The following is a 55924-nucleotide window of genomic DNA, read 5'->3' on the forward strand; positions in this document are numbered from 1 at the left end:
CAGGGCATCGAGCGCCGCGATGATGAAGAAGCCCAGCATGGCGAACAGGGCGGGCGTGCTGCCCAGATGGCCCAGCCCGATGAAGGTCGCAGGATTGGCGACGATGATCCCGGAATTCTTCAGCGCGATGAAGGCGAGGAAGAGGCCGATGCCCGCCGCAATGGAACTGCGCAGCGATTTGGGAATGCCGGCGACAAGCCAGCTGCGCACGCCCGTAACGGTGAGCAGGATGAAAATACATCCGGAAATGAAAACGGCACCCAGCGCCTGCTGCCAGGTGAAGCCCATCGCCGCCACGACCGTGAAGGCGAAGAAGGCATTGAGGCCCATGCCCGGCGCCATGCCGATGGGCCAGTTGGCGACAAGCGCCATGACCAGCGAACCGACCGCCGCGGCGATGCAGGTTGCGACAAAGATGGCATTGCGGTCCATCCCCGTGGACGACAAAATCTCCGGGTTGACGAAGATGATGTACGACATCGTCAGGAATGTCGTCAGTCCCGCGAGCATTTCGATGCGCGCGGATGTGTTGTGTTCTCGTAGCTTGAAAAGCTTTTCGAGCATGATTCCTCCCCCTGGCTCTCGCCGAGTCTCCGGTTGCTGCGTGACCCCCAGGATTGGCGAGTCGCATGGCTGCCTGTTTTGAGTTTTCGAACGTCTTCAATCAAGAGAAAACTGACGCATGCTCCTCCACGGCCAGCCTCTCCTCAGTGCTTCCACTGCGGGCTGATAGTGCGTCTTCCGGCGCGGCGATGCTAGGCCATGATTTCCGCAGACATGAGCGAAACAGCTTCAATATTTTATTGATGCCAGCTCAGTTTCGGATGGGAAAAGAGGCAGATAGCGGCGGCGGCTATCCCTCTCATTCATAGAAACATTTGCCGCATCCCGCAAGCGTCCTGCGTTGACTTAACTCAACCACAGACTGGACAGTGGCATTGCATGCAACTTTTCGCCGAAGGGCGTGATCCGGTCATGATCGTGCAGCACGATGCCATGAACGAAGCGGTCGCCGGCCGCCTCCTGCAGCTGGCGCAGCCCGCGCAGATCCTGCTGGCGCACGGTGGCCGCCGCCTTGACCTCAATGCCGATGACCCGCCCGCGCCTGTCTTCGATGACCAGATCAACCTCATCCTGATCCTTGGTGCGGTAATGCGAAAAGGTCAGGCGGCGCTCGGACCAGGCCGCCAGCTTGAAGATTTCCGACACGACAAAGCTTTCAAGAACCGGGCCGAACCGGGAACGGTCGCTGAGCACGTCGTCGGCATCGGTGTCGCGCAGGGCTCCGAGCAGGCCCGTATCGAGAAAATGCAGCTTGGGTGTCTTGATCAGCCGGGTCAGCCGGTTGGTGGACCAGGGCGGCACGGTGCGCACCAGGAACAGACGCTCGAGAATGGCGACGTATTTCTGCGCCGTCACGCTGGAAAGGCCGAGCGCCGCGCCGAAACTGGAATGGTTGGTCAGTTGGCCCGCATGTTCGGCCAGCACATCGAGGAGCCGCGGCAGGCGGTCGAGTTGGTCGATATTGGCGATGTCCCGCACGTCCCGGTCAAGAATGAGCGAAACATAATCCTCCAGCCAGGCCTTGCGGCGCGCCGGCTGCGACCGGCGCACCACTTCCGGATAGCCGCCGCGCAGCACGATATCGCTCAAAGCTTTGCCGGTGACGGGTTCGGACGTCAGCCGCAGGTCATCCCCGGCAAACAGGCGGTCGAGAAAGTCACCCGGCGTTCCCGCCAGCTCGCATTGGGCAAACGGCAGCAGCGGAATGACCGCCATGCGTCCCGCGAGGGAGTCGGCGATGGCCGGAACCGTGGCAAGATTGGCCGATCCCGTCAGCAGGAAGCGCCCCGGCTCCTGATCCGTGTCGACGCTCTCCTTGATCGCCAGCATCAGTTCCGGCGCGCGTTGCACCTCGTCGATCACGGCCCGTTTCAGCCCGCGAATGAAGCCGACCGGATCGGCGCGGGCCGCCTGCAGGGTCGCGGCGTCGTCCAGGGTCAGATAGGGCCTGTCAGCCCGGGCGAACTGGCGGGCGAGCGTCGTCTTGCCCGCCTGGCGCGGACCGGCGATCAGCACCACCCGCGTGTCCGACAGGGCGGTTTCAACGTGCGGCCCGACACGTCTTTCGATCAGGCCATGCTTTTCAGGCAGGGAATCACTCATGCGTCCATTCCTAAATCATTTACCGTCTGATTTAAAGCGAATAGACGTCTATTTTAAAATTACGTGCGCGAAGCAATACAGGCGAACGCCCGGCGCTTCAGCGCGGAACAGGCCGCGCCTGCCGCCTTCGCATCACGGAAACCGCCAAACCGCACGCGAAAGAGCTTGGCTGCGGGTTCAATATAGCCCTTGGCTTCTGGCAAAATGGACCGGACCAGTCTATCCGCCTTGCCAAGCAGGCGTTTGGCATCGGCGCGCGTGTCCACGGCACCGATCTGGATATTCCATTCCCCGCTTGTCTGCAAAGGCTGCAGCCCGCCATCGCCCTGCTCGATATCAGATTCATCGATCAGCCCGGCAATACTGGGTTTGCGTTGCGGTTCGGCTCTGGCGACAAGATTGCTGCCGCGCCTGGCGCCATCGCTTGCCAGGGGCATATATTGCGTCAGCAGCTGTGCCATGCGGTCATCGCGCGCGCGTCCGGTTTTGCCGCCGAGGACAACGCCGACAATATGCCTGTTGTTGTCGGAGAACGAAGAGACTAGATTGAAACCGGCCGCATCGGTATAGCCGGTCTTGATGCCATCGACCCCGGCATAGCGGTACATCAGGTTGTTGTGGCCGTTGATCTGCCTGCCGCGGAACACGAAAGAGCGCTGGGAGAAGAGAGGGTATTCCCGCGGAAAATCCCGCATGACGGCCACGCCGAGCGTTGCCATGTCCCGCGCCGTCGTCACCTGCCCCTTCTCCGTCAGGCCGGAGGCATTGCGGAAGACGGTGTTCCTGAGACCAAGCTGGCGCGCGCGCTGCGTCATCTGCCGGGCAAAAGCCGCTTCCGAACCGGCGAGATGCTCGCCCATGGCCGAGGCCGCATCATTGGCGGAGAGGATGATCATGGCGTTGACGGCTTCACGCACGCTGAGCGTATCGCCGCCGCGCATCCACAGCTTCGCCGGAATCTTGCGGGCGGCATTGGCCGACATGACGATCCGGTCATCCCATTTGAGCTTGCCCTTCCGGATCGCCTCGAAGGTCAGATAAAGCGTCATCATCTTGGCCAGAGAGGCCGGTCCGTGCGGGGCATAGCCGTTGCCCTCGCCCAGGACCTTGCCGGTCGGCACGTCAAGCACCAGCCAGGGCTGGTCCGCCGCCTGCGCAACGCCCGCCAGACCGGTGGCAAGCGCACAGGCCAGCGCAAGCGTTCTGGCGTGGCACAACAGGCTTTGACGAGCGAAACCGAGCAGCATTCCGGCATCTCCATGCGAAAGGGGGCGAAGGGCATAATTCAGCGGACAGGGCGCCGGTTGAGACTACCGAGGCTGAGGTTGATAAGGTGTAAACAATCATGGTGAACGGCGCGATCTTCACCGCTGATTGAGCAGAAATTGCGGCAGGCCATTCCGCCCCGTCCACGGCGCACGGGGCACCGAGGTTCATCGAATTGTCATTGGCCTGAAACGCAGCTGTCACAGACCAAGCCTATGAAGACCCCGCGCCGGGGCCGGCCGGAATCGGCTTGCCTGCGGCACGCCATGCGCCCCTCATTGTTCGATTTTGAAGAGAGATATCCTGTGCGGATCATCCAGATTACCGACACTCACCTCAGCCCTTCCAAGGTCCATTTCAACGCCAATTGGTCACCCCTGGCCCAATGGGTCGCGGAGCAGAAACCGGATCTGGTGGTGCATACGGGCGATCTGTCCATCGACGGCGCGGATATCGAGGATGACCTGGCCTTCTGCGCCGGATTGCTGAACGCGCTCCCCGTCAAGGTCCTCAGCCTGCCCGGCAACCACGACATCGGCCACATGCCCGGCAGCCCGCAGCCGGTCAACGCCACGCGCATCGACCGCTGGCGCGAAATGATCGGACCGGACCGCTGGATTCACGACATGGACGGCTGGCGCCTGGTCGGCCTCAACAGCCTGATCCTCGGCAATGACAGCCTCGAAGAGGAACAACAGTTCGACTGGCTGGAGGACGCGCTCGCCGAGGCGCAGAACCGCCGCATCGCGCTCTTCGCCCATAAGCCCTTGTTTGTCGACGCCGCCGACGAGGGCGAAACCGGTTACTGGAGCGTTCGCCCCGCACCGCGCAAGCGGCTGCTCGACCTGATCGCGGAATATGATGTGGCCCTGCATGCCAGCGGGCACCTGCACCGCGCCTGGCAGGGCATGCACAATGACACCAGTCTCGTCTGGGCTCCGGCTTCGTCGTTCATCGTCGGGGACCTGGAGCGCGACATGCCCGGCCAGCGCATTCTCGGTGCGGCGGTCCATACGCTGACCGATACGGCAGAAACGGAAATCGTCGAGATCGGCAGCCTCTCCCGCTTCGTCCTCGACGATGTCATCGAGGAGGTCTATCCGCGTGCACGCATAGCGCAGGCACCGGAGACGGCCGCATGAGCGCGTTCGCCCTCAGGAATATCTCGAAATCCTACGGCACCAACAGCATCCTGAACGATGTCAGCATTGAAGCGGAAGACGGCGAGTTCATAGCCCTCGTCGGCCCATCGGGCTGCGGCAAGAGCACCTTGCTGCGCATCGCCGCCGGTCTTGACCACGGCGATGCCGGCAGCATCTGGATGGGCGGGCGCGAAATCACCGCGGAGCATCCGGCCGACCGCAATGTGGCGATGGTGTTCCAGTCCTATGCGCTCTATCCGCACCTGACCGCCGAACAGAACATTGCCGTGCCTCTGGCCATGCGCACGCTTTCCACCCTGCAGCGCATGCCCTTGCTCGGCCGCTTCGTCGCGGGCAGAAGCACCGCGCAGGCGGCAATCAAGCAGCAGGTTCTGGCCACGGCAACCAGCCTGAAGATCGACCATCTGCTTGACCGCAAGCCGGGACAGATGTCCGGCGGCCAGCGCCAGCGCGTGGCGCTCGCCCGCGCACTCGTGCGCCAGCCCGGCGTGTTCCTGATGGACGAGCCGCTTTCCAATCTCGACGCCAATCTGCGCGTGCATACCCGTGCGGAGATCGTTGACCTGCACCGGCGCACCGGCGTGCCGACCATCTACGTCACGCACGACCAGTCCGAAGCCCTCAGCATGGCCGACCGGGTTGCCGTCATGATGGGCGGCAAGGTGCTGCAGTTCGCCTCGCCCGCCGACATCTATGACGATCCGCGCCATGTCGAGGTGGCAAAGTTCGTCGGCAGCCCGCGCATCAACATCATCGACGCCGTCACCGCCGACAATGGCGCGGTGTTTTTCAGCGGCAAGGCCGTCGTTGACGGCGTCACCGGTCCGGCCGGCACCCCGGTCCAGCTCGGCATCCGGCCGGAGCGCATCAGGCTGAGACCGCAGGGCGCCAAGGGCATTGCCGCCATCGTCACCCGGCTGGAATTCCTCGGCTCGGAAGTGCTGGTGACAACACAGGCCGACGGCGCCGGGGACGGCATTGTCATCAAGGCCGCCCCGGCCGATGTCTCCCATCTGGGTGCGGGATCGCCCGTTGCGCTTCAGATCGATGCGGATGCCTGCCTCGTCTTCGGGCAGGACGGGCTGCGCGTGCCGCTGCGGGCAACGGCAAGGATTGCCGTCGATGCATGAGACCGCAATAGCGAACCTTCTTCCCGCGGATCGGACCACCGCCCGGCAGGCAGCCATCCGCGCCGCCAAACGCGAGGAGCGCGTGGCCTGGCAGCTGGCTGCACCGGCGATCCTGCTCATCATCGTCCTGATCCTGCTGCCGACGCTGGCCGTCTTCGTCTTCAGCCTGACCAATTACGAGCTCGGCTATGACGACTTCCAGTTCATCGGCCTCGACAATTATATCGAGCTCTTCGGCGACCGGACGTTCCTCATCTCGCTGAAGAACACCGCCGTCTACACCGCCATCGTCACACCCTTTTCCGTCTTCATCGGCCTTGGCGTAGCCCTGCTGATCGAGAGCGAGACGCGCGGGCGCGCCTTCTTCCGCACCGTGTACTTCCTGCCCGTCGCCTCGCTGCTGGTGGCCATGGCAACGGTGTTCCAGTACCTGCTGCACCCGACCATCGGCCCGGTCAACGCCATGCTGTCGATGCTGGGCATTGCCGGTCCCAACTGGCTGGGCAGCAGCAGCACCGTGCTGACCAGCCTGGCGATCATCGGCATCTGGCAGTCGGTCGGCTTCAACATGGTGCTGTTTCTCGCTGGCCTCACCGCCATCCCGCGCGAACTCTATGCCGCGGCGGAAGTGGACGGCGCCAAGGGCAGCTGGGAGCGCTTCCGCCTCGTCACCTGGCCGATGCTCGGACCGACGACCCTCTTCGTGACAACCATCAGCGTGATCAATGCGGTGAAGGTGTTCGAGACGGTCAAGACGCTGACCGAAGGCGGCCCGAACAAGGCTTCGGAAGTGCTTCTGTGGACCATCTATCAGGAAGGCTTCGTCTATCTGCGCGTCGGCTATGCCTCGGCCATGACCGTCATCTTCCTCGCCTTCCTCATCGTGCTGATGCTCGTCCAATACCGGGTTCTCGACAGACGGGTGCACTACACATGAGAAACACCGCCTTCTTCTCCATGCGCAACCTGCGTCTCGCCATGCTTTCGGCCGGAGCACTCGTTTTCCTTGCGCCCTATATCTGGATGATTTCCACCGCGGCGAAATCCCGCGAGGAAATCTTTTCCTCCTCGCTCACCCTTTTGCCGCAGCACTGGGCGCTGTGGGAAAACCTTGCCAAGGCGCTGACGCGGGTGCCGATGGGCCAGCTCCTGTGGAACGGGCTTGTCGTCTGCGGCCTGATCTTCTTCTTCCAGGTGGTCATCGCCATTCCCTGCGCCTATGCCATGGCCAAGCTGAAATTCCGCGCCGCCCGCACGATGATGACGCTTGTCATGCTCGGGCTGCTCATCCCCATCCATGCCACCGCCCTGCCCATCTATGTCGCCCTGAACAAGGCCGGCATGCTCAACAGCTATTTTGCCCTGTCCGCGCCGTTTTTCATCTCGGTCTTCGGCATCTTCCTGTTCCTGCAGTTCTTCCGCGCCATGCCGGACGATCTGATTGCGGCCGCCCGGCTCGATGGCATGTCGGAGCTTGCCATTGTCAACCGGGTGATCGTTCCCAATGCCTGGCCTGCGGTCACCGCCTTCGCCATCTTCTCGGTGGTCGCGCACTGGAACGACCTGTTCTGGCCGCTCATCGTCATCACCGGCAGCGAACGGGCGACACCGCCGTTGGGCCTCCTGTTCTTCCGCGCCGCTGAAGCCGGCGACGATTACGGCGCGCTGATGGCCGCAACCCTCATCATCACCCTGCCGCTCGTTGCAGCCTTCCTGCTGGCGCAGCGGCGTTTCATCGAAGGCATCACCCTCACCGGCCTCAAAGGCTGACCGTTCCCAAGACCAGGAGATAACCATGAGCTTCTTCCGAAAGACGATTGCGGCAGCCGCGATCGCCACCGCGTTCAGCGTTCCCGCTTTGGCGGAAACCACCCTCAACGTGCATTATCCGATGCCCGGTTTCTTCAAGGACGTGATGGATGTCATCTCCAAGAAGTTCATGGAAGAAAACCCCGATATCAAGATCAGCTTCGTCAGCCCCTCGGCCACCTATGAGGAAGGCATCCAGACGATCCTGCGGCAGGCGGGTACCGCCGAAATGCCCGATATCACCTTCATCGGCCTCAACCGCCTGCGCATGATTGCCGAGCGCGGCGTCAATGTCGACATGAAGCCGCTGATCGCCAAGGAGCCCGACATGGCGGCCCAGGGCTTCAGCGACAACATCCTTCGCCTCGCTCAGGTCGGCGAGCAGCAGGTTGGCCTTGCCTTCGCCACCTCCAACCCGATCATGTACTACAATGCCGACCTGATCCGGCAGGCGGGCGGCAATCCCGACCAGCCGCCAAAGACCTGGGACGAGGTCATCACCCTCGGTGCCAAGGTCAAGGCGCTCGGCAACGGCAATGAAGGCATCGACTTCCGCTGGCAGGGCGACGACTGGATGTTCTCGGCCCTGCTGTTCGGCGCGGGCGGCACCATGCTTTCCCCGGATGAAAAGAAAGTCGCCTTCAACGGCCCGGAAGGCATCGCTGCCTTCAATCTCGTCAGCCGCCTCGTCAAGGAGGGCGGCATGCCTGTCCTGACCAAGCAGGCGGGCGAACAGGCCTTCGTTGCCGGCAAGGTTGGTCTTTCCTTCCAGACGACCGGCGCGCTGCGCAACACGATCAAGAATGTCGGCACGAAATTCGACCTGCGCACCGGACCGCTGCCGCTGCTCAATCCGGAAAAGGGTCATCTGCCGACGGGCGGCAACGCCGTCGTCATCCTGACCAAGGACGCCGCCAAGCAGCAGGCCGCATGGAAATTCGCCAAGTTCGCCGCCGGTCCCTACGGCGCTTCGGTCGTGGTTCCCGGCACCGGCTATGTGCCGAACAATGAACTTGCGGCCAAGTCGCCGGAGTATCTTGCGGATTTCTACAAGCAGAACCCGCTGTTCCAGGCCGGGCTCAACCAGATGAACCGCATGATCCCCTGGTACGCCTTCCCCGGCACGAATGGTGTCAAGGTGACCCAGACCATCGTCGACAACCTGTCGCGTGTCGTCGAACAGTCGGCCACACCGCAGGAAGCCTTGAACAACGCCGCCGACGAGGTCCAGAAGCTTCTGCCACGCCGCTGAGGCTGACGCGATCAAGGACAGGCGCCCCGCCAAACCCGCCGGGGCGCCCGTCCGCATCTGTCATATTTGACACCTTGGTATAACGGTTTTGCAATGGTTTGAGGCTATGACCATCAGGGACAACCACCGGCTTGAAATATGTATCCCGGATACGTACTCGCGCCGGATCATCAATCCTTGCTGGACCCATCATCGATGCCACCAACCGAATCCGGCCACAAGACGGAAAAGCGTATTGAGGAACGCAAGCGCACACGCCTGCGCTCAGGAAAGCTTGCAACGCTTGAAGGCCAGTTTCTGACCGAGTGCCACTTTCACAACATTGCCGGCGGCGGCGCCCGCATCCGCACCGTGGGGCCCTGCGCCATTCCCAACCGCTTCTGGCTGTTCGACGACCAGTATCGCGGGGCGCTGATGACCGAGATTGTCTGGCACCGGGATGGCGACTACGGCGTGCGCTTCATCGAGGATGCGCATGTGACGCCGCTGAGCGACGCGGTCCTCAGCGCCCTTGCCGGAAAATACTATTCTCTCTGAAATGGCCTATGGCGCCGCTGGCGCCTGCCGCGACAGGCCCTTGGTGTTCTGGTCGCGGATTTCCTTGGCGGTGATGTAGTTGAACTGCTCGACCAGGAGATCGCGCACCAGCGGTTCGGGGAATTTGGCGTTGACCCCGTCAATGACCGATTGCTTGACGCTGGCAAACTCAACCTTCTGCACGTCTTTCACATCGGAAAAGTGGCCGTAGAACTGGCGGAAGATCTCGTCATTGATGAATGGCGCAACCGGCACGGTGACCATTGCCTTGACGCGGCTGTCGAGCGTGTAGCCGAGCTGCACCACGATATAGCCCTCCACCGCCCCGTCCAGAATGATCGGGACGCTGAAACTATCGGTCTTGCCGAAATCGAGCACATCCTTGCTCTGCGAGGAAACGGCTGCGGTCGCCGAATTCTGCCACACGGCAAAATACAGCGATCCCAGCGCCACGCCGCAGATCCAGAGGCCGATCAGGACGATACGGATCATGCGCCCTGCCCGTTCCTCAACTGCTGGGCGGTATAGGTGCCGTCGGCTTCCTGCGTTTCCAGCGCATCGCGGATCAGGCCGGTCAGCTCGGTCACGGCCCGCAGATGCAGTTTGATGGCGTCACAATTGCGGTCCAGCTTCTGCTTCAAGGCATCCAGCACCGGCTGCAGCGATTTCAGCGCCGGTACCCCGGCGGTTTTCGCGGCCTTGTTCATCGCCTTGTTGAAATCCCGCAGGCCGCGGCTCTTGTGCGCGTTGATTTCGGCGAGATCGATGGTCTCCCCGTCGAGCAGCAGGTTGGTTTCGCGCTCGACGACCTCTTCAAGGCGCTTGATGGCGAAGAGGACAGGCTCAAGCGCCGGTTCGATCTCGGGTACAAGGGGAGCGTGTTCGATCACGGTGCCGTTCTCTTCATTATCGTTGATTATATCCATATTCATTTCCTCCAATCTTGCCGGCATCAGCCCCGTTTGATCGCGTCAAGAGGTTTCGTCGTCTTCAATTGCTTGTGAATGAGTTGCCGTTCGATCTGGTACAAAATGACATTCGGGTCCGGGCTCTGATCGCCCGGGATTGCAGGCGCGGCGCTCGCCGCCGCGGTCTTCGCCTTGTTGGCGCTTTGCTGTTCGAGCATCCGCGCCACGCCGATGCCGCCGGCATCGGCCATCTGCTTGGCCACAGCCTCTGCCATCATCGATTTCCAGTAATCACCGGCAATGCCCTTGCCGAACACGGCCTGGTTGTCACCGGTAAACATGGATTCGACAAAGGATTGCAGCATGAATGACTCGAATTTCTTGTAGGCGGGGTTCGGCGCGCCCGGCGCGCTGGTGCTCCCGATGGAAACCGTCGGTGTCCCGGCCTGCTGGATGGATGCAAATGTCTCGCGCGACAGCCGTGTCTGGGCTTCGACGCGCGCCGCGGCAAGGCTGCGCAGCTTCTCGACCGACGCCTGCAGGGTTGCCGGATCGGCCGCATTGGCAACATCCAGCACCAGATCGGAAGGTGGATTAATGGCCATCGGTCACTGTCCCATCGTGTTTCATGCTTCGTACCTTAGCGCGCCAAACTTACGGGAGGCTTGTGCCGCCAACGATTGTATGGATGACATATTCCTCGATTTCCTCGGCGGACGCGGCCCGTTCCATCTCCTGTTCCAGCTGGCGCAGGCGACCGCGCAGGATGTCGATGGTGCGCGATACCGCCAAAAGGTCGCGTTTTTCCCGCACCATCCGCTCGGACAGGCCTGCCTGCTTCGCCTTGTTGGTTTCCAGCCGCTTCATGATGAGATCGGCCGGGACGATCCCCGCGCCATTCTCGAAGCGGTCATTCTGCATCCTGAACAGCGCCGCATTCTCTTCCGTGATGGCACCGAACTGCGCATTCAGCCGCGACAGCTCCATCTCGTGCCGGGCCTTGGCCAGCACCTGCAGTTTGATCATTCCCCGCAGGGATTGGCGTGAACCGGGCTTGATGCTCATGTCAGAAGTTCCGCAGATAGGTGCCGGCCTCGCTGGTGAAGAAGCGCAGGAGATCCGGCATGCTGAAGTAGAGAAGCATCATGCCTCCGGCGAGAACGAAGGGCATGGAGATGAAGTAGACGGGAATGGTCGGCGTCAGCTTATTGATCAGCCCGACCGCAATATTCACCACGACGGCGAAGACAATGAAGGGCGCGGCGATGCGGATGGTGCTGAAGAAGGCCTTGGACAGCGTATCGGTGAGATTGACCATGGCGGTCGCCGGCTGGAAAACCCCATCCACCGGAATGGCCGAATAGGATGAAAGCAAAGCGCGCAGCACTTCCAGATGCAGGTCCATCACGAAGAACATCAGCAATGCCGACAAGGTGACGATGGTGGCGACGGCCGCCTGCGCTTCCTCCGATTCGATGCCCGCCCCCGGCGCGCCGGAATAGCCCGTCGCCATGGCGATGGTATTGGCCATGAACTGCAGGGCCCAGAAATACATGCGCGCCAGAATGCCGATCAGCGCGCCCACGATGGCTTCGATGACGATGATGCGCATCAGGACGAGCGGCGCGGCATTGGCCACCGGCGCCATCTGCTTGAACACCAGCGGCACCACCATGAGCGAACAGGCCAGGGCGAGGAAGAGCCGTATCTGCAGCGGAATGCGCGGGCTGGAAATGCCCGGCATCACCAGAAGGCACGAACCGACGCGGGCGAACACCAGAAAGGCGGCGATCACCATGTCGCTGAGCGCCAGGTTCTGCAGCATGGGTCAGGGCCTCACGAGATCGTGCCGAGCGAACGCACTTCGACGCCACGGGCAATCTCGACATGGGACAGCACGGACAGCGTGGCGAACAGCCGCTCGATGATCATGCGGATATAGGGCCGTGCCTCCGGCGAGGCGACGAGCACGAAGCGCTCGCCCGCGTCCAGATGCTTGCGGATCGCGGTGCTGGCCTCGGTGCCGAACTGCTCGAGCAGGCGCGGGTCGATGTCGAACTCGACGATTTCACCCTTGGCATCGCGCTTCAGGCTCTGGTGGAACACCATGTCCCAGCGGTTGCCGAGGCGCAGCACGCTGAGCACGCCATTGTCCGCCAGATCGCCGCAGATCTGCTGCGACATGCGCATGCGCACATGCTCGACGATCATTTCCGCACGGCGGATATGCGGCGCGACCTCCGCGATGGCTTCCAGGATCAGGTTGAGATTGCGGATCGACACCCGTTCCGACAGCAGCAGCTTGAGCACGGCCTGCAGGCCGGAATAGGACAGATGCACGGGGCAGATATCGTCGAGCAGCTTGCGGTATTCCGGGCCGAGCCGGTCGAGAAGGGCCCGCATGTCCTTGTAGGACAGCAGCTGCGCCAGGTTGTTGCGGACGATCTCGCTCAGGTGGGTCAGCAGCACCGAGAGATTGTCGACGGTCATGTAGTTGTCGCGCTTCAGGTCGGCGGCAAAGGTTTCCGGCACCGAATAGGCCTTCATGCCGAAGGCGGGCTCGCGCACCTCTTCACCCGGAATTTCCGGAATGGGCCGGTCGCCGGGGATCACCAGGATTTCACCGACCCGCAGCTCCTGCGAGACCACAACCGTGCCGTGGATCTTGATGCGATAGACCTTCGGCGGGATGAGGAAATCATCGGTCACCTTGATCTCGGGAACCACGAAACCGTATTCGGTGGCGAATTTCTTGCGCATCTTGTTGACACGGTGCGCCAGCTCCAGCTGCGAGGCCATCAGGCGGGTCGACAGCTGCTTGCCGAGGCACAGCTCGATCTGTGCGGTTTCCAGCGAGGCGCGGACCGAGTTGCGGTCCTCGTCCTCGGCCTCCTTCTTGCGGGCGTTCTGTTCAGCCACGGCTGCTGCCGCCACCCGGGCGATCTTGCGCGGAACGGCAATGCCGATGGCGACAAGACCAAGGGCGAGAATAAAGAACGGGAATGCTGGCAGTCCCGGCAGGACACCCAAAACGAACAGCAGGAGCGCAGCGACGAACAGGGCCTTGGGATAGGCGCCGAGCTGGCCGAAGACGGCCTTGTCGGTGGAGCCGCGCGTGCCGCCCTTGGACACGAGCAGGCCAGCCGCCAGCGAGACGATCAGCGCCGGAATCTGCGTGACCAGACCGTCGCCGACCGACAGTTTGGTGAAGACGTCGGCCGCCTGGCTGACTTCCATGCCATGGCGGGTGACGCCGATGATGATGCCGCCGAAAATATTCACGGCGGTGATGATGAGGCCGGCAATGGCGTCGCCGCGCACGAATTTCGACGCACCGTCCATCGAACCGAAGAACGCGCTCTCCTCTTCCAGCTCGCGGCGGCGGTGCTGCGCTTCCTTTTCGTCGATCAGGCCGGAGGAAAGATCCGCATCGATCGCCATCTGCTTGCCGGGAATGGCATCGAGCGTGAAGCGCGCGCCGACCTCCGCGATGCGCGTGGCACCCTTGGTGATGACGAGAAAATTGACGATGATCAGGATGGCAAAGACCACGAGACCGATGACGAAGTCGCCGCCCATGACGAACTGGGAGAAACCGTGGATCACCTGCCCCGCGGCGGCATAGCCTTCATCGCCATGGGTGAGGATGACGCGGGTTGTCGCGATGTTGAGCGACAGGCGCATCATGGTGGCAATCAGCAGCACCGTCGGAAATGCCGAGAAATCGAGCGGGCGCTGAATCCACAGGGACACCATGAGAATGAGAACCGAGAGCGCAATGGAAAAGGCAAGGCCGATATCGAGCACCATCGGCGAGACGGGCAGAAAGAGCACGGTCAGAATGATGACGATGCCAAGCGCCAAACCGACGTCGCTGCCGGTCAGATAGCCCTTGTCGCCCAGTTTCTTTACGGCAGCCTGTTGCACAGCATTCTCCTATGATCGCTGCAAGCATAGGGAGCGAAGCTTACGCGAAGCCAAAGCGGCCGCGCTGGCTGGTTGCCACGCCCGCTTCTGCGTCTGGCTGTTGAAAGAGGAGAATGACGGGCGGTCCTTGGAACGCGGGTCTTGGGTTATGCTGTATGCGATGCTTGCGATCCAAGGACCACCCGCTCCGGCGGTTTTGAGGTTTTACCCAATGGGCCAGCATTGAGCCAAACCTCCCCGGCCGCACAGGTTTTCTTCCCCGTGAGGCCGAAGCGCCGGTCCTTTCCCGACTTTCGAAAGTTTCCGGAAGCATTCCCGCCGGAAAGGACACGAGAAAGATAACTTGGGTTGGGAGAACGTGGATAAGTTGGCGTGGTTTTTATTTGGGTGGAAAAATTACAGTGCGCGGTTCGACAGGCTCAAAAGCCCTTTTCGATCCGCGAATAGGTGAGCAGGGTCAGCGTGTTGATCTGCGAGCCGACGAAGGGAGCCGTCAGCGCCAGCACGGCGAGAATGACGATGATCTTCGGAACGAAGGTCAGCGTGACTTCCTGGATTTGGGTCAGGGCCTGGAACAGGGCGATGATGACGCCTGCCAGCATGGCGGCGCCCACGGCCGGGCCAGCGGCGACAATCACCGTCCAGATCGCCTGGTTGACGATGTCGAGCGCATCGGCCTCATTCATAGTCGGCGGCGGGCGGTCAACTGATGACGATGCCGGCGGTGATCGGCAGTTCCGCCCCGCCCTTGAGCTTGGCGATCATGCCGTCGCTGTAAATCTTGACCGATTCCACCACGCCGGTGACCTTGCCGTCGGCGCTGGTGACGGTCCGGCCGATGATCCCGTCCGCCTGCGACAGCGAGGAACTGGCGAGAATCTGGTCGAGCTTCTTGTTCATCAGCGTCGCCTGCTCGACATTGGAGAACTGGGCGAGCTGCGCCACGTACTGGGTGCCGTCCATCGGCTGCGTCGGATCCTGGTTCTTCATCTGCGCCACGAGCAGCTTCAGGAAGGACTGGTAGTCGACGCTTGGTCCGCCGGTCTTGGACGTGTCCGGTGTATTGCCGGTTGATGATCCTACGGGAGGTGTGGTGGTCATGCGATTGCCTCCGGCCGGTTTGGCTGATCCGAATGGGTGGGATGGGTGGTTTCAAGCGTGCCGGAGAGGATTTGCGCCTCCAGCGGATAGAGCAGCCGTATGGCCTTGAGCGCCTCGAACACCCGGTCGTTGCAAACGATCTCGTCGATCAGCTTCAACTCCTTGAGCATCAGCGGATTCTCGAAGGTGGCCAAAAGGTTTGCCAGCATGCGCTTGAAGGTGATGTTGGCTTCGTTCCTGATCAGCGGATTGATCAGCATGATCTGTGCCGCATAATAGAGCTGGCGCAGCGGCGTCGTCGTCTCGTCCGCCTGCAGGACGTGGCTCTCGAGCAGGAACGTCACATCGTTGAGAAACTCAAGGGAAACCTTGCGGTCAGCGCACAGGATAGCGCCGTTGATGTAGACTTTCTCGCCGGCGCGCAGGGTGATTTTCATGGTGCTCAGATCCCGTCCCGGATGGTTCTGGTGATCTCGATGATGCCGTCATAATCGGTCGACCGGCCCTGGCGGATCTCTTCGAGCTCCTTGAGGATATAGATGCCGATCGAGATCAGCGATGCCCGCAACTGCGGCGGCAGGCCGTTTTCCGGGCTGCCGAGATCTTCGATCACGATCACCCACAGGCGCGAGGTGAAATGCACCGCTTCAATGCTCTTGAAGGAATGTCCGTCTTCGTCGCGCGCTTCCTCCAGCATCATGATCGACTGGTCGAACAGCGAGCGCTCGCGCTCCTTGGCGCTGGCTGCGCCGTCGTCCATGATGTCGTTGTATCGGGCCTGGTACATATGTCTTTCCGGTATCGGCACAAACGGGCACGGCCACCGCGCCCGCCATGGCTATTTCAGGTAATTGAGCAGGCTCAGGCTCTGCAGCTTGACAGTCAGGGCGTAGGAAGCCTGGATCTGGTTGGTCAATGCACTCACGCGGTTTGCCGCCTCATAGGGATCGACAGCCTCCAGATCGAGAACGGAGCTGTTGAGCACCTTGAGCTGCACGGTCAGGCGATCCGTCGCATCCTTGGTCCGCGCCTGGGCGTCGCCGAGGAAAGCCTGTGCGCTGGTCAGCGAGGTGACAGCCTGGGTTGTCGTGGAGATCGCCTTGTCCATGACCGCATCGAAAGCGCCCTGATTGAGGCCGATATTGCTCAGTTCGGCAACCATGGTGTAGCTCATGGCCATCTGCCGGAACCCGGCATTGTTGGCGCTGACCGAGGTCTCGGCCAGTTCCGTCGGCGCGATCCGGCTTTTGACCAGCGTGTCCGAGGCCGACGACCAGTTGCTCGACCAGGAACCCGCACTGAACTGGGCCGTCATCGTGGTGTCGAGGAAACTCTTCATCTGGTCGGCGGTGATGTTCTTCACCTGCGGATCCGTCATCGGGAAGCCGAACTGCGTCTGGAAGGCGGTCTGGATGGCTGCACGCGCCGGATTGCCGGCAGCGTAGTAATCATCCATCGGCTGCACGTCCGTATTCACGCCAGCAAACACGTACTCGCCATTGTAGTTGGTGTTGGCAAGGCCCGTCATGGTCTGCAAACCGCTTTTCGCCTTGTCCAGGGCGACCGAATGACCGTCGGACGAACCGCGCAGCGCGGTCACGGTGCCGAGAAAATCCGTCGCGCCCTTGACGAGATTGCCAAGCGCATTCTGCGATGTCGTCATGCGCTGGCCGATCAGATTGTTCGTTTCGGTCAGAACCGTCAGCCGGTCATATTCCTTGCGCAGGGAAATGGACTGGCCAGTCCGGCTGCCGAGCGCGAGGCCCGTGTCGGACACGAATCCGGTGGTCGACTCTTCCTTTGCCTTGATCAGGTCGGCCTGAGCCTTGGCCAGGATGTTCCGGGTCGAATTGGCCAGCATGTAAGATGAAATCGATTGGGTTTTCATCGTTATTTCACCGCGTTCATGAGTTCGTTCAACATGGCGTCCACGGCGGAGAGAATCCGGGCGGATGCCTGATAGGAATGTTCAAGCTGCAGCATGGATTGCATCTCGACATCGATGTTCACGCCAGATGCATTGGAAATTGCATCTTCGGCCCGCGATGCCAGCACGCCATTGTAGGTATTGGTCTCGGTGACGGATTTGCGTTTGGTTTCGAGCGAACTGATCGAGGCGGCGGAATAATCCACAAGGCTCTTCTGGCCGGTGATGCCGGCATTCGCATCATAGCTGCGCGGTGCATTGATGGCACCGATCAGCCCCTGCAGGCGGTTTGAAAAGCCGGCCGATCCAGAGGGGTTCTGCACATAATCCGGATTGGCCGGATTGGTGCCGCCATCACGCAGGAGCGTCGGGCTGCCGCCCTGCGACTGAATATAGGCCGAGGAAACCTTGATGGTGCCGGCGATACCGGGCGATATCGTTCCATCCGCAGGCATGGCCGGCGCACCGGAATAGGTGAAAAGCCCCGGCACATCCGGCAGGGTCGGCGGCGTCTTCTGGTCTTTTTCGGCAAACATGCCGACAAGGCTGCGCGCGATCTCGTCGAGCTGGTTCTGGTAGGCGGGCGCGGTCTGGTCGCGCAGCTGCAAGAGGCCGCTCAGCCGTCCCGTCCCGTAGGGCTGCTGGAATGTACCGTGCGACAGCGGCACGCCATCGACATAGACCTGGTTGCCGGTGGTTCCCGCAGCGAATGCGGCCGTGGGCGTAAAGCTGACCTTGCGCGGCGAGCCCTCGAACAGCGTGACACCGGACTCGGCGAAGATCACGACATCATTGTCGCCGCGCACCATCGTGGTGATGCCGATTTCACCGGAAATTTCCTTGAGCAGGCCATCGCGCTGGTCGAGGAAATCCGACACATCGGCGCCCGAACGGGTACCGTTGACGACGCGGTTGTTGATGGTTTCGAACTTGGCCAGCAGCGCGTTCAGATTGCTGACGGAATCCTTGATGTCATTGTCGGCATCCTGCCGCAGCTTCTGGACCTCGCTCGTTCCCTTGTTCAGGGCATTGGCCAGATTGACAGCCTTGGACACCGCCGCCTCGCCGACGGAATTATTGCCTGGCTGCGATGCATAAAGCTGCAGGGAATCGCGCAGATCACCCAGGAGCGCGCTCGGCGAGCCCGACGCATTGTTGGCGGAGTAGATACCGGAGAGCCTGTCGAGGCCGCTCTTCAGCGTCGAGGACGAACCGAACTGGCTGTTTGTCTCGATATATTTGGACAGGAGCGCATCATCGGCTGACCGGCTGACGGACAGATAGGTCGATCCGTTGGGCCCGCTGACGACTGAACCGATGCGGCGCGAGAAATTGGGATCGTTGGCACCGGCAAGATTGCGCGATACCAACGCTGTCTGTTTCGACGTCGTCGTCAGAGCACTCTGAGCGGTAAGGAGCGCCGAGCTTAATGACATGCCTTAGGTCCAATCAACATTTGGGATGCTACCTCTTCAGATTGACCAGCACGTCCATCAAATCCGCGCCGGTCTGGAAGACCTTGGAATTGGCCGTGTAGCTTCTCTGCGCCTCAATCATCTCAGTCAGTTCCTGCGCGATATCAGCGTTCGATTCTTCCAGCGCGCCGGATGTCAGCGTTCCGAAGCTGCCCTTGCCGGGCCGGCCGAACTGCACATCGCCGGATTCGGCGCTGGGCGAAAAGACGTTGCCGGAGAGGACAAGAAGTTTATCGGGGCTGGGAACTTCAGCCAGCGCAATCTGATAGATGGCGCGCTGCGCACCGTTCTTGTAGCGGGCGACAACCGTACCGTCGGCCGCGATGTCGACATTCTCGATCGGGCTCGGCGTGCTGCCGTCGATCTTTGCCTCGATCGGCGTGTAATCACCCGCCAGCTGCTTGGTGGCCGACATGTCGATCTGCAGCAGCTGACCGTTGGGAATCTGCACCGAAAGGGACTTGTCGGCCGACGTCATCTTGCCGGTGACGCCGTCGAAATTGTAGGTTTCGGTGGTCAGGGCCGGCTTTGAATAGGGGAAGCCGCCGCTGGCTGCCGCATCGGCCTTGTTGTAGACGGTGGCCTCCCACGTGGCGTTCTTGGTGATGGGATCCTCACCCGTCTTGGTGAAGTAGACATCGAGCACGACCAGATTGCCGAGATTGTCAAAGCTCTGCAGCGAGGTCTTGGCGGTGTATTTGGCCGTTCCGGCGGTGTTGGCCGCCGCATTGGACGGAAGGTCGGCGGCGGCAACAACCGCCGAACCCGCCGGCAGGTTGGCCGTGAAGGTGCCCTTGCGGCTCGGATCGGCGACAAGATCGTTCTGCTTGACGTTGATCTTCTCAAGCCCCTGATATCCATTGATGACCGAATTGGTCTGGCCGTTCACGATCGGGTTGCCCATGAGATAATAGCCGGCCGCATTGACCAGATTGCCCTGCGCATCGGGAACAAAGGAGCCGGCGCGGGTCAGATAGGGCGTTCCGGCGCTGTTGCTGACCACGAAGAAGCCGTTGCCCTTGAGGGCAAGGTCCGTTGACGACGTGGTGAAGCGCAGCGAGCCATCGTCGGAAATATGGTGACGCACAACCGTTTCGACGCCGCCGGAATTGTAGGCGCCGCCCGAGCTTGGCAGGACCAGCGAAGCAAACTGTGTGCTGGCGCGCTTGTAACCGGTGGTGCTGGAATTGGCGATGTTGTCGGACACGGTCGACAGGCGGTTGGCCTGGGCGTTCATGCCCGATACACCCGTCCGCATCATTCCATAGAGGCTCATTTCCGTCTCCTTGCGCGATGATTCCGTTGCGGATCGTAACCTGACGATGCTTGCGTGAACCTGACGCCTTGAATGTTTCGAGAACTTAGCAAACACCCCGCCGCCGGCGGAGCGGTACGCAGACTCAATCGAGATTGATGCAGTAACCGAGGAAACGCTTGGAATCGATCGGATCGTGGCCGAGCTGCTCGCGCAGTTTCTTGCGCAGCTTGCTGATATGGCTCTCGACCACGCTTTCCTCGACTTCGCTGTCGAAAATGCCGTAGATCGCGCTGAATATCTGCGCCTTGTTCAGGCGCCGTCCACGGTTGGCGATCAGATATTCCAGGATGCGGCGTTCACGCCGCGGCAGCGAGAACTCGACGCCGTTGACCTGCGGATCGCGCCCATCGGAAAAGACGCGGATGGGGCCGACCTGCGTGCCCGTATCGCCATTGCCGTAGCGCCGGCGGATCGCATTGATGCGGGCGAGAATTTCGCGCACATGCATCGGCTTGCGCACCACGTCGTCGACACCGGCCTGGAAGAGTTCAAGCGTGTGTTCAAGCGACTGCGTTTCGTTGACTGCAATGACCGGCGCCGAACAGCGCTCACGAATCTTGTGGGGAAACTGGCTGCGGTTCGCACATTCCCCTATCAGAAACGCCTCAACCGCCATAATGTCGCTCTGCTGGACGGTCGAAACCCAGTCACCGAAATCATCGGGAGCGAACCCTGTTGTTGTAATGCCCTCACGGGCGAACCACGCCGAATACCCACTCGTCACCAGACTTCGTTCGTCGACGACTACAATCACGACCCCACCTTCCGAATCAGTAAAAACCCCACACAACACACACCTAGCGGGGTCGATGACTCGCCGACAATCCCCAACTAATTGACCGCAATTAATTGGGAGTCTGAAATGGGGATCGTGGAGGGGAAACGGGAGGGAAAGGCGATGCGACTCGCATGGCTGAATGTCTACCGGTCACACCTTAACGAAAGATGACCGCGTCAACAAATTCACGTTTTATTACCGATCATTAACACCTTCACTTATCGCAGAACATTCGCGCCTTCTGCGTCCAGTTGCCGAAGCCCGATGCCACCATATTTTCCATGACCCGGCAAACATACTGCTTCTGGGCTGGATTGTTGTTGGGACCCGCGTGGTAGCGGGCCACGGCCATGGTCCAGTTGCCTTCACGTGCGCGCAGCTGTTTGAGAAAGCGCGCGGCGTAATCGACATTGGTTGCAGGATCCAGCATCGCCCCAACGGAGGGGAACGCGCTGGCATGAAAATAGTGATTGATCTGCATGCAGCCGAGATCGATCAGCTTGGCGCCCTGGCCATGCGCTTCGTTGAATTTCATCACGGCGGCTGCCGCGGACGGCATGAAAACCGCCTTGCCTTCGATGTTCATGGCATAGGGCTGCAACGAGTCTTTGCGCCCGGTTTCGGTCAGTCCCACCGCATAGAGAATGCCGATCGGTATATCGTATTTGCTCGACGCCCGGTGCATTTCTCGCTCGCAGAGATTGTCGGCGCGCGCGGCCTGCGCGGTCAGCAGGCCGCTACACGACCAGACCGCGAGACAGAGTGCGATCAGCCATGGATTTGGCAGTCTTGTCGTCGCTTTCATCGGGTCTGCTGTCTCCAAAATGCTGCTGGCCGGACGAGCGGTCGCCCTGTGTTCCCTGCGAACCGGCATCGGCCTGCCCCCGGCTTCCCGTCTGCTGGTCCTGTCCGGTCGTGGCCTGCTGGCCCGGCTGTGCGCTGGCCGTTGCCGCGCTGCGATCAATCACGGAAATGGTGACGGCGGATGCGTCATCGGCCACACCGGCGCGCTGCAGAGCCTTGCCAAGCGCTTCATGGTCGCGGGCCAGATGCTCGGCTGCCGCCTTGCTCTCCGCCATCAGCTGGATATGCATGCCATCGCCGGTCAGGCGCAGGCGCGCGGTCACGGTGCCAAGCTCGACCGGCTGCAATTGGATCACCAGCGTTCGTGCCGCACTGGTGCTGTTGTCCGAGATGATCTGGACATTCGCGATGGCGGGACGGCTTTGCGGCGCTGCTGGTGCTGTATCGGCAAGGGTTGCCATGGCGGCACGCGGATCGGCGGCGGGGGCCGGCTGGGCAACCGGAGCCGGGGTGCTGACGGCGGGCGGCTGCGCCTGTTCCGGTGCCTGTCTTGCGCTGACGCGGGCCTTGGGTGCATCGGCGGAGGCAGTCTCGGCTGGCTGCGGCGAGGTATCGGACTTGTCCGGCTGAGCCCCGGTTGCAGGACTGGCAGCGGTCTTTGCAGCCGGCTTGTCAGCCGCATCAGCAATGGACGCCGCATCCGTGCGCGGCGCAGGCGGGAGCGGTTCGTCCTTGCCATTCGCGCCAGCATCAGGCGCCGTTTCTCCATCGGCCAGCGCATGGGCGTCCACGGCCTGCGCCAGCTTGTTCCCATGCCGCAGCTGACTGCCGCCATCCGGTGGCTGCCGGTCGAGCAGCTGTTCCAGGGCGAGGATCGACTGGCCGAACAGGGCCTGCACCGACGGGCCGGTGCTTGCCTGATCATCGTCCGTTTCAACCTCCGGCTGGTCGTCCATCGCGGCAACGTCATCCGGCGCCATCCCGTCGCCCGCCTCGGCCGGCAGGCGCAGCGGCTTTGCCTCCAGCATGGACCTGAAGTCAACCGCGTCGTCCTTGCCCTTGGCCGTCTTCTTGTCGGGCAGGCGGTTTCCCTTGCCTGTCTCCCCGACAATCGCGTCCTTGAGTGATCTGAGCGGCATATCCGGTCCGATGGTCATTTCCTGGCCTTCCCTAGAAGCGCATCGATTGCGTCGAGCTTCTTGCGTGTTTCATCGATCATCGGATCAACCGCGATTGCCGGCCTCGATGCGCCGGTCCTTGCCTTGGCGTCCGCCGGTGCGGCGCCGGCTTTCACAAGGGACCGCTGCGGCGTTTCCGCGGTGTCGGCAGACGGCTGTTCGAGGATTTTTCCGCCCATCGCTGCCGCTGCTTCCAGCAATTTGACATCGCGCTCATGCAGGCGGTCGCGCGGCAATTCCGAAAGCATTTTCATCGCATCGTCGGTCTTCTCCGTACCGACATTGCTGATCCCGAGATAGAGCCGCGCCTGCGTGTCATCAGCTTTCAGCGATTGCGCCAGGGCTTCGGCTTTTTCCGACATGAAGCGGGCGCGCTGCATGTCGCCGCCGACGATGGCGCCGCGGGCGATGCGCAGGTAAAGCGGCAGCCGTGCCCCGGTCCAGGCCAGAGATGCCATCTCCTCGATCTCGTCATTGCTGATCTTGGCCTTCAGCACCATGACCGCATCGACCAGCTGGCGGAAGAAATCCTCCGAATAGGGTGAAAGGGCAAAGCGCTGCAGATAATTGCGGGCCAGCAGCCTGACCTTGTCCTTGTCGCCCAGATTGGCGGCCATCATCAGGCCGCGCCGCAAAGCCGCCTCTTCCAAGAGGGTTCCCGGCGCCGTCAAGCGGATATAGTCCAGGCGCTTCAATGCCGTCGGCACGTCGATGGCGGCAAGCTGCGCTGCCGTGACCAGCGAGATCGAGGCGATCAGTTCGCTCGGCACATCCGGCGGCAGCTCTTCGCTGAAGTTCTCGACGATGCCAAGCGGGTTGCCATCCGCATAGGCGAGCGAACCGGCAATCAGTTTGGGACTGATGCTCTCAAGCTTCGTCGTGGTGAGGATGGTGCGCACGACCTGCGGATTGCCGCCATTGAGGAGATAGATGACAATGGCATAGGCGTTGGCGGGCTTGTGCCAGACATCCGGATTGGCGGCCTGGAGCTGTGCCGCAATGTGCCCCAGCACGCGGTTGAGCATGGGCAGGGCCTCCGGCTTGCCGGAGGCCACCTGATCCTGCAGCATGCGCATGGAGCGCACCAGCAGATAGGGCTCCGGCGACGGCATGTCGGCCTTGGCCATGCCAAGAGGCAGGCTCACAAGGCCGATCAGCAGCCATCGCAGACGGGAGCCCCACTTCATCTCTTGGCCGTTTTCAGAAAGATGTCGATGCGCCGGTTCTGGGCGGCATAGGGATCGGCAGGCACTTTGGGATCGCGGTCGGCATAGCCTTCCACGCGCAGGATGCGCTTGGCGTCGAGGCCGCCGCGCGTCAGCATGTAATAGGCCATGTGTGCGCGCGCCGACGACAACCGCCAATTGTCATAGGTCTCGCTCTTGAACGGGCGTGCATCGGTGTGGCCGCTGATGATGACGTCGCCCTTGCGCACGGCAATGATCTTGCCGATCTGCTCGAGAACCTGCACCACCCGCTTGTCGGGCTTGGCCGATCCGATGGCGAACATGCCGTAATCGACCTTGTCGGTCAGCTGGATCATGACCCCCTCATCGGTGGGAACCACCGTAATATCCGGGGCCTTTTCATCGGCGGCAGTGCTGGTCTTCCTGGAAATTTCCGAGGCAAGTTCGCGTGCCGATGCAAGCTGGCCCGCATCCGGCTGCTTGTCGCCCTTTGCCGCGTCAACAGTGACATTTGTTCCGGCGGGCGCACTGGCGGAGGCACCGGCGGGTTGAGCTGCAGTCTTTTCCAGCTTCTGCGCCTGCTGGGCCGCATCGGCCGCCATTGCTCCGGCCGTTTGCGCCTGCGCACCGGCCTTGTCTTCCACGCCCGCAGCCCGCTTTTCCAGCTGCTCCTGCGAGGGCGGCGGCACGGCGGGACTGTCGGTCAGCGGGAAAAGATCGTCCTCCACATGGGTCGACCAGTAATTGGGATTGAACGGATCGCGATAGGCGTCACCGCCCTGCGCCCCGGTGGACGGACCGGCAGTGTTGGACCCGCCGTCGCCCTTGGCGGAACGGTTCTGCAAGACACCGGAATCGGTGGCGATTTCCGCCAGCACCGCATAGGGGTCCTTGAACATCTGGCGTTCTTCGGTCTCCGGCTTCGCCTGCTGTTCCTTTTCGTTGCGGGCACTCTTGGTTTCCGCATCGGTGGAATTGGGCCGTTCGAAGCGAACCTTGCCTTCCTGATTGTCCGTGGCTTCGATGCCTTTCGGCCGCGCCTGCCGGTCCATCAGCTTGACCGGGTTGAAATAGCTGGCAACGGCCGCCTTGGTTTCCTCATTGGCGGCATTGATCAGCCACATGACCAGGAAGAAAGCCATCATCGCAGTCATGAAATCCGCATAGGCGATCTTCCACACACCGCCATGGTGCCCGTCTTCGCCATCGTTGCGGCCGCGCCGGACAATGACGATTTCGCGGCGGGTTTCCGGGTCGATATTCATCGGATCGTATCCTTCACCGCGTCAATCAGGTGACCAAGCCGCGTTTCGACAACCACATCATCGAGTTTCATCGACAGTTCCGGCTGTTCCGACCGGGTGAACGTGAAGCGCATGAGATCGATGCCCGGGCGGTTGCGCAGGGCATCGATGAGGTGCTGCGGCCCGGAAATATCGATCATCACGCCTTCCAAACCCTGTGTCAGCCGCGCAATTTCCCCGGCAAAACCGGCGACTGCGCGCTCGCGCAGATTCTTTTCAACCAAAGGGGAAAGAACGGTTGCAAGACTGCTCGACAGCCCCGTTGAGATCACCGCCAGCCCTGCCTCCACCTGCTCGTACAGGCGGGTTCCGATGCGATCCATGAAATCCGCTTCCGCCGCGGCCAGCTGTTCCTGGAAATCCCGTTCCAGCCGCAGCTTCTCCGCGTCGAACAGCACGGAGGCCTCCGACTGCCCCTCGGCCCGGCCGAGCTCGAAGGTCTCCTTGATCTTCAGCTCGATGTCGATGAGGTCGACGACATCGTCGGCAACCGCATTATCCTCCGATATTTCAACCCGTTCACGCGTCGCGGCAGCAAAAACCGTCACCCGGTCATCGGGCACGTGTTTCGGCGTGAAGTCTGTGAGCATGCTGGCAATCGAACGGCCCATATCAAGCTGCCTCATGAACCCATTGCTTCAGGATCGCCGCCACGCGCTCTTCATCCATCTCGATCATCTGCTCAAGCCGGTTCTGCGCGGGAACGCGCATGCGCCGCCGCAGTTCACTCAGGTCGTCATAGGGCAGGCTCTGGTCGGAATTGGCGGCCAGCGCCGGCTGCGGCCGCGATGCGGCGGTGAAATCGGGCACAGCCACGTCGGTGCCGGCAGCCAGCTGCAGCGCATCCTGCGGCTTGGTCATTTCACGCATCAGCGGACGGACGCCGAACCACAGGATGAGACCGACGGCCACGACGAGCGCAGCGGCATTGACGAAGCTGCCGGCCTGGCGGAAAATCGTCTCCGACAGCGGCGTGGCGGCCGGCTGCAACTGATCGCCGGTCGCTTCCATGAAGTTCAGCGCCGTCACGTTGATGACGTCACCGCGCTTCTGGTCAAGGCCTGCCGCGGTTGCCACCAGTTCCGTGATCTTGGCGATCTGCTGCTCGACGAATTTGTCCGGAACAGGGGTAACGCCCGCGGTTGCCAGCAGCCGCGCCTGGTCGATGACGACGGCAATGGACAGGCGCTTGATCTGGTAGCTGTCGCTGACGGTCGAGATCGTCTTGGAATTGACCTCGTAATTGGTCAGCTCTTCGCGCTTGTCGGTTTTTTCCGTCGAGCTGTCGCCATTCTTGCTCTGGATTTCCTCCTGCGGGATGTTCTGTTCCACGCCGGTCGCGTTGTCGCTCTTCGAATTCTTTGAATCGCCGCTCTCGCGCACGACGCGCACCGACCGCTCAACCTTCGATTCCGGATCGAACACGGTCTCGTTGGTCTGGCGCTTGTCGGTGTCGAGCGCCACCTGGACGCTCGTCTGGAAATGGCCGATGCCGAGATAGGGCGCCAGCGCCTTGCGGATATTGTCGTCAACCGAGGCGGAAACATTCTGCTCCAGCGTCGCCGACATGACGGCACCGGCATTCGAGCCGTCGTCCTTGGAGGCCAGGAGCCGTCCATTGGTATCGAGAACGGTGACTTCGGACGCGGTGAGCTGCGGCACGGCGGCCGCGACAAGCTGGCGGATCGACTGCGCCGATTCCATCGAGAACCCGCCCTCGGTGCGGATCACCACGGAAGCGGACGGCGCCTGGTCGCCGCGGCGGAAGCTGCCCTTTTCCGGCAGGACGATATGCACGCGGGCCGCCTTGATGCCGCGGATCGCCTGGATCGTCCGGGAGATTTCGCCTTCCAGCGCCCGTACCCGGGTAATCTCCTGCATGAATGAGGTAAGGCCCAGCGAGCCCATATTGTCGAAGAGTTCATAACCGGCATTGTTGCTGGTCGGCAGTCCCTTTTCGGCCAGATACATGCGGGCCTGGTCCGCCTTGCCGAACGGGACGAGCACCGAGGTGCCGTCGGCCTTTACGTCGAACGGAATGCCGGCTTCGCCGAGAGCCATGCCCATGCGGTTGACGTCGTCGCGGCTGAGGCCGACATAGAGCGTCTCATATTGCGGGCGGTTGAGATAAAAGCTGGAGACAAGAATGGTGGCAAACAGGGTGACGCCGACAAGGGCGAGCCCGATGAGCCGCCGCGCGCCAAGCTTCTTCATGGCACCCAGAAACTGCTCCAGAGACTGTCTGATATTCTTTTCCATCAATGCCCACCACGCTTGCGTCGTCCGACCATAGAGGCCGAAGCTTGCGCGAAGTTAGAGCCGGAAAGAAAAAGGCCACGCGCAAGGCGTGGCCCAATTCAGAACCGATCCCGAGGGATCGTCATCCTTAGCGGAACAGCTGCTGGATGGTCTGGTTGCTTGCATTGGCAATCGACAGCGCCTGAACGCCGAGCTGCTGCTGAACCTGCAGAGCCGACAGACGAGCCGATTCCTTGTTCATGTCAGCGTCAACGAGCGTGCCGATACCACGATCAACAGCGTCCGAAAGCGCGCTGATGAACGACTTCTGGCTGTCGATGCGGGTCTTGGCAGCACCGAGCTGCGAAGCACCGGAAGCCAGGCCCTTGGCAGCAGCTTCGATACCGGTCAGCATGCCGTCAATCGCCGTGTTGTCGACGCCTGCAGCAGAAACGTCGATCGTCAGGATCGAGGTCTGTGTTGCAACAGGTGTGGTTGCCGCGTTGGTTACAGTAAACTGCTTGTCGAGAATACCGGTCTTGGTTGCAGCAGTGCCGCCCGTGTCGATAAGACGGGTGTTTGCCAGAGCAACGTCGATCGAACCGGTCGTTACCTTGCCGGTCGAATCACGGCTGTAGGAAGCGATCGTGCTGAAGTTTGCCGTTGCAGTGGCGGCGTCAACAGCCTGGTCGGTGGTCAGCAGGTTGGAACCGGCATAGGAAGCGCCTGCGTTTTCCTTCAGGGCACCGATAGCCGAGTTGATCAGCAGCTGGTTCTTGGCGCGGTCTTCAGCGCTGGCGTTCTTGGAAGCCAGAACCAGGTTCTTGATGGTGTTTACCGAATCAATGGCCTTGTTCATTGCGGAATAGGCGGTATCGATCTTGGAGCTGCCGAGACCGAGAGCGTCCTGGATAACCGAGTTGGCACCGTTGTCCGAACGCATCGTTGTGGCGATCGACCAGTAAGCGGCGTTGTCGGAAGCTTCGGAGATCTTCAGGCCCGTTGCAATGCGGTTCTGAGTGGTGGCAAGATTTTTGCCGGTTGCAGTCAGTGTCTGGAGCGCGGTCATTGCTGACGCGTTGGTAAGAATGCTGGCCATGAAAAAAGCCCCTATAAAAGATACATGTGATGGGGACATGTCGGATCGGAACCGACCTAACAGAGCGGCATGATGCCTGTAACCGAAGCGGTCACCTGTTATGCCGAGCAGGAGTACGCCAGAATTGTTACCGTTTCAATAATGGGCAGGATTAATTTTTGTCATGGTTACGAAAACGACCGGATCAGACTGCCGACCAGAATGTTCCAGCCGTCGATCAGCACGAAGAACAGAATCTTGAACGGCAGCGACAGCACCGTCGGCGGCAGCATCATCATGCCCATCGACATGGTGAGCGTCGCAACGATCAGGTCGATGACGAGAAACGGCAGGACGATGAGAAAGCCGATCTCGAAACCGCGGCGCAGTTCGGAAATCATGAAGGCGGGCACGAGGATGCGCATATCCACGGCCTCATTGGCCTTGGTGCGGAAGGATTCGTCCGCCAGATCCTCGAACAGCCGCAAATCCTTGTCGCGCACCTGCCGCAGCATGAACTCACGGAACGGCGACGTGATCTCGCGGATCGCGACATCCTGGGTGATCTGGTTGTTGACCAGCGGCTGCACGCCGTTCTGCCACGCCCGGTCAAACACCGGCGCCATGACATAAAAGGTCATGAACAGCGCAAGGCTGATCATCACGAGGTTGGCCGGTGTCGTCTGCAGGCCGAGGCCAGAGCGCAGCATGGAAAAGGCAATGGCAAAACGGGTGAAACTCGTTGCCATGATCAGGATGCCCGGCGCGATGGACAGCACCGTCAGCACCGCCAGCATCTGCATGATCTGGCCGCTGGTCGACGCGCTGCCCTGCGGGATCAGGCCATCGAGCAGCGACGGCGTCTGGGCCATGGCGGTGCCGCCGAGCACGAGCAGCAGCAGGGGTGTCAGCAGACGCCGTTTCATTCCATCACCAATGCCCAGATGTACACTTTCTCGATCTTGCCTTCGGAGCGCATGCGCGCCCTCTCCTGCAGATCCATGCGCAGATATTCCAGCCCCGCCGCCCCGCGCAGCTGCATCAGATTGACGGTGCGCAGGAAGGCCATGAAATCGCCGGCAACGGTTGCCGCCAGTTCGTCGGATATTTTCTCGCCGGGCTTGGCCACGACGCCCGCCTCCAGCCTGATCCAGACGTCCTGCGGGATTTTGACGTTGGTCAGGATCGGCTTGAGCGCCACGACATTGCCGGATGGCACGTCGGCACCGGCAGGACGCGTCTTCTCGCCGGTTCCCGCGGCCTGACCGGCCGGGACATTCAGGCCGAGCTGCGTTCCGAGAAACCAGCCGCCGGCCGCAGCAATCAGGGTGAGAACCGCCACCGCAGCAATGATCGCCACGCTGGACGGTGCTTTCGGTGCGGGTGTCGTATCGTCGGCGAGCGTGCTCATACCGGTCAGATCGGCGATACTTGATCGAGGATCTGCTGACCCCATGCCGGCTGCTGCGTCTCGCTCTGGCGCCCGCGGCCGCCATAGGAAATGCGCGCTTCGGCGATCTTCTCGTAGGAAATGACATTGTCGCCGGAAATATCACGCGGGCGGACAACGCCGGCGACGTTCAGCACCCGCAACTCGTAATTGACGCGCACTTCCTGCGAACCGCGGATCACCAGATTGCCGTTGGGCAGGATATTGGTGACGATGGCCGCAACCCTCAGCACGATTTTCTCCGATCGCTCGATCTTGCCCTCGCCCTTGGTGCGGCTATCGGATTTCAGATCGAGATTGCCGCCGATATTGCCAGCAGAGAAGCCGCTGCCGCTGATATCCGCCTTGCCGCCGACATCGGATGAGGCGACGCGCGAACGGCTGTTCTTGTTGTCGAACGTCGCCTTTTCGTCGATCAGAATGTTGACGGTCAAGACATCGCCCGGATTGGTCGCACGCGGATCGCGGAAGAACCCGGCGGCGCGGTCCTGCCACAGCGAATAGCGTTTCGGCTGCGGCTGGGTCGGATAGTAGGACGGATCGGAAACGCTGAAGCTCTGCCCGACGCCCGCGCCCACCGGCGACATCTGCGGCGTGCGGTTCAGATCGCGGAAATTGTCGGCGCATCCCGAAAGGGCAACGGCACTGGCGATGGCAAGCAGGGATGCCGCTTTTTTCATTGCGCGGTTCTTTCTTTCTTTGTGACTACGCGGGATCCGACAATCACGCGGGCAAGGCGCGAGGATTTTTCCGCGGGCATTTCATTCAGGATAACGCTGGAAACACGGGGATTGAGCTTCAGCAGCAGCGCGGCGGCGGGCTCGTCGCCCATCAGCGCCATCTGCGCTGCAGCCGCATCCGGCCGCATCTTGGAAATGATGCCCACGAGCGAATCCTCAGCCTTGTCGACGAATTCGTCGCGCCGTTTCAGCCAGACTTCATATTCCTTGCGCTTGGCTTCCAGTTCCTGGATGCGGCTGTCGATATCGGCCCGCAACTGCTCCAGCTCGCGGGTCTGCATGGCATAGCGGGCATCGGCGGCCTTGTCGGTGATGTTGGTGCAATAACGGCCGATTTCCTGCCCGGTTTCATCCTTGGGAGCCGCATCCTGCGCCATCGAAGCGGATGGCAGCAAGGACATCGCCAGCAGGAATAGAGCAGCCTTGCAGGACGCCGTCATGTTCCGTCCCATGGTCATTGCAGCACTCATTGGACCACCAGCTCCGCATGCAGCGCGCCCGCCGTCTTGATGCCCTGAAGGATGGCGATGATGCCCTGCGGCTTCACGCCGATCTGGTTGAGACCCTTCACCAGGCTTTCAAGGTCGGTTCCCCCCAGCACGCCGATCTTGGAGGTCTGCTGGACCTGGATATTGGTGTTGGGCTCGACCGCCGTCACCCCGTCACTGAACGGTTCCGGCTGAATGATCGTCGGTGTCTCGGTGACCTTGACTGAAAGGGTGCCATGGCTGATGGCGACCCGTGATATCCGCACTTTCTCACCGATGACCACGGTCCCGGTGCGCTCATCGACGACGACGCGCGCCACTTCATCCGTCGGCACCGGCAGGCCTTCGATTTCCGCGAGAAAGCGCGCTGCGGTCATATCCTTCGGCTTGCGCAGACGGATCGACTTGGCGTCGCGCTCCTTGGCAACCGGCTGGTTGTAGCGGCGCTTGGCAAAGGCATTGATCGTATCGGTGATGCGCACGACCGTGGTGAAATCCGGCTGCCGCAACTCGACCAGAAGTTCACCCTCCTGGCCGAAATTTCCGGAAACCTCTTTTTCGACCAGAGCGCCGTTGGGAATGCGTCCGCTGGTTGGCACACCCTGTGTAAGGGTGGCGGCGTTGCCCGACGCCGTGAAACCGGACACGATCAGGTTGCCCTGTGCCGCCGCATAGACCTGCCCGTCGGCACCGGCGAGCGGCGTCATGACCAGCGTACCGCCGGAGAGCGACGTGGCGTCACCCAGCGATGAAACGGTGATATCGATCCGCGAACCGCGCCCGGCAAAGGGCGGCAGATTGGCGGTGACGATGACGGCCGCGATATTCTTGGAACGCGAGGCGCCGGCCGGCGGGCTGATGCCGAGATTGTCGAGCATGGCGCGCATGGACTGCTCGGTAAAGGGCGCGTTGCGCAGGCTGTCGCCGGTTGAGTTCAACCCGACAACGAGACCATAGCCGACCAGCTGGTTTTCGCGCACGCCCTGAATGGCGGCAATATCCTTGAGCCGGACGATGACCCCGCCTTCGCCGAACTGGGAAGCCGGCCCGCCCCAGCGTCCTTCGTCAGCTTCCTTCTGCCAGGCGGCCTGGGCCTGTGCAGGTGTCTTGTAACCCTTCTCCTTGGGCGACGATTCGCCCGCGTGCAGCGCGGACGTTGCAAGGAAGGCCAGAAGGGCAATCGCGATACGCCGCATCATTGCATGCCCACCTGTATGCGCCCGTCAGCAAGGATGGTGCCCGATACGGTGATACCGCTGTCGATGTTGCGCACCTTGATGAAATCCCCGACGCGCCCGGCCTCCAGCGGCGTGCCGCGCGCCGTGATGACGAGAGCGCCGGCGTCATAGACCAGCACCGCCGGAACCCCGCGCTGCACCATGTCGGGTTCATTGACCGACGACAGGAGGATAGGCTGGCCCGGCAGCAATGTCCGGCGCGAGACCTTGCCGACCAGCTGATCGGGCGTGAGCACATACTGGGCGGCAGCGGAGGCGCGGATGGTAAAATACTTTTCCGTCAACCCGGCATTGCCGATGGTCTGGCCGGGATAGATGATCTGGGAAGGCACCAGGAACGCAATGCGCTCGGCACGGGCGGCAACGGAAAAGACCAGCGCGCACAGGCCGGCTGCCAGCACGCGCAGAGTCCAGTTCCCAATGATCTTTGCCGCCGCCATGATCGTCCTCAGCGCAGGTTCTTCGACACGACCGATGCCATTTCATCGGCGGCCTGGATGACTTTCGAATTCATTTCATAGGCGCGCTGGGCCGTGATCAGGTCGGTGATTTCCTTGACCGGGTCCACGTTGGAGTTTTCCAGATAGGCCTGCTTCAGCGTACCGAAACCGGGATCGCCGGGAACGCCGACAACCGGAGCGCCCGACGCATCGGTCTGCTTGTAGAGATTGTCGCCCAGCGGCTCGAGACCCGCTTCATTGGCAAAATTGGCAATGGTCAGCTGGCCGAGATTGACCATGGGCGTCTGGTCGGACAGTTTCGCAAATACCTGGCCGGAATCGGTGATCTTGACTTCGATGGCATTGGTCGGGACGACAATGTTGGGCTCGACCAGATTGCCGTTGAGTGTCACCAGCTGCCCTGTCGCATTGGTGTTGAACGCCCCGGCGCGGGTATAGAGAGTTTCACCGGCGGTGTTCTGGATCTGGAACCAGCCGCGGCCCTTGAGGGCGACGTCGAACGGATTGCCCGTCTGGTTGAGACCGCCCTGAATATGGAGGTTGCGAACGGCCGATGTCTGCACACCGAGCCCGACCATCGCGCCCTCGGGAATGATGTTCTGGTTTGCCATGTTCGGCACACCGGCACTGCGCTCGGTCTGGTACAGCAAATCCGAGAACTCGGCCTTTGCGCGCTTGAACCCGGTCGTGTTGATGTTGGCGATGTTGTTGGCAATCACTTCCAGATTGAGCTGCTGGGCATTCATGCCTGTTGCAGCGATGGTGAGCGCTTTCATTCTTTTTCCTTAAATCGGCATACGGCTGATTTCGAGATAGGCCTGGACGATCTTGTCGCGGATGGCGATCGCCGTCTGGAGCGATTTTTCCGCATCCATGACCGCATTGACGACGTCACGCGTCGGCACATCGCCGGTCATGCTCTTGAGCGAAACCGCTTCGGCATTCTGGAGCTTGCCGGTAACCTGCGACAGCACGCTGTCAAAGGAGGGCTGGCCGGTTGCCACTGCCGGAGAAGCGGCGCCGGGCATGGATGCCGGGTTGACGGTTTCCGACAGCTTGGAAAGAGCGTTGCGGGTGGAGACACTGAGGAGCTGGTCTATCATCAGGAATTCCTTAAGAGATCGACGGTCATGGCAATCAGTTCACGTGCCTGCTTGACCACCTGGAGATTGGCTTCGTAGGAGCGGTTGGCTTCGCGCATGTCCGCCATTTCGACGACCATGTTCACATTCGGATATTTGACCATGCCCTTGGTGTTGGCGGCCGGGTGGCTTGGATCATATTCTTCGGTAAAGGCGGAAACGTCATGCCCGACTTCGGCGATGCGCACGGTCTCGACGCCGCTGCTGCGGTCAAGCTCGGTGGCAAAGGAGACGGTCTTGCGGCGATAGGGATCGCTGCCCGCCGTCTTGCCGGTCGACTGGGCATTGGCCAGGTTCTCCGAAACGATGCGCAGGCGGGTCGACTGGGCGTTGAGGCCGGAAGCGGCAACCTTGAGTGCGGCCTGGAGCGGATCTGACATCGGTTTCAGCCCTTTACTGCGGAGAGCATCATGCGGTGAAAGGCCTTCACGATGCTGGTGTTGAGCGCGAACTGGCGATTGATCTCGCCGGACTTGACCATTTCGGCTTCGAGACTGACCGTGTTCTTCGAATGATTCTGTTCCGTTACTTCGTTCTTGCGCAGGGCGGTGGCGGCGATGCCGGATGCATTGATTTCAAGGTGTTTCGCATTTGTCGCCGCCATGGTCAGCTGCGTCTGCTGCAGCACGTCCTTGAACGGTTCCACGTCCCGCGCCTTGAAACCCGGCGTATTGGCATTGGCGACATTGCCGGAAACCGCGGCCTGCCTGACGGACAGCCACTCGGCCTGACGTGATGCCAATTCGAACAGATGAATCCCCTGCATGTGCCTGCCTCGCGTCCCGGACCAATCAATGGAGATCACTCTATGCGGTCAATCTTGCGTGAGACTTGCGGCACGGACAGCCACGGAACTTATGCGCCGGCCACGAGGCATTTGATCAGTTTGTCCGGCTGATCACTTCGCCGTCGGATGTCTTGATCTGCCACGAACCATTGCCATTGCCGCGCTCTATCGCCACCAGCGTGCTTCCATCCGGCAGGGGCGATCCCTTTTCGACAAACCAGTAGCCGGTATTGTCTTCGATCATCACCAGACCGCCGACCACTTCGCGCACCAGGAACACCGGCTTGTCAGGAAAAGGCTGTTTGCTGGCGGCGTTGATCCCGGCGAGCCGGTCGCCGGTGAGCGCCGAGGTGGTTGCCGTGGTCATGAGGTCCAGTTCGCCGCTTTTGGTTTTCGACAGCGAAACCTCGGTTCCGTTGTTCTTGCGCACGACCTTCTGATTTGTCCGGTCCAGGGGATCGCGGACGGTTTTACCGGTCGCTTCCGGCTTGGGCCGCGCTTCCCAGATGTCGTAATACATCACGAAGGGCAGGATGGCGCAGATGGTTGCAAGGACAAATCCCGCGCCCTTGATATAGCCGTCGAAACGCTTGTCACGCTGGCGGGGCACGGGAATCTCCGCTGCCGGATCGCTTTCAGGCGCCAGGCCCGTGGTCTTCTGTTTGGTCATGCCCCCTCCTTTGGCCGAAGTGCCGCCGCCAGATCGCTGTAGGGATCGAGCGAAAGCGGCGAGGCCGGTGTCTGCTGCATAGCGTCGTAAATGCGTGGAACCAGATGCACGGCCTGATCGAGCAGGGGATCGCCCCCCTCCTGATAGGCGCCGATCATGCGCAGGTCGCGCGTCTCCTCGAAACGAGCAATCAGCCCCCGCATGCTGGTGGCAAGTTTTGCCTGTTCCGGCGACCAGTTGTGCTGCGCCAGGCGTGAAATGGACCCGAGAATATCCATGGCCGGGAAACGGCCCTGTGCGGCAATGCCGCGGTCAAGCACGATATGCCCGTCCAGCGTGCCGCGGATCGCATCGGAAACCGGATCATTGTGATCGTCGCCATCGACCAGAACGGCATAGATGCCGGTGATCGTCCCGCTGTCCGACAATCCGGGCCCGGCGCGCTCAAGCAGGCGCGGCAACTGGCTGAACACGCTCGGCGGATAGCCGCGCGAGACCGGCGGTTCACCCGCGGCAATGGCGATTTCACGCGCCGCATGGGCAAAACGCGTCACGGAATCCACGATCAGAAGAACATTGTCGCCCAGATCACGAAAATATTCGGCGATGGCCGTTGCCGTGTTGGGGGCGAGCCGGCGCATCATCGGGCTTTCATCGCCGGTCGACACAACGGTGACGGTCTTGCCGAGCTTGCCGGCCATGGTGTCTTCGAGCATGTCGCGCACTTCGCGGCCGCGCTCGCCTGTCAGGGCCAGGACAACCGTGTCGAAATCCGTCGCCTTGGTCATCATGGCCAAGAGCGTGGATTTGCCGACGCCGGACCCGGCAAAGACGCCCATGCGCTGGCCGAAACACATCGGTGCAAAGACATCAACGACATTGACGCCGGTGCGCAGGCCGATTTCGACGCGGCTGCGGTTCATGGCGAGCGGAGCCGGGCAATCCACGGGCTTGGGGTTGTCGCCCGCAGTCAACAGGCCTTTGCCGTCGAGCGGCAGGCCAAGGGCATTGATGACCCGCCCCTTCCAGTCGGGTGCAGGCGCAATGCGGAACGGCCCCTCGGGGAAGACAGGCGTTCCAAGCGACGGCACGATTCGGTCATCGAACGGCTTAACCAGCACGCGCGACTGTTCGATCCGCACCACTTCGGCCGGATGCAGCTGGCCGCCGCTGCGGATGGTCACCATATCACCGAGCTGCGCCCGTTCCGAAATACCGCGCACGCCAATGGCGGAGCGCGACACCTCATTGACGTAACCGCCGATGGCCACTGGCGCGGGCGCCGTCACGACCTGCGAGACAAGCCGCGCCAGCGCCTCGAGACTGCCCGTCCCGGTGCTCATTGTCGGCAGCGCTGCTTCAAGATCCTGCATGCTTATCCGGCCGGGTCAGAGAGACGGTGCATCAGGTCTTCGATCCGAGTGTCTTGATGGCTTCGGAAAAAGTGCCCTCATTGCCGCGCAGCAGCGCATCGACCCGTTCGAAGGCACGGGTAACACTCATGAGCCGGGTCATTTCGCTGATCGCGTCGACGTTTGATCCTTCGATGGCGCCCTGCACAACGCCCGCATGCGGATTGTCGATGGTCGGCTGCGCGGCGACACTCGGAATAACAGCCGAATTGTCGAAATAGGTCAGCTTGGCATTGGGACTGATCGTGAACAGGCCGATGGAGCCCAGCTGGCGCTTGTTCTGATAGATCGCGCCGTCGGCCGAGATCTCCGGCGGACCGGCGTTGGGATCAATGACCAGGGGCTGCCCGCCCGCATCCAGGATAGGATATCCCTTGACTGAGCGCAGCTCACCCGCCGACGTCATCTGCATGCGGCCGTCACGGGTATAGACCTGCCCGGCCGGTGTCTGCAGCGAAAACCACACGTCGCCCTTCGCGGCGATATCCAGGGGGTTGCCAGTCTGGCTGATCGGGCCCGCTTCCGTCTTGATATAGCTCTGACCGGCCGAAACGAAGCTGGAATCTTCGGCCGCCTTCGACACCATGGTTTCAAATTTCATGCCCGTGGCGCGAAAGCCCGGCGTCGACATGTTCGCCACATTATGCGCCAAAGCGTCGAGACGGCGCTCCAGCGATATCTGCGAGGACAGGCCGACATAGATCGAGTTTTCCATCAGCGGCCACCCAGCTTGAATGACTGCAGGGTCATCAGGATGCTTTGCGAGATACCGACTGGCGTGTCGCCGCCAATCAGCAGCGAGGGAATGGCGGAAGCGGTCGAGGGATTGTTCATTTCATACATCGCGGTAAACCGGGTGAGGAGTTTTTCGAGCTTCACCGGGTCCTTCAGGGATTTCAGGTCGAGCTTGTCGGTGACCATCTTGGCCTGCCGGTCGATATCCATGTTCGACGTCTGCGCCGGAATGGAAAAGGTCGTCTGGAACACCTTGAGCAAGGCCTTGTCGCCAAGGATTTCATAGGCATTGGTGATCGTGGGCGCCTTGCGGGCAAAATAGAGCGCAAGCCGCACGCCTTCATTGTCCTGCCCGGCTTCCTGCTCCAGCGTCTGGCGCGCATATTTGTCCGTCACCGGCTTGAGCACGGCCGGCTGGCTCGTCGCCTTGTCGCCAAGCTTGGCAAAATCGAAGGTGGTGGCAAACTCCATGTAGCGCTTGTCCGTCAGCTTGCTGGCAAAGCTGTCCTTGCCGGTGCCCTCGGTGAGGACCTTGCGGATAAAGGCCTTGGCGAAAGCCATGTCCTCCAGGCCGACGGCCTTCAGGGCATATTTGTACAGCCGGTCATTCTTCATGAAGTCGTCAATGGTTTTCACCTTGCCGATATTCTTCAGATAATAGTCCGTGTCGCGCTGGACGGCCGGTTCCTGCGCCACCCTTGTCAGCGAACGTGTCAGATTCGAAGAGATCAGTTTGTAGCTGGTCATCGTGTTGATCATGGCAATGGCACTCCCAAGGCTTTCGCCTATCTGTGCCAAAGCAAGCTTGCCTGAAGCTGTCCGCGCAATTCCAGCCAAGGCTCCCCTGCTTCCATCTGCAAGGTTCACGCAAGCCGCACTTGCTAGGACCGGCTGGCTGGCAATATTTGCAGGAGAGTGCTTTGGGTATCCTTGTTGGACTTGTTGTAACGATGGGATGTCTCCTTGGCGGCTTCATTGCCATGGGCGGGCATGTCAGTGTCCTCATGCAGCCGTGGGAATTCGTCATCATCGGCGGCTCGGCGCTCGGCACATTCCTGGTTGCCAATCCTTTCTCGGCAGTCAAGGATACCGGACGCGCCTGCATGGAAGCCTTCACCAACAAGGTCCCCAAGCAGCGTGATTATCTCGATGTGCTCGGCGTGCTCTACGCCCTGATGCGGGAACTGCGCGCCAAATCGCGCAACGAGGTGGAAGTCCACATCGACAATCCCAATGAATCGGCGATTTTCCAGGCCTTTCCGAGCGTCCTGAAGAACCATGACCTGACACAGTTCATCTGCGACTACTGCCGCCTGATCATTATCGGCAACGCCCGCTCGCACGAAATCGAAGCGCTGATGGACGAGGAAATCCACACGATCTCCCGCGACAAGCTGAAGCCATACCATGCCATGGTGGCCATTTCGGAAGGTTTGCCGGCACTCGGCATCGTTGCTGCGGTGCTCGGCGTGATCAAGGCCATGGGCGCGCTGAATGAATCGCCCGAGGTGCTGGGCCATCTGATCGGCGCCGCGCTGGTCGGCACCTTCGCCGGCATCTTTCTGTCCTACGGCGTGGTCGGCCCGATTGCCACCAAGATCAAAACGACGCGCGAAAAGCAGAACCGTCTTTACATGATCGTCAAGCAGACGCTGCTTGCCTACATGAACGGCGCCCTGCCGCAGATCGCCCTCGAATATGGACGCAAGACGATTTCGGCCTATGATCGTCCGTCCATCGACGTGGTCGAGCAGGAAACCATCTCCACCGTTCCGATGCAGCAAGCGGCATAGGCTGAACAATGGATGTCGAGACAGAACAGAAACGACCGGATGTGCTGGCGGAAAGCATCCTGCGCGCCGCCGGCATGTCGGTGGACGATCTCAAATCCCTTGAAGCCGTCTTCCGCGATCTCGCAACGACATTTGCCGGCAAAATAGCCAGCCAGTCCGACGTCGCCGTAGCGGCGGAATTCGTCCGCATGGAATCGATCGAGAAGGATGCCATCGCCAGCACCCTCATGCGCTCGGGGCTGGTTGGAACGGTGCAGGTGGTTAAATGGGCATCGCGCCTGCTGCTGGCCGCCGACCGCGCCTTCGTCGATTGCGGCGTCGATGCACTTTTCGGGTCCGGCGCCAACCAGGATCACCAGCCGCACCGGCCGATGACATCGGTCGACCTTGGCGTTGCCCGGCAGATTTTCACCGATGTCACGGCTTCGCTCGATCACATGTTCGCCGGCGGCAGCGACACGCTGTTCCAGACCGCCGAACTGACGGAAGCCGCGCATTTTTCGGTTGCCTCGGTGACCGACACGCGCATGATATGCTGCACGATGCTCCTCAAGGTTGGCGGGCACAGCGGCCAGATCATCATCATGATGCCGCGCTCGAGCTTCCGCCCCATGCAGGATGCCATCGCGCGGATGCTGCAGCAGCCGGCACACCACTCCGATCCGACCTGGGCCAAGAAACTGCGCCTGGAGGTGAGCCGGGCGCATATCGACATCGAGGCCTTCATCCAGCAGGGATCGATGACGCTCGAACAGATCGCCCTCCTGAAACCCGGCCAGATCCTGCAGCTGCCTAAGGACGCCATCAATCAGGTGCGCCTGCGCAGCGGCAAACAGGCACTCTACAAATGCCGTCTGGGCAAGACCGGCACGGCATTCACGGTGCGCATCACCGACCCGATCAATGAAGAAGAGGACCTGCTCGATGAGCTTGCTGCTGGCTAATCTCATTTCCGCTGCCCTGATTGCAACCGGGCTTGCGGTCTTCCTCGTCGCCCTGCGCAAGGCCAACCGGCTGACGGCCATGAGCCGCGCCATGGCGCAGCAGGTGGCGGGTTCAGCCCGGAGCCTCGAGCAGGCGCTGCTTATCCTGCAGAACGAACGCGAAACCTGCCGCGACGAAAGCGTGCGCCTGGAAGCCAAACTCAAGGATTCCGATCGCGCCCGTTCGGAAATGACGCGCACCATCCGCATGGTCGAACGCGCGAAAAACGAGTTCAAGGACAATGTGCGCCCCTTCCCGGCCGCCGATGCCGCCCAGCGCGTTGCCACGCCCGCCTTTGTGCAGCCGGTTCCGGCGGCGCCGGCTGAGGCCCGCCACGGCACGCCTATCCACAACCAGCCCGCGGCTCCGGCGAAAGTCCTGCCCGTGTTCGTCAATCGCATCGTCCGCAGTGCTGACGTGGCGAATGCCGTCCTTTAACCCAGTGTGAACGGGATTTCCCATCATGGCCATTTCCGACAAGAATTCCATCGAAGACGAACTCAACGAGGCAATCGAAGATCTCAAGCGCGATGAACCGCAGCCAAGCCGCAAGCCCGCCGGATCGAAGCCGAACATCGATCTCATCATGGGCATTCCCGTTGATGTGCAAGTTGTTCTCGGCAGCACGTCGATGCCGGTGGCCAATCTCATGAAGCTCGGCCGCGGCGCTGTCGTGACCCTCGACAAGCAGATCGGCGATCCCGTCGATATCGTCGTCAACGGGCGGGTGATTGCACGCGGCGAAGTCATCGTCCTCGAGGATGACTCCTCGCGCTTCGGCGTCAGCCTGACCGAAGTCATCGGCAGCGGCAGCTAAGCCGTCCGCCGCCAGACCGCCTTCCTCCAGAAAAGCACGAGAAGCCAGACCGCATGAGCGATCAAGACACACCTCAGGGCGAAAACACCATCCAGGACCTGACAGGCCCGGAAAAGGTGGCTGCATTGCTTGTGGCGATCGGGCGGCCATCCGCCTCGCGGCTTCTCAAACATTTCAATGCGGACGATCTGCGTTCGCTTGCCGGCCATGCCCGCAAGCTCGAACCGATCACCCCCGGTGATTTCGAAGAGCTGGTCAAGGAGTTCGAGAACGCCTTCGCCGACGGCGCGCCGGTTTCGGAAGCCGGCATGCGCTTTGAAGGGCTGCTGCGCGAAACGCTGTCGGCGGAAGAAGCCAGCGCGGTCATCGAGAACCGCCGTCCTGAGCTGCTGACGCAGGAATCCGTGTGGGATATCCTGCCGCGCGTGCCGCTTGACGTCCTGCAAGCCTATCTGTCGACGCAGCATCCCCAGGTGACGGCCTATGTGATTTCACGCCTGCCTTCCGATATCGCCGCGCGGCTGCTGATCGGCTTTGGCCCGCAGGAGCGCGGCGCCATCATCCAGCGCACGCTGCATATCCGCAAGGTGGGGCCATCGACCATAGCGATGCTGGAAAGCATCCTGCAGCGCGAGGTCACCGGAAAGGACAATGGCGGGGGAGAGAAGAGCCATCACGGCACCGTTGCCAATATCATCAACCAGCTGGAAAAATCGGAGATCGACGAACTGCTGGCGAGCCTCACCGATCTCGGCGCCGAAGACCTTGCCAAGATCAAGGCCAAGCTCTTCACCTTCGAGGACATCGTGCGCATATCGCAGCGCGCCCGCCTCATCCTCTTCGATGAAATCCAGACGGATGTGGTCACCTCGGCGTTGCATGGCTGCGAGCCGCGCCTGCAGGAACTTATCTTGCAGTCCCTGTCGACACGCGGACGGCGCATGGTTGAAACCGAACTGTCGAGCCAGACAAACATCAACGCCAATACCGTCACCGAGGCACGGCGCTCGATTGCCCGCACGGCGATTGCCCTTGCCGAACGCGGCGATATCAAGCTCGAACCGCAAGAACCCGAAGCATGATCGGCAGCCTCTAGAGCATGTCGGACGGACCCGACAAAGAGAGTAAAACCGAGGAAGCAACTGAGAAGAAAATCAGTGATGCGATGGAGAAAGGCAATCTGCCGGTCTCACGCGAAGCGCCGATTCTCGCCTCTATCGCCGCCTTTCTCGTCATCATGGTTTTCGTTGCCATTCCCAGTGGCTCGAAACTGGTGGCGTTCCTCTCGGCCCTGCTCGACAAGCCGGAGGAATGGCGGCTCAACAGCGCGCAGGATGCCCGGCAATTGTTCGGCATCGTCGGCCTGGCGGTCGGCGCGGCCTTGCTTCCGGTGTTCATCATCATTCCCACCGCCGGCATTCTGGCATCGGTGCTGCAGAACGCCCCGCGCATGGTTTTTGACCGCATCCAGCCGCAGTTTTCGCGCGTGTCCATCGCCAAGGGCTGGACGCGCATTTTCGGCGCATCCGGGCGCGTCGAATTCCTCAAGTCGGTGTTCAAGTTCGCGGCAGCCAGCATCATCGTTTTCATGATGTTCTTCCGCAGCAGCCATTTTTTCGTCGATACGATCATCACCGAGCCCAGCCAGCTGCCCGAGCTCATCCGCAGCAACATCACCCGGCTTCTGGCGTCGGTGACAATTGCCGTAACCGCGCTGGCAGCCTTCGACCTTGCCTGGGCCCGCATCCACTGGCGCAGCGAACTGCGCATGACCAAGCAGGAGATCAAGGACGAGCACAAGCAGGCGGAGGGCGATCCGCTGCTGAAGGCGCGGTTGCGCTCGCTCGGCCGTGACCGGGCACGCCAGCGCATGATCGCCTCGGTTCCGACCGCCACGCTCATCGTCGCAAATCCGACACACTTCTCCGTTGCTCTACGCTACAGCCCGGCGAAAGATCCGGCCCCTATCGTGGTCGCCAAGGGGCAGGATCTGATTGCTCTCAAAATCAGGGAGATTGCCTCGACACATGACATACCGGTTTTCGAGAATGTGGAACTGGCGCGTGCATTGTATAAGCAAGTTCAAGTGAATAACGCCATTGCGCCGGAATTCTACAAAGCCGTGGCAGAACTGATCCAATTCGTTAATGTACGACGTAAATAATAAAGTCGTTTCCAATCGGGTAAACAGCAGATGAAGAGAACGCAATATTCGGTTGCCCGGGTTGAAATCATTTCAAACCACCTGACAGAAGTCATCCAGGATCTCCGTCTCGTGGATGTTGCCGACTATATTGCCTTTATCCGCTGCGAACTGTTCGGCAACATTGCCGACATCGTCAATTCAGCAACGGAGCTGACATTCTATCCGGATACGCTGACATTCGGCCTTGGCGGTGAATATGCACTGGACTGGAACACCGCACCGAAAGTCATGCTTGATCTCGAATTCAGCAATATGGGGGTCAATGCCTATTTCCGCCTGACGCTGTCATCCGAAAGCGCCGAGATCGACCTGCACCATCTGCGATTTGCCGAGACCGGCCACAGCCCGGCTCAAAACACCGCATTGCTGGCCCAGGCATTCGAGAATGCCCGTCTGCCGCAACTCTCAGCATCGGCAAAGGCGCAATAGCCGCCTCCCTAGAGATAGGCCTTGGCAACCGTGGGTATGTCGATCACGCCGAGAGCAAGGGCTGTCGCCACGGTCGATGTCCGGTTGGAGCAGCCAAGCTTGTTCTTGGCATTCTGCAGATAGGTCACTACCGTCCAGCGTGCAATGTTGAGAATCTCGCCGATTTCACCATCGGTCTTGCCATTCGCCGCCCAGAACAGGCAGTCGATCTCGCGCTTGGTCAAAAGATTGGCGACAATCGCAGCCAGGGCCGGATTGCGGGTGCCGTGCAAGGCGTTGTGAATCCGGGCGGATGCTGCGGATAATTGTTTGCGCCTGCGCTCGACAAAGGCACCTTGCTCCGCCTTTTCCACGTCGAAGCTGAACAGCGTGATCCCGCGGAAACCGAAGGCATTCGTCGCGCAAATCGCAAGGTACAGATTGCCAAGCCCGCGCCGTTCCGCATCCATGAGATACCGCCTAACCGCGAGCGAAAGGGTCATGTCGGCGGTCAGGTCGCTGATCGTGCCGGGCGCGTCGGCACGCGGGGGAAACAGCGCCATTCCCTGCATCACCGGGTCGATCTTCAGATAATCCTTGGCAAAATAACGCAACATCCAGCTGACCGGATAGGTCATCAGCAGCGGAACGTTCTCGTCCACCACTTCGCTGCCGGGACGCGGTTCGGGGTGGCCGACATGGGCGATGTGGCGGCAGCCAATCTGCGCTTTGACATCGTTGAGCATTGCAAGCGTATCCGAAGCCACCGCGTCCTTGAACAGACCCTTTTGAAAATCGGGAAAATGAGCCAGTTCAAGCAGCATTGGATACAAGTCATTCCTCTTGGCCCGCAAAGTGCCGGCTTCCGCAACGGTATTCTTCTGGATTTCAGATGGCTCTTAATCGCATGGAACTAACAGCTCCTTCATGCTCGCACGAGACAGACAGGCAGACAAGGCGATGAACAATTGTATTTGCAGTTTTTCACATAATTGCTGCAAAAAACAATTAGCAGTTGTTCTATCAAAGATTGAAAGCCGCTTGCAACCTCTGATTACCAGTATCAATCTCAACAAACCAGACATACACGTGCCTTTTGAAGTAAATTATCCGGCATTTCCGGTCATTTTACCTCAAAATTCGGGCATTGCCTCCGGACTGCTGCGATCGCCCGACGTGTGGCTACAACTCCTGCGCGTATGGTTCGTCCGGCCCTCTTTTGCCCTGGCGGCAGGCCCGCGCCATCGCCATATTCACCCTGCCCGTCGCCTGTTCCCGCACAATATGCTAATTGCCTTGCATGGGCGCCATCGCAAATGACGATTTCTTCGATTCGCTTCCCGTCTTCGTTGAATTCGAAGGCGTGGCCGATGCGCGCAATTATCAGCCTCTCCCCGGCGACTGGCTGCTCGCCGTTGCCGATATTGTCGGTTCGACCAAGGCGATCGAAGCCGGTCGTTACAAGGCCGTGAACATGGCAGGCGCAAGCGTCATCTCCGCCCTGCTCAATGCGCTTGGCAGGCACAACTACCCCTTCGTCTTCGGCGGCGATGGCGCGCTTGTCGCCATTCCGGCTTCCGCGGCCGCGCGGGCGCGGGAAGCCCTTGCCGCGGTGCAGGCCTGGGTGCATGCGGACCTGCAATTGACCCTGCGCGCCGCCCTCGTGCCGATGAGCGAGATCAAGGCGCAAGGGCTTGACGTGCGCGTCGCCCGCTTCAGCGCCAGTCCCGAGGTCTTCTACGCGATGTTCACGGGCGGCGGCAGCAGCTGGGCGGAAGCACAGATGAAAGCCGGCAAATATGCCATCGCCGCCGGTCCATCCGAATCGCGCCCCGACCTGACGGGGCTTTCCTGCCGGTGGAATCCCATTCAGGCGCGCAATGGTGAAATCCTGTCGATCATCGCGGTTCCCGGCGATGCGGGGGCAACAGCGCCGTTCCAGCGGCTTGTTGCCGAGATTGTCGCGATTGCCGCCGAACAGAATCGTGGCGCCCATCCCCTGCCGGAGGACGGGCCGCCGATCACGTTCAACACCAGCGGCGTGGAGACGGAAGCGCGCGCCACGGCCCGCAAAGGGCAGCGCTTCATCCGCAAGATCGCGATCCTTGCGCAGATCGCCCTGACCGTTACTCTGGACAGGCTTGGCCTGCATTGGGGAAAATTCGACCCGAAACAGTACAAGCGCGACGTGGCGCAGAACTCCGATTTCCGCAAGTTCGACGACGGGTTGAAGATGACGATTGATATCGATTCCACCCGGTTGCAGCGCATCGAGGCCCTGCTGGAAAATGCATCCAAGGCGGGTATTGCCCGTTTTGGCCTGCACCGGCAGGATTCTGCCCTGATGACCTGTCTTGTTCCCACCGCCATGGCGCGCAACCACATGCACTTCATCGACGGGGCATCGGGCGGCTATGCCATGGCGGCCGCCAATCTCAAGGCCAAGCTGTCCTGACCCTAGGATTTGACGATATGCCCGGCGGCGAGCCCGCGCCTGGTGAAAATATTGCGCGTATCGACGATCAGCGGCGACCATTCGGCCAGCGCCGCATAATCCACGCCGTCATGGTCGGTCGAAACCAGGACAGCATCGTAGGATTTCACGGTTTTCTCATCCAGAGGCACGGATGCGCGGCCTTTGAGCGCCATATATTCACGGGTCGAGGGTATCTCGCCGACAAACGGATCATGGTAGTCCGCATGGCCGCCGCGCTCCTCAATGATTTCAATGAGGCGCAGCGACGGGCTTTCGCGGATATCAGGCACGTTTTTCTTGTAGGCAAGCCCGAGAACCAGCACGCGCGAGCGGCTGAGCGCCTTGCCTGCCCTCATATCCAGTGCTTCGGCCAGTTTGCCGACCACATAGCGCGGCATGGCGGAATTGATCTCGCCTGCCAGCTCGATGAAGCGGGTCGGCAGTTCATATTCGCGCGATTTCCAGGTGAGATAGAAGGGATCGATCGGTATGCAGTGGCCGCCGAGGCCGGGGCCGGGATAAAACGGCATGTAGCCAAAGGGTTTTGTTTTGGCCGCCTCAATGACCTCCCAGATGTCGATACCCATGGCGGCATAGACAGTCTTCAATTCGTTGACGAGCGCGATGTTCACCGCCCGGAAGATATTCTCCGTCAGCTTGACCGCCTCGGCCGTGGCATTGGACGAGACGGGAACAACGGTCTTGACCGCCGCACCGTAGAAAGCCTGCATCAGCCGGCTGGCCTCCTCCCCATCGCCCGCAACGATCTTCGGTATGGTCGAGGTCTGGAAGTCGCGATTGCCGGGGTCTTCCCGCTCGGGCGAAAAGCCGAGGAAGAAATCCGCACCGGATGTGAGGCCGGTCTTTTCCAGAATGGTTTTGACGACGTCATCGGTGGTTCCGGGATAGGTTGTCGATTCAAGCACGACAAGCTGGCCGGGCCGCAGCGTCGCCGCAATCGAGCGGCAGGTTGCTTCGACAAAGGACAGGTCGGGATCCCTGTGCTTGGTCAGCGGCGTCGGCACGCAGATGACGATCACATCGCACTGGGCAAGCCGGGTAAAATCGCTTGTCGACCGGAACCGGTTCTGCGCCGTTTGCGCACCGAGCGCCGCGTCGGTCACCGCCTCGATATAGGAACGGCCGGCATCGAGCGCGACAATCTTCTTCGGATCGATATCAAAGCCGGTAACGGAGAACCCGCTCTGGGCAAGAGTAATGGCGAGCGGCAGCCCGACATAGCCAAGCCCGATCACCCCCGCCTGGGCGGTGCGCGCATCGATTTTGGCGGAAAGATCGGAGAAGGGAGAGGAGGAAACGGCCAAGGCGATCTCTTCTTTGCGAAGCACGCCGCGTGAGCGGATGCGGTTGAGGGCGCAGCGGCGGCCCGGAATTCATCCGGTTTAGATGGCTGCTCCGGCCACCGCTGTCAAGCAAGGCAGGCTTCATCCGGCCTGTCACAAACAGTTGATGCGCCGGCAAGCCCGGTCTGGCGACCTGCTGACAGGAGGTTGTCAGGAGAACGCCCCGAACCGGCGAATTAACCGCCGCGGCTCTATTGTTTCAGATCGGTGACATGCCCATCTCACTGTCACCACACAATCAGGATCGATAGAGAACCATCCGCCCAGCCATCCATCCGCACAGAACCGGACACTGCATTTGCAGCTGGCAGCTCCCCTGCCAGCGTTGACACCGCCGTCCCGTTCGCTCATCTTGTTTCCGTATCTGCTTGTTTTGGGTATGATTTTTCATGTGCCCCGCCGATCACGGAACAGCGCATCGAAGCTGGACGCGGTTCGCAAGGACAAGGACGAGTGATGAGCACGCAAACGGATGTTTCCACCATACTTCTCGACAAGGTCGCAGACTGGCTCACACGTTCTTCTCTCGCCGGTGAGAATCTTGAGACAATCATACGCGGTTTTTGTGAACGCATTGCCGCGGCCGGGCTGCCGATTGCGCGGGTCCATCTGACCTTCTCCATGCTGCACCCGCTTTACGATGCGCTCGGCTTCACCTGGCAGCGCGCCAGCGGTCTTGTGGTGGAAGGCTATCGCCACAATGCGGGTGAAAAACCCGAACGTTTCCTGCTCAGCCCCTATTACTATCTCCTGTGCAACAATCTGGAGCATGTGCGCCGGCGCATCGATACGGACGGGCCGCATGAATTCCCCATCTTCGACGAATTGAAGAAGCAGGGCGTGACGGATTATCTGGCCTTCGTGCAGCCCTTCAGTGGCGAGTCGACACAGGGCATGATGGGCTCCTGGTCGACGGACAGCAGCGCCGGTTTCAGCGAAAGCATGATCGGCGCGCTGCTGAAGTTGCAGAACCATCTGGCTGTTGCCGCCAAAATGGCGGTTCTCGGCAAGCTCGCCGACAACATGCTGACCACCTATCTCGGCGGCAATGCCGGCAAGCGCGTTCTCAACGGGCAGATTCGCCGGGGTGACGGCGAAACCATCCGTGCGGCCCTGGTGATGGGCGACATGCGCCAGTCGACCATGCTGGCCGAGCGGGAAGGCCGCCAGGCCTATATCGATACGCTCAATCATTTCTTCGATGCGATCGCAGCGCCATTCAATCGCGGCGGCGGCGAAATCCTCAGCTTCATGGGCGACGGATTTCTGGCGGTCTACCCCTGCGGCCGGCACAAGGACCCGTCAAAGGTCGCCTGCCAGGCGGCCCTTTCGGCTGTCTTCAAGGCACAGGCCCGCGTGGCGGAGCTTAACCGGGACCGGCGCAAGGACGGCCTGAGCGACATTCGCTACGGCATTGGCCTGCATGTCGGCAATGTCATGTTCGGCAATGTCGGCCTGAAGGACCGCCTGACCTTTTCCGCCTTCGGTTCCGCGGTCAACGAGGTGCAGCGGCTGCAGGGCCTGACCAAAAAGTACGCGCGCGAGATCGTCGCCAGCCAGGCATTCGCCAATTACTGCGGCGGCGACTGGACAACCCTGGGTGAAGAGAAATTGCGCGGTGTCGGGCAAAAGGTCACTGTTCTCCTGCCCAAACAATCGGCTACTGTCGTGGCGGACGAAGCCTTTGATGAGGTGGCCTATGACGGCCTGTCGGAAGCAGAACAGGTCATGCTGCTGCACCGCGACGCCAAGACCCAGGATCAAAGGCCTCTTCTGGAGAAGTTCATGCAATGAAGCGAAAGACCGTTCTGATGGCTGCTCTGGCTGCAAGTATGACCCTCTCATCCCATGCCGGCGCAGAGCCAGGGAGCGACGTGCTCATCGATCGTTTTGACGGCAAGGACTTTTCTCCGGCCGGCGGCCTCTATTACCGCAAGAACTTCGAGCAGAGCGCCGGAACGGTCGAGTTTCAGTCCGATGTCATTCGCAACGGCCGCGGCGCCCTGAAGCTGAGCGTCAAGCCCTTATGTCCGGGCACGAAGCACAATTGCAGTGAACGGGCGGAAATCTGGGAAAAGACCGACAAGCGCGTGCCATACAATCAGGGGGTCTGGTACGGATTTGCCGTCAAGTTTGCCGACCCCATTCCCAGCGACGACCACCGTTATCTGATTGCCCAGTGGAAACGCGAAATCGGGCCGAAGGCGGTCGGCGATTTCAGCCCCTTCCTGGCGCTGCGGCTCAACCAGGGAAAACTCTTCGCCACCATCGAGACCAATTACATCGCGCCAGCCAAAAAGAACGGGATCGCGGCGGATCAGCCATGCACCGGCGGGCAGACGCCGGTGTGGCTGCGCCCTGAAACCAACCAGATGCGCGCCCTGGTCGCCACCGATTCCAACTGGTCATCCGGTGATGGCGGGCAGTTCACCACCTGCACCAGCGCCATCACGGTGACGGACCGCGGCAACAGGCTGCCAACGCCGGATTCCGGCTGGATCGACTTTGCGATCTACACGAAGCCCGGCCCTGACGGCTCGGGCCATGTCGAGATTTTTGCCAACAACAAATGGATCGTAACAGTCAAAGGCCATATCGGCCATGCCGACAAGGGACTGGGCAAGAACCAGTACTTCAAATTTGGCCCGTACCGTGCAGCCGACGACAAGGAATGGACGCTCTATTACGACGATTTCCGCCGTTCGCCGCGCTGCGAAGACGTCATGGACGCACAGTTCTGCCCGGTGCTTTAGAAGCTTTCCTATCTAAAAATAACCGTTAAAAGCCAGAGTGATGTCATCGGCGTGTGACCTAGCTAGACTCACTGTATATCGTGCGATAGTCTTGATCGTAATGGCGATAATAAAAACGCTCTGGGGGAATGAAAAACTGGCATGACGTCGGGGTCTGATCTGTTGCGTATCGAGAATCTCGGCATTTCGTTTTCGATGCTGGGCGGGCGTATGCATGTCGTCAAGGGCGCGAATCTGCGCATCCTTCCGGGAAAAGTAACGGCATTGGTGGGCGAATCCGGATCGGGAAAATCCGTCATCAGCCAGTCCGTCATGGGAATTCTGCCCAACACCGCCGCCGTAACCGGCAAAATCCTGTTTACGGACCCGGTCGACGGCAGAACCACCGACATCCTGCAACTGGAGCGCGATGGTCCCGATATAAGAGCCCTGCGCGGCAGCCGCATGGCCAAGATATTCCAGGAACCCATGACGTCGCTCTCGCCGCTGCATACCGTCGGCAATCAGATCAGCGAAGTTTTGGCCATCCACACCAAGGCGACCAAATCCGAACGCCGTTCGCAGACCGAGGAAATGCTGGGACTTGTCGGATTCTCCAATCCCAAGCGGACCTACGACATGTATCCGTTTGAGCTGTCAGGCGGCATGCGCCAGCGGGCGATGATTGCCATGGCGCTGATCTGCCGTCCTGCCCTGCTCATTGCCGACGAGCCGACCACCGCGCTTGACGTCACCATCCAGGCGCAGATCCTGGAACTGCTGCGCAATCTCCAGCACAAGCTCAACATGGCCATGCTGCTGATCACCCACGATCTCGGCGTCGTCGCCAACATGGCCGACGAGGTGGTGGTGATCTACCACGGCGAAATCATGGAGGCGGGGCCGGTCGACGCGATTTTCCGCAACCCGCAGCATCCCTATCTGAAGGGGCTGATGGCCGCCATTCCGCATTTCGACATGAAACCCGGCGAGCGCCTGAAGGCTCTGCGGGAGGTGCCGGTCAATTCCGGTGCCCTGTGGGGCAAGCGAACGCATGAAGAAACGGCACCCGAAGTGCTTGTGTCCGTGCGCAACCTCACCAAGAGCTATGGTATCCGCAAAGCCGGTCTTTTCGGCAAACAGGACAAGACCCGCATACGCGCCGTCGACGGTGTCAGCTTCGATATCCGGCGCGGTGAATGTCTTGGCCTCGTCGGCGAGAGCGGCAGCGGCAAGACCACCGTCAGCAAGATTCTCATGCGGGCGGTTACCCCCGATGGCGGTTCAGTCACCTTCGATGACGGCAAAGGCAAGATCGATGTTCTCGCCGCGCAGGGTGCCAAGCTCCTGGAATTGCGCACCAAAATCCAGATGGTGTTCCAGGATCCGGTGTCGTCGCTGTCGCCGCGCATGACCGTGCAGAACATCCTCAGCGAGCCGCTGGAAATTCACGGGCGCGGGGATCGGGCATCCCGGCTTGAAACGGTGCGCGCGCTGATGCAGGCGATCGGCCTCGACCAGCGCTACCTCAACCGTTACCCCCACAGCTTTTCCGGCGGCCAGCGCCAGCGCATCGGCATCGCGCGGGCGCTGGCACTTGGACCGCGCCTGCTGATCTGCGACGAACCGGTTTCGGCGCTCGACGTCTCGGTTCAGGCACAGATTCTCAACCTCCTCAAGGACCTGCAGAAGGAGCTGGGCCTGACCTATCTGTTCATTTCGCATAACCTTGCCGTGGTTGATTACATGGCCGATCGTATTGCCGTGATGTGTGCCGGGCGCATTGTCGAGATCGCACCACGCGAGATTATCCTGCGCGATCCCGTCCATCCCTACACCAAGGCGCTTTTGGCCGCCGTCCCGTTTCCGGACCTCGACCGGCCGCTGGACTTCATCACGCTCAAGGCCAGCGGTGCATCGGACGAACGGGCCTGGGGGCCAAAATTCTCCGGCGGCGACAGCGATGACCCGCTCTCTCCGGCGGATCTCGGCAATGGCCACCTGGTGCTCGCCCGGCGCAATGTCGACACACGGGAACTACGCTCGTGGTAACGCGGCGGACAGTCCTGGGCGCGCTGGCGTCCGCCATGGTCCCGGTGACGGTCAAGGCAGCCGATCGCGAACGCGAACCGGATTTCCTCGAGGACCGGCTGCGTGCCACCAGCCTGCCGCCGCTCGCCCAGCGCATTCCCAAGCGGCCGCGCATCGTCAATCTGAAGGAGATGGGCCGCGTTCCCGGCCAGTATGGCGGGACGCTGCGCACCATCATCGGCAGCCAGAAAGACATCCGGTTCATGACCATCTACGGTTATGCCCGACTGGTGGGATATGACGAACATCTGGTCCTGCGTCCGGATGTGCTCGAATCGTTCGAATCGGAAAACGACACCGTTTTCACCTTCAGATTGCGCGAAGGGCACAAATGGTCCGACGGTTCGCCGCTGACGACCGATGATTTCAGCTACTGGTGGAACGATGTTCTGCTGAATTCGGATTTGACCCCTGCCGGCGGCGCGCTGGAACTGCGCATCGACGGGAAGCTGCCTAAGTTCGAGGTGCTCGATCCGCTGACCGTGCGCTATTCCTGGGATGCACCAAACCCCGATTTCCTGCCCAGCCTGGCGGCCCCGCAAGCCCTGGTTGTGGTTGGCCCCTCTGTCTACCTGAAACAGTTCCACAAGGATTATCAGGACAAGTTCCGCCTTGCCGCCCTGATGAAGGAAAACCGGGTCAAGAAGTGGGCTGATCTCCACATCAAGATGGCGCGCCAGTACCGTCCGGAAAACCCCGAACTGCCGGTGCTCGACCCCTGGCGGAACACGACCACGCCGCCGGCCGAGCAGTTCGTGTTCGAACGCAATCCCTTTTTCCATCGCGTCGATGAGAATGGACGGCAGCTGCCCTATGTCGACCGCTTCATCCTGAACATCAGCTCATCCGCGATCATCCCGGCAAAGGCGGGTGCCGGCGAAAGCGATCTGCAGGCAACCGGCGTCGATTTTGCCGATTATACCTTCTTGAAGGATGCCGAGAAGCGCTATCCGGTGAAGGTCGACCTGTGGAAACTGACCCGGGGTTCACGCGTCGCCATCCTGCCCAATCTCAATTGCGCGGACGATGGCTGGCGCTCGCTTTTCCGCGATGTGCGCTTCCGGCGTGCGCTTTCACTGGCCATCGACAGGCATGAAGTCAACATGGCGGTTTTCTACGGCCTGGGCACGCCGAGTGCCGATACCGTGCTGCCGGAAAGCCCGCTCTACAGGCCCGAATATGCCAAGGCGTGGATTGCGTTCGATCCGGACAAGGCCAATGCGCTGCTCGATGAAGTGGGCATGGACAAACGCAACGACGACGGCATCCGCCTGCTCCCCGATGGCCGACCTGCGGAAATCACCATCGAAACCCCAGGCGAGAGCACGCTGGATTCCGACGTGCTCGAACTGATCGTCGACCATTGGCGCAAGGTTGGCCTGGCGCTGTACACCCGGACCTCCCAGCGCGATATTTTCCGCAGCCGCGCCAAGGCGGGCCGGATCATGATGTCCATCTGGTTTGGTATCGCCAACGGCGTGGCGACACCGGACATGAATCCCGGACAGCTGGCCCCGACGGCGGACGATCAGCTGCAATGGCCGCTCTGGGGCATGCACTACCTGTCGCTCGGACAGAGCGGTCAGGCGCCCGACCTGCCGGAAGCCCTGGAGCTTGTTGCGCTGCAGAACAGCTGGCGCAAATCGACCCACATGGCGGAGCGAACCGAAATATGGCACAAGATGCTGTCGCTCTACACGGATCAGGTGTTTTCGATCGGCCTGGTCAACAGCACATTGCAGCCCATCATGCGTTCGTCCCGTTTGCAGAATGTTCCGGAGAATGGGCTATACGGGTTTGACCCGACCTGTTACCTCGGAATCTACATGCCCGACACGTTCTGGCTGAGCGGGGAGAAGTAGACGTGCTGCGATATATCCTCTGGCGCATCGCCGCGATGGTCCCGACGCTGCTGATTATTTCGGCGCTGGTTTTCGTCATCATAGAACTGCCGCCCGGCAACTTCTTTGAAAGCCAGATCGCCGAAATGCAGGCCCAGGGCGAAACCGTCAACCTGCAGGACCTGGAACAGCTCCGCCACCAGTATGGCTTCGACCAGCCGCCGGTCCTGCGCTATTTCCATTGGCTCGGCGGCATGCTGCAGGGGGATTTTGGTTACTCCTTCGAGTATCAGCTGCCCGTCACCGCCGTGGTGGGCGACCGGTTGTGGCTGACCGTCCTCGTCTCGTTCGTCACAATCCTGGTCACCTGGCTGCTTGCCTTCCCTATCGGCATGTATTCGGCAACGCATCAGTATAGCTGGAGCGATTACGGGCTGACGCTTTTCGGCTTGCTCGGCATCGCCATTCCCAACTTCATGCTGGCCCTGATCCTGATGTATTTCGCCAATATCTGGTTCGGCACATCGATCGGCCATCTCATGGACCAGAAATATCTGAGCGAACCCATGAGCTGGGAAAAGGCGCGGTCTATCCTCGCCCATCTGTGGATTCCCGTCATTATCGTGGGAACGGCCGGGACGGCCGGCATGATCAGGCGCCTGCGCGCCAACCTGCTTGACGAGTTGCAGAAGCAATATGTGATGACAGCGCGGGCCAAGGGGCTGCATCCCTTCCGCACCCTGGTCAAATACCCCCTGCGCATGGCGCTGAATTTCTTCGTGGCCGATATCGGTTCAATCCTGCCCCACATTATTTCCGGTGCGGAAATTACCGCCATTGTGCTCTCGCTCGAAACCACCGGGCCCATGCTGATCAAGGCCTTGCAAAGCCAGGACATGTATCTCGCTGGATCGTTCCTGATGTTCCTGGCGTTTCTCACGGTGATCGGCGTGCTCATATCCGACATTGCCCTGGCCTTTCTCGATCCACGCATCCGATTGCAAGGCAGGAGCACGAAGTGACAGCACAGCTCCCCCTCCCCGGCGCGCCCCTGCAGCACTACGTCTCCAGCGCACCGTTCGATCCGCTGTCGATCGAGGCGATGACCGACGCCCAGGCCAAGGTCCATCTCGCATCACAATTGCGGCTGATGTGGTGGAAATTCAGGCGCCACCGCCTTGCGCTTGCATCCGGCATTTTTCTGCTCGCGCTCTACGGCATGATCATCATTGCCGAGTTTGTGGCGCCCTATAATCTGCACACACGCAATGTTGATTTCATCCATGCTCCGCCGCAGCGGGTGCGCCTGTTCCATGACGGAAAGCTGATCGGACCATATGTCTACGGCCGTGAAATGGCGCTGGATATGGACTCGCTGAAACGCGTATACACGGACAACAAGAGCGACGTGCAGCCGCTGCGCTTCTTCTGCCGCGGCGACGATTATCGCTTGTGGGGCCAGTTTGCGACCAATGTCCATCTTGTCTGCCCGGCCAAGGGCGGACAGCTGTTCCTGCTGGGAACCGACCGGCTGGGCCGCGAC

At 61.0% G+C, this 55924-nt stretch carries 62 protein-coding genes (2 of these 62 cut by a window edge); 22 read left to right on the forward strand and 40 right to left on the reverse strand.

From position 1 onward, the window contains the following. Positions 1 to 564: the 5' portion of an NCS2 family permease gene (locus C5750_RS17315; protein WP_105735176.1), read on the reverse strand. It extends 729 nt beyond the left edge of the window; the window shows 564 of its 1293 coding nt (coding positions 1-564); it begins with the start codon at positions 562 to 564; the stop codon falls past the left edge of the window. A 65-nt stretch (positions 565 to 629) separates the two neighbouring features. On the opposite strand from C5750_RS17315, the gene C5750_RS26610 reads away from it, so the two are divergent. After that, positions 630 to 872 (forward strand): hypothetical protein, encoded by a 243-nt coding sequence (locus C5750_RS26610; protein ID WP_130272242.1) that lies wholly within the window; start codon positions 630 to 632, stop codon positions 870 to 872. 37 nt (positions 873 to 909) lie between these two features. On the opposite strand, the gene C5750_RS17320 is transcribed toward C5750_RS26610, so the two are convergent. After that, positions 910 to 2166, reverse strand: coding sequence for an ATP-binding protein (locus tag C5750_RS17320; protein WP_105735177.1), 1257 nt, complete (start codon positions 2164 to 2166; stop codon positions 910 to 912). A gap of 59 nt (positions 2167 to 2225) precedes the next feature. Then, complete coding sequence (locus tag C5750_RS17325; protein WP_105735178.1) at positions 2226 to 3413, reverse strand: D-alanyl-D-alanine carboxypeptidase; 1188 nt, start codon at positions 3411 to 3413, stop codon at positions 2226 to 2228. Between the two features lie 324 nt (positions 3414 to 3737). Here C5750_RS17325 and C5750_RS17330 point away from each other — a divergent pair, with 324 nt between their 5' ends. From C5750_RS17330 to C5750_RS17355, 6 genes are all read left to right on the forward strand, one after another. Further along, complete coding sequence (locus tag C5750_RS17330; protein ID WP_105735396.1) at positions 3738 to 4574, forward strand: metallophosphoesterase family protein; 837 nt, start codon at positions 3738 to 3740, stop codon at positions 4572 to 4574. After that, the gene (locus tag C5750_RS17335) at positions 4571 to 5725 is read left to right on the forward strand and encodes an ABC transporter ATP-binding protein (protein ID WP_105735179.1); all 1155 of its coding nucleotides are present in this window, start codon (positions 4571 to 4573) and stop codon (positions 5723 to 5725) included. Before C5750_RS17330 ends, C5750_RS17335 begins: the two co-directional genes overlap by 4 nt. Further along, positions 5718 to 6662, forward strand: a complete 945-nt coding sequence (locus C5750_RS17340) for a carbohydrate ABC transporter permease (protein WP_105735180.1) — start codon at positions 5718 to 5720, stop codon at positions 6660 to 6662. The genes C5750_RS17335 and C5750_RS17340 overlap by 8 nt, the downstream gene beginning before the upstream one ends. Then, positions 6659 to 7495: a carbohydrate ABC transporter permease gene (locus C5750_RS17345; protein WP_105735181.1), complete on the forward strand. Its 837-nt coding sequence runs from the start codon at positions 6659 to 6661 to the stop codon at positions 7493 to 7495. The genes C5750_RS17340 and C5750_RS17345 overlap by 4 nt, the downstream gene beginning before the upstream one ends. Positions 7496 to 7520: 25 nt before the next feature. Further along, a complete protein-coding gene (locus tag C5750_RS17350; protein WP_105735182.1) occupies positions 7521 to 8786 on the forward strand; it encodes an ABC transporter substrate-binding protein in 1266 nt (421 codons plus the stop codon). 195 nt (positions 8787 to 8981) lie between these two features. Beyond that, a complete protein-coding gene (locus C5750_RS17355) occupies positions 8982 to 9323 on the forward strand; it encodes a PilZ domain-containing protein (RefSeq protein ID WP_105735398.1) in 342 nt (113 codons plus the stop codon). 6 nt (positions 9324 to 9329) lie between these two features. Here C5750_RS17355 and C5750_RS17360 read toward each other — a convergent pair whose 3' ends face one another. The 35 genes from C5750_RS17360 to C5750_RS17530 form a co-directional block, all read right to left on the reverse strand. Beyond that, positions 9330 to 9815, reverse strand: a complete 486-nt coding sequence (locus tag C5750_RS17360; protein ID WP_105735183.1) for a hypothetical protein — start codon at positions 9813 to 9815, stop codon at positions 9330 to 9332. After that, the gene (locus C5750_RS17365; RefSeq protein WP_342588469.1) at positions 9812 to 10249 is read right to left on the reverse strand and encodes a flagellar protein FlgN; all 438 of its coding nucleotides are present in this window, start codon (positions 10247 to 10249) and stop codon (positions 9812 to 9814) included. Before C5750_RS17365 ends, C5750_RS17360 begins: the two co-directional genes overlap by 4 nt. A 26-nt stretch (positions 10250 to 10275) precedes the next feature. After that, a complete protein-coding gene (locus tag C5750_RS17370; protein WP_105735184.1) occupies positions 10276 to 10836 on the reverse strand; it encodes a rod-binding protein in 561 nt (186 codons plus the stop codon). A gap of 49 nt (positions 10837 to 10885) precedes the next feature. Next, positions 10886 to 11296 (reverse strand): hypothetical protein, encoded by a 411-nt coding sequence (locus C5750_RS17375; protein ID WP_105735185.1) that lies wholly within the window; start codon positions 11294 to 11296, stop codon positions 10886 to 10888. Between the two features lies 1 nt (position 11297). After that, complete coding sequence (gene fliR, locus C5750_RS17380; RefSeq protein ID WP_105735186.1) at positions 11298 to 12056, reverse strand: flagellar biosynthetic protein FliR; 759 nt, start codon at positions 12054 to 12056, stop codon at positions 11298 to 11300. Positions 12057 to 12067: 11 nt separating this feature from the next. Beyond that, positions 12068 to 14158: a flagellar biosynthesis protein FlhA gene (flhA, locus tag C5750_RS17385; RefSeq protein ID WP_105735187.1), complete on the reverse strand. Its 2091-nt coding sequence runs from the start codon at positions 14156 to 14158 to the stop codon at positions 12068 to 12070. A gap of 419 nt (positions 14159 to 14577) precedes the next feature. After that, the gene (locus C5750_RS17390; protein ID WP_105735188.1) at positions 14578 to 14844 is read right to left on the reverse strand and encodes a flagellar biosynthetic protein FliQ; all 267 of its coding nucleotides are present in this window, start codon (positions 14842 to 14844) and stop codon (positions 14578 to 14580) included. Between the two features lie 16 nt (positions 14845 to 14860). Beyond that, complete coding sequence (gene flgD / locus C5750_RS17395; RefSeq protein ID WP_105735189.1) at positions 14861 to 15259, reverse strand: flagellar hook assembly protein FlgD; 399 nt, start codon at positions 15257 to 15259, stop codon at positions 14861 to 14863. Further along, on the reverse strand, positions 15256 to 15696 hold the full coding sequence (flbT, locus tag C5750_RS17400; protein ID WP_105735190.1) for a flagellar biosynthesis repressor FlbT: 441 nt from the start codon (positions 15694 to 15696) through the stop codon (positions 15256 to 15258). The genes flgD and flbT overlap by 4 nt, the downstream gene beginning before the upstream one ends. A gap of 5 nt (positions 15697 to 15701) precedes the next feature. Then, positions 15702 to 16046 (reverse strand): flagellar biosynthesis regulator FlaF, encoded by a 345-nt coding sequence (gene flaF, locus C5750_RS17405; protein ID WP_105735191.1) that lies wholly within the window; start codon positions 16044 to 16046, stop codon positions 15702 to 15704. A gap of 51 nt (positions 16047 to 16097) precedes the next feature. Beyond that, entirely contained in the window at positions 16098 to 17147 is a 1050-nt protein-coding gene (locus tag C5750_RS17410) for a flagellar hook-associated family protein (RefSeq protein WP_105735192.1), read from the reverse strand. Positions 17148 to 17149: 2 nt separating this feature from the next. Beyond that, complete coding sequence (gene flgK, locus C5750_RS17415) at positions 17150 to 18622, reverse strand: flagellar hook-associated protein FlgK (protein ID WP_105735193.1); 1473 nt, start codon at positions 18620 to 18622, stop codon at positions 17150 to 17152. Positions 18623 to 18650: 28 nt separating this feature from the next. After that, a complete protein-coding gene (locus C5750_RS17420) occupies positions 18651 to 19937 on the reverse strand; it encodes a flagellar hook protein FlgE (protein ID WP_105735194.1) in 1287 nt (428 codons plus the stop codon). A 124-nt stretch (positions 19938 to 20061) separates the two neighbouring features. Further along, complete coding sequence (gene ftcR / locus C5750_RS17425; RefSeq protein ID WP_105735195.1) at positions 20062 to 20733, reverse strand: flagellar transcriptional regulator FtcR; 672 nt, start codon at positions 20731 to 20733, stop codon at positions 20062 to 20064. A 238-nt stretch (positions 20734 to 20971) separates the two neighbouring features. Beyond that, positions 20972 to 21442: a transglycosylase SLT domain-containing protein gene (locus tag C5750_RS17430; protein ID WP_223615515.1), complete on the reverse strand. Its 471-nt coding sequence runs from the start codon at positions 21440 to 21442 to the stop codon at positions 20972 to 20974. 52 nt (positions 21443 to 21494) lie between these two features. Further along, on the reverse strand, positions 21495 to 22718 hold the full coding sequence (gene fliK / locus C5750_RS17435) for a flagellar hook-length control protein FliK (protein ID WP_105735197.1): 1224 nt from the start codon (positions 22716 to 22718) through the stop codon (positions 21495 to 21497). Further along, a complete protein-coding gene (locus C5750_RS17440; RefSeq protein ID WP_105735198.1) occupies positions 22715 to 23926 on the reverse strand; it encodes a chemotaxis protein MotC in 1212 nt (403 codons plus the stop codon). Before C5750_RS17440 ends, fliK begins: the two co-directional genes overlap by 4 nt. Next, positions 23923 to 25191: a MotB family protein gene (locus tag C5750_RS17445; protein ID WP_105735199.1), complete on the reverse strand. Its 1269-nt coding sequence runs from the start codon at positions 25189 to 25191 to the stop codon at positions 23923 to 23925. The genes C5750_RS17440 and C5750_RS17445 overlap by 4 nt, the downstream gene beginning before the upstream one ends. After that, positions 25188 to 25856: a hypothetical protein gene (locus C5750_RS17450; protein WP_105735200.1), complete on the reverse strand. Its 669-nt coding sequence runs from the start codon at positions 25854 to 25856 to the stop codon at positions 25188 to 25190. Before C5750_RS17450 ends, C5750_RS17445 begins: the two co-directional genes overlap by 4 nt. Then, positions 25843 to 27489, reverse strand: coding sequence for a flagellar basal-body MS-ring/collar protein FliF (gene fliF / locus C5750_RS17455; protein ID WP_105735201.1), 1647 nt, complete (start codon positions 27487 to 27489; stop codon positions 25843 to 25845). The genes C5750_RS17450 and fliF overlap by 14 nt, the downstream gene beginning before the upstream one ends. Positions 27490 to 27616: 127 nt before the next feature. Then, entirely contained in the window at positions 27617 to 28567 is a 951-nt protein-coding gene (locus tag C5750_RS17460) for a flagellin N-terminal helical domain-containing protein (protein WP_105735202.1), read from the reverse strand. Positions 28568 to 28734: 167 nt separating this feature from the next. Continuing rightward, the gene (gene fliP / locus C5750_RS17465) at positions 28735 to 29472 is read right to left on the reverse strand and encodes a flagellar type III secretion system pore protein FliP (protein WP_105735203.1); all 738 of its coding nucleotides are present in this window, start codon (positions 29470 to 29472) and stop codon (positions 28735 to 28737) included. Beyond that, a complete protein-coding gene (locus C5750_RS17470) occupies positions 29469 to 29957 on the reverse strand; it encodes a flagellar basal body-associated FliL family protein (RefSeq protein ID WP_105735204.1) in 489 nt (162 codons plus the stop codon). The genes fliP and C5750_RS17470 overlap by 4 nt, the downstream gene beginning before the upstream one ends. Positions 29958 to 29962: 5 nt before the next feature. Then, the gene (flgH, locus tag C5750_RS17475) at positions 29963 to 30676 is read right to left on the reverse strand and encodes a flagellar basal body L-ring protein FlgH (protein ID WP_105735205.1); all 714 of its coding nucleotides are present in this window, start codon (positions 30674 to 30676) and stop codon (positions 29963 to 29965) included. After that, positions 30673 to 31194, reverse strand: coding sequence for a MotE family protein (locus tag C5750_RS17480; protein ID WP_425350480.1), 522 nt, complete (start codon positions 31192 to 31194; stop codon positions 30673 to 30675). Before C5750_RS17480 ends, flgH begins: the two co-directional genes overlap by 4 nt. 8 nt (positions 31195 to 31202) lie before the next feature. Next, positions 31203 to 32420, reverse strand: coding sequence for a flagellar basal body P-ring protein FlgI (locus C5750_RS17485; RefSeq protein WP_105735206.1), 1218 nt, complete (start codon positions 32418 to 32420; stop codon positions 31203 to 31205). After that, positions 32420 to 32902, reverse strand: coding sequence for a flagellar basal body P-ring formation chaperone FlgA (gene flgA / locus C5750_RS17490; protein ID WP_105735207.1), 483 nt, complete (start codon positions 32900 to 32902; stop codon positions 32420 to 32422). The genes C5750_RS17485 and flgA overlap by 1 nt, the downstream gene beginning before the upstream one ends. An 8-nt stretch (positions 32903 to 32910) precedes the next feature. Then, the gene (gene flgG / locus C5750_RS17495; protein ID WP_105735208.1) at positions 32911 to 33699 is read right to left on the reverse strand and encodes a flagellar basal-body rod protein FlgG; all 789 of its coding nucleotides are present in this window, start codon (positions 33697 to 33699) and stop codon (positions 32911 to 32913) included. A 9-nt stretch (positions 33700 to 33708) separates the two neighbouring features. After that, positions 33709 to 34026, reverse strand: a complete 318-nt coding sequence (gene fliE, locus C5750_RS17500; protein ID WP_105735209.1) for a flagellar hook-basal body complex protein FliE — start codon at positions 34024 to 34026, stop codon at positions 33709 to 33711. Next, positions 34026 to 34445: a flagellar basal body rod protein FlgC gene (gene flgC, locus C5750_RS17505; protein WP_105735210.1), complete on the reverse strand. Its 420-nt coding sequence runs from the start codon at positions 34443 to 34445 to the stop codon at positions 34026 to 34028. The genes fliE and flgC overlap by 1 nt, the downstream gene beginning before the upstream one ends. 5 nt (positions 34446 to 34450) lie before the next feature. After that, the gene (flgB, locus tag C5750_RS17510; protein WP_105735211.1) at positions 34451 to 34831 is read right to left on the reverse strand and encodes a flagellar basal body rod protein FlgB; all 381 of its coding nucleotides are present in this window, start codon (positions 34829 to 34831) and stop codon (positions 34451 to 34453) included. A 115-nt stretch (positions 34832 to 34946) separates the two neighbouring features. Beyond that, positions 34947 to 35522, reverse strand: coding sequence for a hypothetical protein (locus C5750_RS17515; protein WP_105735212.1), 576 nt, complete (start codon positions 35520 to 35522; stop codon positions 34947 to 34949). Beyond that, entirely contained in the window at positions 35519 to 36895 is a 1377-nt protein-coding gene (gene fliI, locus C5750_RS17520) for a flagellar protein export ATPase FliI (protein WP_199538034.1), read from the reverse strand. Before fliI ends, C5750_RS17515 begins: the two co-directional genes overlap by 4 nt. A gap of 31 nt (positions 36896 to 36926) precedes the next feature. Further along, positions 36927 to 37652, reverse strand: a complete 726-nt coding sequence (gene flgF / locus C5750_RS17525) for a flagellar basal-body rod protein FlgF (protein WP_162800153.1) — start codon at positions 37650 to 37652, stop codon at positions 36927 to 36929. Next, positions 37649 to 38428 (reverse strand): DUF1217 domain-containing protein, encoded by a 780-nt coding sequence (locus tag C5750_RS17530; protein ID WP_105735214.1) that lies wholly within the window; start codon positions 38426 to 38428, stop codon positions 37649 to 37651. The genes flgF and C5750_RS17530 overlap by 4 nt, the downstream gene beginning before the upstream one ends. A gap of 161 nt (positions 38429 to 38589) precedes the next feature. Here C5750_RS17530 and motA point away from each other — a divergent pair, with 161 nt between their 5' ends. From motA to C5750_RS17565, 7 genes are read left to right on the forward strand one after another with little or no spacing between them, the layout of a single operon-like run. Further along, on the forward strand, positions 38590 to 39462 hold the full coding sequence (gene motA / locus C5750_RS17535; protein ID WP_105735215.1) for a flagellar motor stator protein MotA: 873 nt from the start codon (positions 38590 to 38592) through the stop codon (positions 39460 to 39462). Between the two features lie 8 nt (positions 39463 to 39470). Further along, positions 39471 to 40406: a FliM/FliN family flagellar motor switch protein gene (locus tag C5750_RS17540; protein WP_105735216.1), complete on the forward strand. Its 936-nt coding sequence runs from the start codon at positions 39471 to 39473 to the stop codon at positions 40404 to 40406. After that, positions 40387 to 40884 (forward strand): BAB2_0123 family type IV secretion system effector, encoded by a 498-nt coding sequence (locus C5750_RS17545; protein ID WP_105735217.1) that lies wholly within the window; start codon positions 40387 to 40389, stop codon positions 40882 to 40884. Before C5750_RS17540 ends, C5750_RS17545 begins: the two co-directional genes overlap by 20 nt. 25 nt (positions 40885 to 40909) lie before the next feature. Next, the gene (fliN, locus tag C5750_RS17550) at positions 40910 to 41263 is read left to right on the forward strand and encodes a flagellar motor switch protein FliN (protein ID WP_105735218.1); all 354 of its coding nucleotides are present in this window, start codon (positions 40910 to 40912) and stop codon (positions 41261 to 41263) included. Positions 41264 to 41316: 53 nt separating this feature from the next. After that, positions 41317 to 42345: a flagellar motor switch protein FliG gene (locus C5750_RS17555; protein WP_105735219.1), complete on the forward strand. Its 1029-nt coding sequence runs from the start codon at positions 41317 to 41319 to the stop codon at positions 42343 to 42345. A gap of 17 nt (positions 42346 to 42362) precedes the next feature. Next, complete coding sequence (locus tag C5750_RS17560) at positions 42363 to 43427, forward strand: EscU/YscU/HrcU family type III secretion system export apparatus switch protein (protein ID WP_105735220.1); 1065 nt, start codon at positions 42363 to 42365, stop codon at positions 43425 to 43427. 30 nt (positions 43428 to 43457) lie between these two features. Further along, positions 43458 to 43898 (forward strand): hypothetical protein, encoded by a 441-nt coding sequence (locus C5750_RS17565; protein ID WP_105735221.1) that lies wholly within the window; start codon positions 43458 to 43460, stop codon positions 43896 to 43898. Positions 43899 to 43906: 8 nt separating this feature from the next. Here C5750_RS17565 and C5750_RS17570 read toward each other — a convergent pair whose 3' ends face one another. Then, positions 43907 to 44701 (reverse strand): helix-turn-helix transcriptional regulator, encoded by a 795-nt coding sequence (locus C5750_RS17570; RefSeq protein ID WP_105735222.1) that lies wholly within the window; start codon positions 44699 to 44701, stop codon positions 43907 to 43909. Positions 44702 to 44804: 103 nt separating this feature from the next. Here C5750_RS17570 and C5750_RS26390 point away from each other — a divergent pair, with 103 nt between their 5' ends. Both C5750_RS26390 and C5750_RS17575 read left to right on the forward strand, forming a co-directional pair. Further along, positions 44805 to 45197, forward strand: a complete 393-nt coding sequence (locus C5750_RS26390; RefSeq protein WP_130502114.1) for a hypothetical protein — start codon at positions 44805 to 44807, stop codon at positions 45195 to 45197. Continuing rightward, entirely contained in the window at positions 45178 to 46332 is a 1155-nt protein-coding gene (locus C5750_RS17575) for a DUF3095 domain-containing protein (RefSeq protein WP_105735223.1), read from the forward strand. Before C5750_RS26390 ends, C5750_RS17575 begins: the two co-directional genes overlap by 20 nt. Before the next feature lie 2 nt (positions 46333 to 46334). Here the strand turns inward: C5750_RS17575 and C5750_RS17580 are convergent, their stop codons facing one another. Continuing rightward, positions 46335 to 47678: a nucleotide sugar dehydrogenase gene (locus tag C5750_RS17580; RefSeq protein ID WP_105735224.1), complete on the reverse strand. Its 1344-nt coding sequence runs from the start codon at positions 47676 to 47678 to the stop codon at positions 46335 to 46337. 495 nt (positions 47679 to 48173) lie between these two features. On the opposite strand from C5750_RS17580, the gene C5750_RS17585 reads away from it, so the two are divergent. From C5750_RS17585 to C5750_RS17610, 6 genes are all read left to right on the forward strand, one after another. Beyond that, positions 48174 to 49511, forward strand: a complete 1338-nt coding sequence (locus C5750_RS17585; RefSeq protein ID WP_105735225.1) for an adenylate/guanylate cyclase domain-containing protein — start codon at positions 48174 to 48176, stop codon at positions 49509 to 49511. Beyond that, entirely contained in the window at positions 49508 to 50470 is a 963-nt protein-coding gene (locus tag C5750_RS17590) for a polysaccharide lyase family 20 protein (RefSeq protein ID WP_105735226.1), read from the forward strand. Before C5750_RS17585 ends, C5750_RS17590 begins: the two co-directional genes overlap by 4 nt. 141 nt (positions 50471 to 50611) lie before the next feature. Beyond that, entirely contained in the window at positions 50612 to 52501 is a 1890-nt protein-coding gene (locus C5750_RS17595) for an ABC transporter ATP-binding protein (RefSeq protein ID WP_105735227.1), read from the forward strand. Further along, entirely contained in the window at positions 52495 to 54402 is a 1908-nt protein-coding gene (locus tag C5750_RS17600; protein ID WP_105735228.1) for an ABC transporter substrate-binding protein, read from the forward strand. The genes C5750_RS17595 and C5750_RS17600 overlap by 7 nt, the downstream gene beginning before the upstream one ends. Before the next feature lie 2 nt (positions 54403 to 54404). Continuing rightward, positions 54405 to 55403 carry an ABC transporter permease gene (locus C5750_RS17605; RefSeq protein ID WP_105735229.1) on the forward strand — a complete coding sequence of 333 codons (999 nt, stop codon included), beginning with the start codon at positions 54405 to 54407 and terminating at the stop codon, positions 55401 to 55403. Next, on the forward strand, positions 55400 to 55924 hold the 5' portion of the coding sequence (locus C5750_RS17610; protein WP_105735230.1) for an ABC transporter permease. Its footprint extends 651 nt past the window's final position; the window shows 525 of its 1176 coding nt (coding positions 1-525); it begins with the start codon at positions 55400 to 55402; its stop codon lies off the right edge, out of view. The genes C5750_RS17605 and C5750_RS17610 overlap by 4 nt, the downstream gene beginning before the upstream one ends.

This window comes from Phyllobacterium myrsinacearum, from assembly GCF_002980555.1.
Lineage (GTDB): Bacteria > Pseudomonadota > Alphaproteobacteria > Rhizobiales > Rhizobiaceae > Phyllobacterium > Phyllobacterium myrsinacearum.

Bases quoted from the DNA above. Each gene is read 5' to 3' on its own strand.
- C5750_RS26610 (WP_130272242.1), top strand. From the start codon at position 630: ATGGCTGCCTGTTTTGAGTTTTCGAACGTCTTCAATCAAGAGAAAACT.
- C5750_RS17320 (WP_105735177.1), bottom strand. From the start codon at position 2,166: ATGAGTGATTCCCTGCCTGAAAAGCATGGCCTGATCGAAAGACGTGTC.
- C5750_RS17325 (WP_105735178.1), bottom strand. From the start codon at position 3,413: ATGCTGCTCGGTTTCGCTCGTCAAAGCCTGTTGTGCCACGCCAGAACG.
- C5750_RS17335 (WP_105735179.1), top strand. From the start codon at position 4,571: ATGAGCGCGTTCGCCCTCAGGAATATCTCGAAATCCTACGGCACCAAC.
- C5750_RS17340 (WP_105735180.1), top strand. From the start codon at position 5,718: ATGCATGAGACCGCAATAGCGAACCTTCTTCCCGCGGATCGGACCACC.
- C5750_RS17345 (WP_105735181.1), top strand. From the start codon at position 6,659: ATGAGAAACACCGCCTTCTTCTCCATGCGCAACCTGCGTCTCGCCATG.
- C5750_RS17350 (WP_105735182.1), top strand. From the start codon at position 7,521: ATGAGCTTCTTCCGAAAGACGATTGCGGCAGCCGCGATCGCCACCGCG.
- C5750_RS17355 (WP_105735398.1), top strand. From the start codon at position 8,982: ATGCCACCAACCGAATCCGGCCACAAGACGGAAAAGCGTATTGAGGAA.
- C5750_RS17360 (WP_105735183.1), bottom strand. From the start codon at position 9,815: ATGATCCGTATCGTCCTGATCGGCCTCTGGATCTGCGGCGTGGCGCTG.
- C5750_RS17365 (WP_342588469.1), bottom strand. From the start codon at position 10,249: ATGGATATAATCAACGATAATGAAGAGAACGGCACCGTGATCGAACAC.
- C5750_RS17370 (WP_105735184.1), bottom strand. From the start codon at position 10,836: ATGGCCATTAATCCACCTTCCGATCTGGTGCTGGATGTTGCCAATGCG.
- C5750_RS17375 (WP_105735185.1), bottom strand. From the start codon at position 11,296: ATGAGCATCAAGCCCGGTTCACGCCAATCCCTGCGGGGAATGATCAAA.
- fliR (WP_105735186.1), bottom strand. From the start codon at position 12,056: ATGCTGCAGAACCTGGCGCTCAGCGACATGGTGATCGCCGCCTTTCTG.
- C5750_RS17390 (WP_105735188.1), bottom strand. From the start codon at position 14,844: ATGAATGAGGCCGATGCGCTCGACATCGTCAACCAGGCGATCTGGACG.
- flgD (WP_105735189.1), bottom strand. From the start codon at position 15,259: ATGACCACCACACCTCCCGTAGGATCATCAACCGGCAATACACCGGAC.
- flbT (WP_105735190.1), bottom strand. From the start codon at position 15,696: ATGAAAATCACCCTGCGCGCCGGCGAGAAAGTCTACATCAACGGCGCT.
- flaF (WP_105735191.1), bottom strand. From the start codon at position 16,046: ATGTACCAGGCCCGATACAACGACATCATGGACGACGGCGCAGCCAGC.
- C5750_RS17410 (WP_105735192.1), bottom strand. From the start codon at position 17,147: ATGAAAACCCAATCGATTTCATCTTACATGCTGGCCAATTCGACCCGG.
- flgK (WP_105735193.1), bottom strand. From the start codon at position 18,622: ATGTCATTAAGCTCGGCGCTCCTTACCGCTCAGAGTGCTCTGACGACG.
- C5750_RS17420 (WP_105735194.1), bottom strand. From the start codon at position 19,937: ATGAGCCTCTATGGAATGATGCGGACGGGTGTATCGGGCATGAACGCC.
- C5750_RS17430 (WP_223615515.1), bottom strand. From the start codon at position 21,442: ATGCACCGGGCGTCGAGCAAATACGATATACCGATCGGCATTCTCTAT.
- fliK (WP_105735197.1), bottom strand. From the start codon at position 22,718: ATGACCATCGGACCGGATATGCCGCTCAGATCACTCAAGGACGCGATT.
- C5750_RS17440 (WP_105735198.1), bottom strand. From the start codon at position 23,926: ATGAAGTGGGGCTCCCGTCTGCGATGGCTGCTGATCGGCCTTGTGAGC.
- C5750_RS17445 (WP_105735199.1), bottom strand. From the start codon at position 25,191: ATGAATATCGACCCGGAAACCCGCCGCGAAATCGTCATTGTCCGGCGC.
- C5750_RS17450 (WP_105735200.1), bottom strand. From the start codon at position 25,856: ATGAGGCAGCTTGATATGGGCCGTTCGATTGCCAGCATGCTCACAGAC.
- fliF (WP_105735201.1), bottom strand. From the start codon at position 27,489: ATGGAAAAGAATATCAGACAGTCTCTGGAGCAGTTTCTGGGTGCCATG.
- C5750_RS17460 (WP_105735202.1), bottom strand. From the start codon at position 28,567: ATGGCCAGCATTCTTACCAACGCGTCAGCAATGACCGCGCTCCAGACA.
- fliP (WP_105735203.1), bottom strand. From the start codon at position 29,472: ATGAAACGGCGTCTGCTGACACCCCTGCTGCTGCTCGTGCTCGGCGGC.
- C5750_RS17470 (WP_105735204.1), bottom strand. From the start codon at position 29,957: ATGAGCACGCTCGCCGACGATACGACACCCGCACCGAAAGCACCGTCC.
- flgH (WP_105735205.1), bottom strand. From the start codon at position 30,676: ATGAAAAAAGCGGCATCCCTGCTTGCCATCGCCAGTGCCGTTGCCCTT.
- C5750_RS17480 (WP_425350480.1), bottom strand. From the start codon at position 31,194: ATGACCATGGGACGGAACATGACGGCGTCCTGCAAGGCTGCTCTATTC.
- C5750_RS17485 (WP_105735206.1), bottom strand. From the start codon at position 32,420: ATGCGGCGTATCGCGATTGCCCTTCTGGCCTTCCTTGCAACGTCCGCG.
- flgA (WP_105735207.1), bottom strand. From the start codon at position 32,902: ATGGCGGCGGCAAAGATCATTGGGAACTGGACTCTGCGCGTGCTGGCA.
- flgG (WP_105735208.1), bottom strand. From the start codon at position 33,699: ATGAAAGCGCTCACCATCGCTGCAACAGGCATGAATGCCCAGCAGCTC.
- fliE (WP_105735209.1), bottom strand. From the start codon at position 34,026: ATGATAGACCAGCTCCTCAGTGTCTCCACCCGCAACGCTCTTTCCAAG.
- flgC (WP_105735210.1), bottom strand. From the start codon at position 34,445: ATGTCAGATCCGCTCCAGGCCGCACTCAAGGTTGCCGCTTCCGGCCTC.
- flgB (WP_105735211.1), bottom strand. From the start codon at position 34,831: ATGCAGGGGATTCATCTGTTCGAATTGGCATCACGTCAGGCCGAGTGG.
- C5750_RS17515 (WP_105735212.1), bottom strand. From the start codon at position 35,522: ATGACCAAACAGAAGACCACGGGCCTGGCGCCTGAAAGCGATCCGGCA.
- fliI (WP_199538034.1), bottom strand. From the start codon at position 36,895: ATGCAGGATCTTGAAGCAGCGCTGCCGACAATGAGCACCGGGACGGGC.
- C5750_RS17530 (WP_105735214.1), bottom strand. From the start codon at position 38,428: ATGATCAACACGATGACCAGCTACAAACTGATCTCTTCGAATCTGACA.
- C5750_RS17540 (WP_105735216.1), top strand. From the start codon at position 39,471: ATGGATGTCGAGACAGAACAGAAACGACCGGATGTGCTGGCGGAAAGC.
- C5750_RS17545 (WP_105735217.1), top strand. From the start codon at position 40,387: ATGAGCTTGCTGCTGGCTAATCTCATTTCCGCTGCCCTGATTGCAACC.
- fliN (WP_105735218.1), top strand. From the start codon at position 40,910: ATGGCCATTTCCGACAAGAATTCCATCGAAGACGAACTCAACGAGGCA.
- C5750_RS17555 (WP_105735219.1), top strand. From the start codon at position 41,317: ATGAGCGATCAAGACACACCTCAGGGCGAAAACACCATCCAGGACCTG.
- C5750_RS17560 (WP_105735220.1), top strand. From the start codon at position 42,363: ATGTCGGACGGACCCGACAAAGAGAGTAAAACCGAGGAAGCAACTGAG.
- C5750_RS17565 (WP_105735221.1), top strand. From the start codon at position 43,458: ATGAAGAGAACGCAATATTCGGTTGCCCGGGTTGAAATCATTTCAAAC.
- C5750_RS17570 (WP_105735222.1), bottom strand. From the start codon at position 44,701: ATGCTGCTTGAACTGGCTCATTTTCCCGATTTTCAAAAGGGTCTGTTC.
- C5750_RS26390 (WP_130502114.1), top strand. From the start codon at position 44,805: ATGCTCGCACGAGACAGACAGGCAGACAAGGCGATGAACAATTGTATT.
- C5750_RS17575 (WP_105735223.1), top strand. From the start codon at position 45,178: ATGGGCGCCATCGCAAATGACGATTTCTTCGATTCGCTTCCCGTCTTC.
- C5750_RS17585 (WP_105735225.1), top strand. From the start codon at position 48,174: ATGAGCACGCAAACGGATGTTTCCACCATACTTCTCGACAAGGTCGCA.
- C5750_RS17590 (WP_105735226.1), top strand. From the start codon at position 49,508: ATGAAGCGAAAGACCGTTCTGATGGCTGCTCTGGCTGCAAGTATGACC.
- C5750_RS17595 (WP_105735227.1), top strand. From the start codon at position 50,612: ATGACGTCGGGGTCTGATCTGTTGCGTATCGAGAATCTCGGCATTTCG.